The sequence below is a fragment of the Lysobacter korlensis genome (genome assembly GCF_042434515.1).
On sequence record NZ_JBHLTG010000019.1, the window covers coordinates 1 to 45204 of the forward strand.

Consider the following 45204-nt stretch of genomic DNA (forward strand, 5'->3'; position numbering starts at 1 on the left):
ACCCTGGAACGCGCCAAAGACCACGGGCCCACCGCGTTCGACAACCTCGCCCATCTCTGTGTGAAGCACCACAAGCTGAAAACCCTCACCGGGTGGAGCTACCGGCACCTGGACCGGTTCGGCACCCTGGAATGGACCACCCCACTGGGCGAGCACTACATCAACGAACCCGCCGTCAGAATGCGCGGTGCACCCCACTTCGACGACGCCATACGGCAAGCGCTCCCCGAACACGACGAGCCACCACCCGACAACCCCGACCGGATCCCCGACGACCTCTACGGCGAATCGCAAGCCGCATTCGACGACGAACTGAAAGCCCACCACGAACGACTTCCCGCCGGAAGCATCACCGGCTGAACCGGTCGGCATCGAAAGAGGGCGGAGCCAGACGTCGCGTCGACCGCGTGTGGGTCGCCCAAACCCCTGCGGCCGCTCGTCAGCCCGTGGGCACCGGCATGAAGTTGTAGAGCGCAGCCGCGACCAAGGAGCCCAGCAGCATCTGGCCGAACAGCACGCTGATCACGATCGCGGCGATTCCCCAAGCTCGTCCGCGGCGGGTGACGGTCGCGATGATGCCCAGGACCAGCGCCCCCACCATCCCGGCCAGGTGCACGAGGTATGCGATGTTGAAGAGGTTCGACCCCGCCGGCGTACCTGCGCCGGAGTCGACCCCTGCCGCGTACAGCAGGTTCGGGAGGTAGGGCAACGGGGCGCAGACCACGGCGAGGAGAACCGCGATCACCCCGAGCGTGCGCTTACCAGACCGTCTGACCGGCGCGATGCCGGCACCCATTGCGGTTCCCGTCGATTCCACGCTCATGGGGCGAACCGTACTCCCACATGACGTCCGGCGACAGGTCGTACGTCCCGCCGGGAGAACGAAGGGGCCGCGTCTCCGCGGCCCCTTCGCACCTCCTTGCGACCCTGCTAACTGCCGATCCGCACCCAGCCACCGCAGTTCGATGTCTCGAATCCCTTGTCGGTCGAGAAGATCCGGACGATCGGCCGAGCGCTTTCGCCGTAGTAGTTGTCCGTGATGTCGTCGAGCAGACCCGAGAATCCGGACAGCCTCGCCCAGTAACAGCCGTCGCTGCCGTCATTCGCCTGGTAGAGGCCGGGCCGCACCTGGGCATTGACGGCGACGACAGCCTCCGCAGCCACGGAGCTCCTCGGCGCGACGCCCAGGTCACTCAGCTTCACCCAGGAACCGCACCCTTCCGTCACGAGGCCGACGTCGCTGGGATACACCGTCACGATGCGCTGGCCTGCGCCGAGGTCATTCGCGATGATGTCGTCGAAGCTGCCGCTCCATCCGGACACGCGCTCCCAGTAGCAGAATCTGGTCGCGGTCGACGTCGCGTAGGTGCCGGCGGCAAGGTTCGTGCCGATCTGGTACGAGCCGTCCCCTGCGATCCGCTTCGTGATCGTGATGACGACGGTCGACTTGGACGTCTTCGTCAGCGTCGTGAAGCCGGACTTGGTACCGCGGACGGAGACCTTGATGGTCTTGCCGAGGTCTGCCGAGGTCAGCCGATACGTCTTGCTGGTCGCGCCGGTGATCTTCACGCCGTTGCGCAGCCACTGGTAGGTGATCTGCACTCCACTGGGGCTCCAGGTACCCGTGGCGGCCGTGAGCGTGGCGCCCGCGCGCGGCGTTCCGGAAATCGCCGGCGTCGGCGCGGAAAGCGTGCCGCGGACGACCGCGGTGCCCTGCGAGGCAGTGCGGGAGGTCGTCGTGTAGCCGGTGCGCCCCGCCGTCACCTTGACGGTCACGTACTTGCCGAGGTCCGCGGCCTGGAGCCGGTACGTCTTCCCGGTGGCGCCGGGGATCGCGACACCGTTTCGCAGCCACTGGTAGCCGACGGTCGACGGCATGGGCGACCAGGTCGCGGTGCTCGCACTGAGCAGACGCCCGACGGCGCGGGTGCCGCTCACCTTGGGCGCGGGGGAGTAGGTGAAGGCGTGTCCGGTCACGGTGGCCGTCTTGGCGGAGGTGAGACTCACCGACGTGTAGCCCGGCCGTGCTGCCGTGACGGTGACGGTCATCCGGCGGTTCACGTCAGCGGTGGTCAGCTTGTAGGTGCGGGCCGTGGCTCCCGGAATCGTGATCCCGTCACGCTTCCACACGTATGTGACGGCTGCGGACGGCGCCCAGGTGCCGGGAACGGCGGTGAGCGTCTGCGCGAGCTTCGCGGTGCCGGTGATCTTCGGGACGGGCTTCGTGGTGAACGATGCCTTCCCGACGACGGCGGAGGCAGAGGTGCGAGTCGCCGTCGTGTACCCGGCGCGCACGCCGGTGACCGCGACGGCGATGGACTGCGCCGTATCCGCGCTGGTGAGCTGGTAGCTGGTGCCGACCGCCCCGCTGATCGGATTGCCGTTCCGGAGCCATTGATAGGACAGGGCGGCCGCCGGAGCCCAGGTGCCCGCATTCACCGTGAGCGTCCTGTCCGTGAGCAGCGTGCCGACGACGAGCGGGATCGGTGCCGAGGTGAAGGCCCCGGCGGTGACCGGTCCCACAGTGCTCGACGACAGCGTGGTGGTGTCGTAGCCCTCCAGCGATGCCGTGACTTCGACGGCCACCTGGGCGCCGAGGTCGGCGGCGGTCAGGGTGTAGTCGTCTGCGGTCGCTTCGGCGATCGGTTCGCCGTCGCGCAGCCACTGGTAGCCGAGAGCGGTCGGTTCAGGTGACCAAGCTCCCGGATCGGCCGTCAGCGATCCCCCCACGACCGCCTCGCCGGTGATGGCAGGCGTCGGCGCTGAGTCGAACGGTGCGGCCGCATTCGCGACCCCCGGAACCGACACCAGTGCGGATACGAGTACGAGCGAGAGAAAACCCCCGAGCAAGCGTGGCTTCGCCATGCGTCCCCCTGTTGTGTTGATGTGCTGGAGCGATGAGCACCGCGCCTCCGTGTGGAGGTGACTCCCAGGGAGTGGGTGTAGGGCGCAGCGATAGCCAATTCTGGGACGGCTCCGCATCCGTCGAGCTGCGGCTCGCCGCGGCTGTGAGCGCTGACCGATACCCCAGGTTTGGGGGCGCGGCGTTCGGAGTGCTTCCCGAATACTGGTGCTCTGATGACCATCTTGGGGGCTGGCCTACGGGGGGAGACGTTTCCCGCCGTGCTCGTTGCGGCCCAGGCGGGGGCGTCCTGGGCGCTCAGCGACCTCTGGCTGCAGTTCGCGCCTGCGGTCACCGGATTCCTGAGATCGAAGGGTTCTTCCGAGCCAGAGGACCTGACGAGCGACGTCTTTCTCGCTGTGTTCGATTCGATCGCGGAATTCGAAGGCGACGAGTCCGCTTTCCGCTCCTTCGTGTTCACCATCGCGTACCGTCGCCTGGTCGACGAGCTGCGCAAGCGCGCCCGCCGCGGAACGGTTGTGGAGTGGACGGCCGAAACGGACACCCGCTGCACCGAGAGCGCAGAGCAGGAGGCGCTCGGCCGGATGGGGGAGGAGCGCGCGCGTGCCCTCATCGAGGAGCTGCCCATCGATCAGCGCAACGTCCTCTCACTGCGGATCTTCGGCGACCTGACGATCGAGCAGATCGCCGACGTCGTCGGCAAGAACCCGGGCGCCGTGAAGGCGCTGCAGCGACGTGGTCTCGAGGCGCTTCGAAGAAGACTTGATCCGACCCGTACCCCTGCGGCCCGCTGACGCGATAGCGGGAGTGAGATGAGAGACCACCGGATCACCGACGCGCACGCTGCGGCGCTGCTGGACGGACACGTGCCCGAGGACCGCGAGGACCTCCTCCAGGTGGCGGCCGTGGTCGGCGCCCTCCGGTTGGCCTCGTTCGACGCGCCCCCGCGACCGTCCGCTGCGCTGGCTGCTCGGCTCGATCTCGATCGCCTGGCATGGGTCTCCGCGGCGAGAGGTCCGGAAGTACCCGCATGCGAGGTGGCAAGGACGAATGTGCTGACCCAGCGGCCGGTGAAGGCGAAGGCCAAGCGAGCGCTCGGGTGGTTCACCGGCCTGGGTGTCGCCGCGCAGCTCGCGCTCGGTGCTGGTGCGGTGAGCGCGAGCGCCGCGGGCGTCGGAATCGCCGCCGCTCTGCCGCCGGTAGCGCAGCAGGTCTTCGATGCCGTCGTCGCGACCGTGGCGCAGGCGGAGCAGCTGCTGAGCGAGCCGGCTCCGTCGGGTGCCGATGGTGCGCACGGCGGGGTGACCGACGATGCGGGGACTCCCGTCGATGGCACCGACACCGATGGCACCGACACCGAGAGCGCCGAAAGCGAGGGCACCGAGACCGATCGCGGGAACGCGGATGGTATGGACGCTCCGCTCGCGGTCGAGCCGGAACCGGTGATCGACAGACCAGGCCCGCGCGACAGCACCGGCGATTCGGGCGCACCTGCTCCCGGGAACAGCGGAAAGGCGGCCGGCCCGGGCCATCTGGGCAACGGGCATGGCAAGGGAAACGCTGGCGCCGGATCAGACTGGGCTCCGAAATCCGGAAACGATCCGAGACCGGCCGAGGACGCGAGGGCGGTGAACCGGGGGGCCGAGAACCCGGAGACAGTTGACGATCCGCGGTTCTCGAAGGGCAACGGCGGCCCTGGCGACTCCCGGGCCGCCGCGCACGCGGCCGGGTCCAACGAAACCGGGCCGGGCAACAGCGACGCAGCACCCGCCAAGCCGGCCGGGGAGACCGGAAGCACGAAGAGCGGATCCTGACTTGATGCAGCTCGAACCCGACGAGGGAAGGGCGCGCGGGTTCCCACGGGTTCGAGATCGGCCGCGGAAAAACATCCAGGAATTTCGGCCCAGCCCGTAACCTTTCCGGGACCTCGGTCGATAGCTGTAGTGAGACGGCAACGGGAGTTCGGGAAACGACCGGCCGGATCAGACAATTCAATACTCCGTGCGGACTCGGTTCCGGGCGGGCGGGTCCTACTCCGGGGGCGGAGTCGGATCCGTGCAGCGGGACAGCTGGTCCGTTCGGGTCGGACCACCAGATCCCGTCGGGGGTTGCCGGTTCATTCGGGTTGAATCGGCCGCAACCGTATAGCGGGTGGTCATGATGTTCATTCCATGATCACCCGCTCTTCTTTTGCCGGCGCCATCTGGGGCAGCTGAGGATTCACCGGTAGGGCGTCAGCCCTCCGCGGCGCCCGAGAACCGGATGGGGACCCAGGCGGCCTCGTCCGCACCGAAGGGACGAGGCCCGACCCGGTACTCGTCTGCGCCGAGCGCTGGGCGCGCCATCGTCACCGCCCCCACCGCGGTCTGAACGATCGATACCGTGGGCTCGTACCGGTTCTCCCGCTGCGCACTCTCTCGCGGCATCGCGAGGAGTTCGTGCGCGATCCGCGCCAGCGAGGTCTCCACGGACCACGATCCGCCTGCCGTGCTCCGCCGGAGCAGCAGGTGCGCGACCGCTCCGGCGAGCAGGTAGCCGGCGCTGTGATCGAGCGCTTGTGCCGGAAGTGCGCCGGGGCGCTCACCATCCGGCGACTCCGCCATCGCGATCCCGCTCGCCGCCTGCACGATGCTGTCGAAGCCGCGCCTGCTCCCCCACGGACCCGCACCCCACGCGGTCAGCGACGCGACGACCAGCGACGGCCGGCCGCCGATGAGCTCAGCCAATCCCAGCCTGCCGAGGGCTCCGGGCCGATATCCGTGCACCAGCACGTCGGCGTGCGCCAGCAGCTCCGCGAACCGCACCCGATCCGTGCGGAGATCCAGCAGCGCCGAGCGCTTTCCGGGTCCGGTGTCGAGGTGGATCCATTCCGGTTCCGGGAGGAACGGCGGATCCACCCGCAGGACGTCGGCGCCCCACAGCGCGAGCGTCCGCGTGCAGATCGGACCTGCCAGCACCCGGGTGAGGTCGAGCACGCGGACTCCGTCCAGGGGGCGTGAGCTCGCGCGCCGGCGCATGCCGGCCTCCGGCAGTGCGGGCCGCTCGACACCGCCGGCCGCCCGGTCGAGGACCCGGAGCAGGCGCTGCTCGGCGACAGTGGAGCCATGCGGATGCGCCCGCCACTCCTCCGCGGTGCGCACCGCTGCAGCCACACCGTCAGCCGCGGCGATGGCGTCCTCCACCTCGGGTGCGTGCGCGGAAGCAAGCGCCTGCGCCACCGACTCCTTGACGAGCGCGTCCTCCGCGTCGGCGATCCCCAGCGCGCGCAGCATCGCGGCTCGGTGGTGCGGGTAATTGGCGTGCGTGCGGATCCAGCCGTCGGCCGTCTGCCAGAACCCGGAAAGCGGCGCCCACGCCACCGGCGCCTCGCCGTCCAGGCGGAACGCGCGTTCGCTGGTGAACGACGTGGCGATCCGCGCTCCGTCGAGGGGAGCCGTCGGGAGGCCAAGGTGCCGGGCGGCGAGGTCCGCGAATCGCACCGCCTCCTCCGCGAGCCGGCCCACCGGAAGTGCGGCGGCGAGCGGCACGGGCCGCTTGAGCGGGTCGAACCCCTCGGTGGTGAGCGCACCGTCGAGTCCGAGGTCGGCGAGCGCCGCGCGGAGAAGGCTCATGGCGGCACGGTACCGATCCGACTCGCCGTGCCTCAAGATCCGCCTCGATGTCGGTGGCTCGCGCTACGTTCGAATCCGGTCCGGGGGGAATCCCGCGACACGCCGGACCACAAGATGTTGGGTAATGACACGAGTGTGATTCCGGATATATAGTGGAACCACACCCCGAACCGCGGGGCTGAGAACAGTGGGGAGGTCCATCATGGACAACGACAACGACTCCGTCGGTGGCTACGCAGTGCCCGTCGACCCGATGGATCTTCTGCAGTGCGACAGCTGCCAGTAGGCGGCTGACGCACCAGTCAGCGACTTCCCGAAGCCCCGGCGCCGTACGGCCCGGGGCTTCGTCGCACCCAGGGGATGAAGGGAGACGCCGGGAGGCGCGGCCGTAGACTCGACGGCGTGCCAGTGAACCCGGATCTCGTTTCGCGGGAGTTCCCGCCGACCGCCCCGTACCTCGTCGGCCGAGAGAAGGTCCGGGAGTTCGCCAGGGCGGTGCTGGCCGACAGCCCGATCTGTCTGGACCCTGATGCCGCTCGGGCCGCCGGCTACGCCGACGTGGTGGCTCCGCCCACGTTCCCGGTGGTCGTGCAGGAGCACACCCTGGCCCAGCTGCTGGCCGAGCCGGATGCGGGCATCGACTTCTCGCGCGTGGTCCACGGCGACCAGCGCTTCGCTTTCACCCGCCCGATCGTCGCGGGCGACGAGCTCACCGCCCGCCTCCGGGTGACCGGCGTGAAATCGCTCGGCGGCAACAGCATGGTCACCGCCGAGTCCACCATCGTCGACGCGGCCGGAGCGCACGTGGTGACCGCCGTCTCGACGCTGGTCGTGCGGGGCGACGAGTGAGCGGGCAGCTGACGGTCGGCGAGATCGTCGCCGAGCGCACCTACAGCATCACGCGCGACACCCTGGTGCGCTACGCCGGCGCATCCGGGGACTTCAACCCGATCCACTACCGCGACGACGTCGCCTCCGCGGTCGGGCTGCCCGGAGTGCTCGCCCACGGGATGCTCACCATGGGATTCGCCGTGCAGCCGGTCGTCGAGTGGGCGGACGGTGACCCCGGTCGCATCCTCGACTATCAGGTGCGTTTCACCCGGCCCGTCGTCGTCGACCCGGACAGCGGACAGAGCGTGCTCGTGGTGGCGAAGGTGGGAGCCATCGAGGAGTCGGCCGCACGCATCGACCTGACGGTCACGGTCGGCGGTGCCACCGTGCTCGGCAAGGCCCAGGTGCGCGTGAGCCTGGCATGACGTTCGGAAGCGCGGTGCGGGCGCTGTCCGACCTCACGACCCTGCGCGTCGGCGGCCCCGCCGCTGAGCTGGTCGAGCTCGCCGACCGGGAGACGCTCGTCTCGACCGCCCTCGAGGTCTGGGGCTCGGGCGACGAGTGGCTCGTCCTCGGCGGCGGCTCCAACCTGCTCGTCGCCGACGAGGGATTCCCCGGCGCCGTGATGCGGGTGCTGACCCGCGGCATCGCGGAGCTGCCCTCACCGCGTCCGGGCGTCGTGCGTCTGCGCGTCGAGGCGGGGGAGTCCTGGGACGTGCTCGTCGCGTACACGGTTGAGCGGGGACTCGCGGGCATGGAGGCGCTGAGCGGCATCCCCGGCTCGTGCGGCGCCGCGCCGATGCAGAACATCGGCGCCTACGGGCAGGAGCTGGCGGAGACCCTGGTCGCCGTCGAGTTCCTCGACTACCTCAGCGGCGAAGTCGAGCGGCTGCCCGCCGAGGCAATCGACCTCGGCTATCGCACGTCGGCGCTGAAGCGCGGTCGTCGCGGCATCGTGCTGGCGATCGAGGTCGAGCTCGACGACGCGCAGGGGCTCAGCCGGCCGATCGGCTACGCGCAGCTCGCCTCCGCGCTCGGCGCGCTGGCGGGCGACCGTGTGCCGGTGCAGCGGGTGCGGGACGCCGTCCTCGCACTGCGCGCCTCGAAGGGCATGGTCCTCGACCCCGGCGACCCCGACACCTTCAGCGCTGGATCGTTCTTCACCAATCCGATCGTGACGGAGTCCTTCGCGCTCGCGCTGCCGTCGGAGGCGCCTCGCTGGCCTTTGGGGCCGCAGGCTGAGGCGCGCGTCGTGCCGCTCGGCGAGCAGCCGGCCGCTCCCGCGCCGACCGAGCCGGCCAGGGTCAAGCTCAGCGCCGCCTGGCTGATCGAGCATTCGGGGATTGGCCGAGGGTTCCGGCTGCCCGGGTCGCGCGCGGCCATCTCGTCGAAGCACACGCTGGCGCTCACGAACACCGGCGAGGCGACCGCCGAGGAGGTCGCGGAACTCGCCCGGTACGTCCGTGCGAGGGTGCTCGGCCGGTTCGGCGTTGCGCTGCAGCCCGAGCCGGTGCTGGTCGGCGTCGAGGTCTAGCGCGATCCAGGGGCGCGAAGCAGCCCCAGTTCCATCGCACGCGTGACGGCGCGAGTCCGGTCGCTCACCTCGAGCTTCTCGAAGACGTGGAGCAGATGCGTCTTCACCGTCGCATCCGAGAGGAACAGCCGCCGCGCGATCGCCGGGTTGCTCAGTCCCTCGGCGACGAGCTCGAGCACCTCGGCCTCGCGTGGACTGAGCGTCGGCGCGGACGGCGCCTGCACCCGGGAGACCAGCAGCGCTGCCATCCGGGGGGCGAGCGCGACGCCACCGGCCGCCACGGAGCGGATGCCGGCGAGGATCTCCTCCTCCGGCGCCGCCTTGAGCAGGTACCCGCTCGCGCCCGCCTCGATGGCGCCAAGGATGCTCTCGTCGCTTTCGTAGGTGGTGAGCACGAGCACCCGGACGCCCGGGGCGGCCTCCAGGATGCGGCGGGTGGCTTCCACCCCGTCCATGCGGGGCATCTGCAGATCGAGCAGCACCAGGTCGGGGCGATGCTCGACGGCCGCCGCGACCGCCTCGGCGCCGTCGCCGGCCTGCGCCACGACCTCGACGCCGTCGGCGGCCTCCAGCAACCCGACGATGCCGGCCCGCACAATCGGGTGGTCGTCCGCGACCACCAGACGCACCGGGTTCATGCGCGGACTCCGATCGGCAGAATCACGGTGAGGGTGGTGCCCGCGTCGCTGCTGTCCACCGCCAGCGTCCCCTGCGCCAGCGCCAGCCGGTCCCGCATCCCGCTCAGCCCGAAGCCGCCCGATGCCCGAGCCGGATCGAAGCCGCGACCGTCGTCTCGCACTTGGAGCCGCACTTCGTGTGCTTCGGCCCAGATGCGCAATCGCACCCGGCTCGCGCCTGCATGTTTGCGCACGTTGGCGAGTCCCTCCTGCGCGCAGCGCAGCAGCACCACTTCGGCGTCCCGCGGAAGCCGCGGCAGCGTGCCCTCCACCTCCAAGGCAGCGTCGACGCCCGACTCCCGCCCGAAGTTCTCCGCGAGCCGCCCGAGCGCCGACAGGATCCCGCCCTCCGGGAGCTCCACCTTGGCGTGCACCGCGACCAGGGCACGCGTCTCTGCGAGCGTCGAGCGGGCGGTGTCCTCGAGCAGCCGCAGCGTCTCGGCCCGAGCCGCATCGGTGCCGGGTGTGAGCTCACGCCGTGCGCGCTGGCTGAGCATCACAAGCGCGGTGAGGTCCTGCGCGATGGTGTCGTGCAGCTCGCGGGCCAGCCGCTCACGCTCAGCCACCGCGCCGGCCTCGCGCCCGAGGGCATCGAGCTGCTGCTGCGCCGCGGTGAGCTGCTCGACCAGCGCGAGCCGCTCCTCGCTCAGGGTGGCGATCCGGCTGATCCAGAGGCCCATGGCGAGGCTGAAGCCGAGAGAGACGGCCACGGTCAGTCCCGCCTCGGTCAGCGATCCCGGGGACGTGCCGTTGCTGACCAGGAAGCCGACCCCGACAGACAGTGCGAATGCGACGTTGGCGACCAGCGCGGACTTCACGGACGCGGCCAGCACCCAGACCAGCGGGAAGCCGATCGTCTGGATGATCGCCATCGTGGGGATGAACGATGTCGCGACCCCGGCGAGCACGATCGTCCCCACTACGAAGGTGCGCGCCGCCGAGCGGCTGCTCCAGCCACGGCGCCCGAAGATCACCCAGGCGACGCCGAACAGCACCACCGCCGTGGCGGCGCCGAGCGTCCGCTCCGCTCCCCGCCCGCTGAGCAGGGCGATAGCGAGCAGCACGGTGCAGACCGCCGCGACGGCGGCGCTCCAACCCCGCGTGGACTCCATGACGACACCTTCTCGCATCCGGTCGGCGCATGCCACCGGGCGGCCCCCGGAGGGACCGCCCGGGACGTGGGCGTGGTCAGCTGTCCTTGCGGATCCAGCGGAAGGTGAGCCGCGCGGCGATCAGCCCGGCCACCAGCCAGACGGAGAGCGCGATCGCGATGCCCGGCAGGTTCCAGTCGCCGCTCTGCTCCATCGCCGCGAACCCGTCCGGCAGGAACACGTGCCGCATCCCCTGCGCCATCCACTTCAGCGGGAAGACGGACGCGACGTTCTGCAGCCATTCCGGCAGCTGGCTGAACACCAGATACACGCCGGAGATGAACTGCAGGATCAGCACGATGGGGATGATGACGGCCGTTGCGCTCTTGCCGGATCGCGGCAGGCCGCTGAGCCCGATCCCGAGCACGGCGCTCGTCGCGACGCCGAGCACGAACACCCAGCCGAACGTGATCCAGCGGCCGGGGTCGGAAGGCAGGCTCACACCGAATGCGACGACCGCGAGCAGCAGGATCAGTGCCGCCTGCAGTGCCGCGGTCACGAACACCTGGCCGATCTTGCCGAGGAAGTAGCTCGCGACCGGCAGCGGTGAGCCGGCCAGCCGTTTGAGGGTGCCGTCGCTCTTCTCCATTGCGATGTCGACCGCAAGATTCTGCACACCGCTCAACAGGATGCCGGCGGCGAGCATCGCGGAAAGGTAGTAGTCCGCGGCGCCCAGCGTCTGTCCGCTCGCGTCCCGGCCGAAGTCCGCGTCGCCGAACGCCACCGAGAAGATGGTCAGCATCAGCACGGGGAAGAGGAAGGTGAAGAACACGGTGTCCCCGACGCGGAAGTACGACCGCACCTCGTAGGCGATGCGCAGCATGCCGAGGCGGATCACCCTGGCGGGGGAGGCGGCCCCGCGGCGGGCCCGTGTGGCGGTGAGGGCGGTCATGGTGCTCATGCCGCTACCTCCTCTCTGGATGAGTCGGACGGTGCGCCGATGTCGGTGGCGTCGGTCGTGTGGGCGATGAGGCTGAGGTAGACGTCCTCCAGGGTGGGGCGCACGATCTCCACGCCCTCCGGCTCGACGCCGTCTCCGGCCGCGACGAGCCGTGCGACGTGCGTGGCCGGCAGGTCCGTCCGGAGCTCACGCCGTTCCCCGTTCTCCCGCCAGCGCACGACCGGCACGCGCGCGTCCCGGCCGCCGATCTCGTCGACGCCCCCGACATCCACCATGCGGCCGCCGGCGATCACGCCGACGCGGTCGGCGAGCTGCGCCGCCTCGTCGAGGTAGTGGGTGGTCAGGACGATCGTGGTGCCCTCGCGCTTCAGGGAACGCACAAGCTCCCAGAACTGGCGACGCGCCTGCGGGTCGAACCCCGTGGTCGGCTCGTCGAGGAACAGCAGCTCCGGACGGCCGATGACGCCGAGCGCCACATCGACGCGGCGGCGCTGCCCACCGGACAGCTTGCGGATGAGCGTCTTGGCCTTCTCCTCGAGCCCGACCGCGGCGATCACCTCGTCCACGTCTCGCGGGTCGGGGTAGAGGGCGGCGAAGTGCGCGAGCTGCTCCCTGACCGTGGCGCTGCCGGACTCGCCGGTCGACTGCAGCACGATGCCGAGCCTCGTCTTCCAGTCGAGGCCCGCTGTGGCCGGGTCGGTTCCGAGCACGGAGACTTCGCCGCCGGTGCGATGCCGGTAGCCCTCCAGGATCTCGATGGTCGTGGATTTCCCGGCCCCGTTCGGACCGAGCAGCGCGAAGATCTCCCCGCGCTCGATGTCGAAGGTCACGCCGTCCACAGCGTGGAGCTTCCCGTAGGACTTGCGCAGCTCTCGCACACGCACGATCGGTTGGTTCATGCCCCAATGCTCCCGCCGCGGCGTGCCGCGCGACAGCGTCCGTCCGGTTGTATTCCGCCTCCACCGATCGGTGGATGCCGAACGTCCCGACGAAAGCGGCCAGGTTCGGCGCATCCGGGCCGCCGCGGCAGCCCGGATTCGCCGAACCCGGCCGTTCTCAGGTCTACAGGCGCGGCACCCCGCGCTCCTGCGACCGGCGGATCGCGGCGAGCGCGCCCCAGAGCAGCAGGAGCGCACCGACGACGAGCAGCAGCAGCAGCCCGGCGGCCCCTTCCGGGAGGCCCGCGAACCAGTTCGAGAATGCCCGTTCCCGCGCGGGATCGGTCGTGACCCAGAGGGTGAGCGCCGCGATGGCGAAGAGCAGCACACCCCAGACGATCGCCCCGACCCGGATGCGGGGGCGCGCGAGCAGGGCGGGGTCCGCGCTGCCGACGGGCTGGGTCGCGGTCGGGGCGCCGAACAGCTCGGTTGCCGGGTCGGTCGGGGTGTGAGGCTCGGTCATGGGGGAGTCCGTTCTGCTGAAGCCGGAGGGCTGAGAGGGAAGCGGTCGGGTGGGCTGCGGATCGGTCACTGCTCGGTCTCCGTGAGCTCGCGCACGGTGATCGAGCCGGCGCCCTGCCAGATGGTGACGACGACGTCGGGGACACCCGGCGCGCCGGCGGTCAACGCGCCCTCGATCCGTCGGCCGTCGCGGGTGGTCGCGATCGTCTCCCGATCGGACTCAGCCCCGGTCGTGAGGTCCTGCACCGTGTGCACGACATCGCTGCGCCGGTCGGTCTCGAAATCCACGCGCACGGTCTGGCCGTCGGTGATGGCGATGTCGACCTGGCCGGCGGCCTGCCAGAGGTCCACCTCCGCGACGGTGTCGTCCCCGTCGTCCCACACGTAGAGGCTCAGCTCCCCGGCCGGCATGGCATAGCTGCCGCTCCGGGTGGTGTCGACGCCGTAGTAGCCGGGAAAGAGAAGCTGGCGGCCGCCCGGTGCCACCAGGCTGACGAGCAGGGCGACGAGCGCGACGAAGCCCAGGAACGAGAGGAACGCGCTTCGCCTGCGCAGCGCACCCGCCAGCACGATCGCCGCACCGAGCACGAGCAGGGCGACCGCGAACCCGACGGTCGCATCGCCGCCGGTCCCGGTTCCGGCCAGCAGGGCGGCGAGGGCACCGGCCACGATCGCCGCGCCGACCGCGATGCCGACGAATGCGGCGCTCGTGCGGGGGCGGGTGAGCTTGCGGATCCGCGCACGCTCGATCGCCGCCTCGGCGTTCCGGCGGGCCTTCTCGCGTGCCGCGGCCTGCGCCACTTCACGATCCGTGCGCTTCTGCTCGGCGGCCCATGCCGCGCGCTGACGCTGCCACTCGTCCTGTTGCGCGCGCCAGGCGGCGAGCTCGTCGGCGGACGCCGCGGCAGGCGGTGGCTGCGGGGCGAACGCGGCGGGGGCGGTGGCGGCCCAGGTCCGGTCGGCGGCGCTCGCCGCCGTGGGCGTCGCGGCCTGCGCGTCGCCCGTGGTCGCGGTCGTCGGCGCCCCAGGCGGGGTCGCCGTGTCGCTGGAGCGCCGTGCCACCCAGATCACGAACAGCACGACCGCGGCGATCAGCACAGCGGTCCAGAACAGCCGCCCGAACGGGAAGTCCACCTGCGGCGCGCCCCAGTACAGCGCTCCGAGGTTCCAGAAGCCCTGGTTGAGCGGCAGCAGCGAGAGCAGGACGAGGGTGCCGATGCCGGCGATCGCGGGGCTGAACCGGCCCCGGCCGAGCTCCTCGGCGTGGATCACATCGTGCTCGTCCGGCAGCAGCAGCCACGCGGCGGCGTAGAGCAGCACCACGGGACCGCCGAGCACGGCGATCACCACCAGGATGCCGCGGACGAGCAGCGGATCGATTCCGAGCCGCGCGCCGATGCCTGCGGCGACGCCGCCGATCCATCCCCTGGTGCGCACGAGCCCGAGGCCCCGCAGCCAGTCGAAGAAGCGGTTGCCGCTCGGTGCGCTCGGCGCAGCGGGGGTCGCGCCGGGCGCCGTGGGACCTCCGTCCGGCGGAAGGGTCTGCTGTGTCGTCGGGTCGTCGCCCGCAGGAGTTGCCATGCTCCGATGCTCCCGCTCGCCGCGGACTCGGCGCCATGAGGGGAACCCCTGATCCGACCCTGACCGGGCCCGCCGGGAAACCCCCGGTCTGCTTTGATCGGAGCGTGACCACCCCGCCTCCAGGAGCTCAGCGGGCCGAGGCGCAGCCACCGGCCTCGGCGCGACCGCCGCTGCGGCGACCGCGCCGGATGCTGCTCGGTGGGGTGTCGGTGGCGCTCGCTCGGCACGTGGGCATGCCGTTGCCGCTGGCGCGAGCCGGCTTCCTGGTGCTCACCGTCTTCGGCGGTGCGGGCGCGCTGCTGTACCTCTGGCTGTGGGCGCTGGTGCCACTCGAGGACCGGTCCGCCGAGCGTGAGGACGAGCGCCCGGTACGCCGAGCGGCGCCCGTCGCCGCCGTCTCGGTGGTGCTCGGGGCGGTCGCCGGGCTGATCGCCGTGGCCTGGAGCTTCGCGGACGGCGGTGCATCGCTGACCCCCGGAATCCTGGAGTGCACCCTGTTGAGCTCCGCGGCGGTCGCATGGACGTTCCTGCTCGACACCCAGGATGCGGCTCGGCGTGCGGGCTACCTGAGAACCGTGCGCACGGGCGCCGCCGTCGTGCTGGTCGCGACAGGCGTCGGTCTGCTGATCTCCGATCCGTGGGTGGGCGTCGCCGTGCTCGCCGTCGTGATGATCGTGCTGGGGGCGGTCGTGCTGCTCCTGCCGCGCATCGCCGGCCTGTGGACGGACCTGATCACCGAACGGTCTGCCCGGGTGCGCGAGGAGCAGCGCGCGGAGATCGCCGCCCATCTGCACGACTCGGTGCTGCAGACCCTCGCGCTCATCCAGAACCGCGCGGACGCGCAAAGCGAGATCGCACGACTCGCTCGCGCCCAGGAGCGGGAGCTGCGCGACTGGCTGTTCGCCGGCACCGACCCCTTCGCCGGGGACCTCGCCACCGAACTGCGGCGCCTCGCCGGCGCACTCGAGCTGGAGCACCCGGTGCGGATCGACCTGGTCGTGGCAGGAGCCGCCGGCGAGCTGCCTGCAGAGGCGACCGCCGCGCTGCTCGGCGCCGCGCGCGAGGCCATGCTCAACGCGGCCCGGCACGCCGGCGGCGACGTCTCCGTCTACCTCGAGTCCACGCCGACCGGTGTGGACGTCTTCGTCCGCGACCGCGGTGCAGGCTTCGACCAGGCTGCGGTCCCGGCCGGTCGGCTCGGCATCCGTGAGTCGATCCACGGCAGGATGGCGCGAGCCGGCGGCGTGGCGACCGTCACAAGCGGGGACACTGGAACCGAGGTGCACCTGCACCTGGATACGGGAGGACGCTCATGACGCGGGTGCTGATCGTCGATGACCACTCGATCTTCCGCTCCGGGCTGAAGGCGGATCTCGGATCCGGGATCGAGGTGGTCGGGGAAGCGGCGAATGTCGACGATGCGGTCAGGCTGATCGGCGAGCTGCTGCCGGAGGTGGTGCTGCTCGACGTGCACCTGCCGGGCGGCTCCGGCGGGGGCGGCGCGGAGGTCGTGCGCCGGAGCGCCGCGCACCTCGGACGCGTCCGCTTCCTGGCGCTCAGCGTCTCCGACTCCGCAGAAGACGTGGTCGGCGTCATCCGCGCGGGCGCCCGCGGCTACATCACCAAGGGCAGCTCCGGGGTGGACGTGGCGAAGGCGGTGCAGAGCGTCGCGAGCGGCGACGCGGTGTTCTCGCCGCGGCTCGCCGGGTTCGTGCTGGATGCGTTCGGAGCCGTATCGGGGGAGCAGGCAGAGTCGAGCGACGAGCTCGACCGGCTGAGCGCCCGTGAGCGCGAGGTGATGCGGCTCATCGCGCGCGGCTACGCCTACAAGGAGGTCGCGTCCCAGCTCTTCATCTCGATCAAGACGGTCGAGACCCACGTCTCGGCGGTGCTCCGGAAGCTTCAGCTCTCGTCCCGCCACGAGCTGACGGCATGGGCCCTCGAGCGCAAGCTCCTCTGACTTTTCCGCGACTCGGCGGAGGGTCAGACGCTGCCGAAGAGGCGCTGCAGGCGCTGCACGCCCTCGAGGAGCGGCTCATCGCCGAGGGCGTACGAGAGGCGCAGGTAGCCGCTCGGACCGAACGCCTCGCCGGGCACCGCGGCGACCTCGGCCTGCTCGAGAATGAGGTCGGCGAGCTCCAGCGACGTGGTGGGCGTGACGCCGCCCCACTCGCGGTTCAGCAGGCCGGTGACGTCCGGGTAGACGTAGAAGGCGCCCTCCGGCGTCGGCGTGGTGACGCCGGGGATCTTGTTCAGCTCCGCCACGATCGTCTTCCGGCGGCGGTCGAACGCCTGACGCATCTGCTCGACGCTGTCCTGCGGACCGGTCAGCGCCGCGATCCCGGCCCGCTGCGAGATGTTCGACACGTTGGAGCTCAGGTGCGACTGCAGGTTCGCGGCGGCCTTGATCGCGTCGTCCGGGCCGATCATCCAGCCGAGCCGCCAGCCGGTCATCGCGTACGTCTTCGCGACCCCGTTCACCAGAATGGTCTGGTCAGCCAGGGCGGGCACGGCCTCGACGATCGACATCGCGGGTCGAGGGGCCTGCCCTGAGCCTGCCGAAGGGTAGATGAGGTTCTGGTAGATCTCGTCGGTGATCACCCAGATCCCGTTCTCGAGCGCCCACTCGCCGATCGCCTTCGTCTGCTCCGGGGAGTAGACGGATCCGGTCGGGTTCGAGGGGGACACGAACAGCAGCACCTTCGTGCGCGGCGTCCGCGCCGCCTCCAGCTGCTCGACGGTGACGAGGTAGTCCTGATCCGAGCCGGCGAACACCTCCACCGGCACGCCGCCCGCCAGGCGCACCACCTCGGGGTACGTGGTCCAGTACGGGGCGGGAAGGATCGCCTCGTCGCCCCGGTCGAGCACGGTCGCGAAGGACTGGTACACCGCCTGCTTGCCGCCGTTGGTCACGATCACGCGGGATGCCGGCACCTCGAGGCCGCTGTCGCGGGCGGTCTTCGCCACGATCGCCTCGCGCAGCTCCGGCAGCCCGGCCGCTGGGGTGTAACGGTGGTTCCTCGGGTCCTTCGCGGCGGCGACCGCCGCCTCGACGATGTGCTCTGGTGTCGCGAAGTCCGGCTCGCCGGCGGCATAGCTGATCACCGGGCGGCCGGCGGCCTGCAGCGCCTTCGCCCTCGCGTCGACCTTCAGGGTCGCCGATTCGCTGATGGATGCGATCCGCTGGGAAATGCGCGCCGAGTCTGCCACCAGAACAGCCTAGCCAGCGGAGGCCATGGCGCTCCGACTGCTGCCGTTCTGCAATGCCGTACACTGGATCCGGTAGTCGAACTCTGCCAAGCTTCGTCGCGCCTTCCGCTCAGCACGCGTCTCCGGTCGCCGCGCTTCAGGATTGCGCACGTGGCCGTGCATTGTTCGCTCAGAGGGCGGTGGCTCAATTGGTAGAGCAGCGGTCTCCAAAACCGCAGGTTGCAGGTTCGAGTCCTGTCCGCCCTGCAAGTCCCGTCATCCGGCGGGATTGATGTCGAAAGGTTGATGAGTGGCGAGGAAAGTCATCGACGAGCCCAGTGAGGATCTCGTCGCCAACGCCAAGAAGGAACGCGCGGCGCGCCGCAGTCCCTTCGCGCGCGTCGCCCTCTTCCTGCGGCAGGTCCTCGGGGAGCTCAAGAAGGTCGTCACACCGACCCGCAGGGAGCTGCTCAGCTACACGGGTGTCGTGCTGGTGTTCGTCGTCATCATGATGGCGATCGTCTCCGGCCTGGACTACGTCTTCGCCTGGCTGGTGTCGTTCGTGTTCGGCGACGGCACCTTCGCGCCGTAGGACCGATCTCGCGGCAGAAGCCGCGCAGCAATGTGAAGCCAACGAAAGAAGTGACTGTGTCTGATCAAGAGCGCCGCGACATCGACCTGTCGACCGCCGCCGACCAGGGATCCGAGGTCGAAGAGGCCCAGGAGGGCAACGTCTACACCGCGGACCGCCAGTCCGTGGAGCCCGCCGAGCACGCTGCCCTGCACATCGTCTCGGACGATGAGGCCGGCGAGGACGACACCAGCGACGTGCGCGACCTGATCGACGCGCTCGACGCCGCCGTCGACCCCGAGGCGGACGCCGTCGTCGACGACGCCCTCGACGTCGACTCTGCCGATGAGGCGCTCGCCGGTGAGGTGGCCACCAACGACGAGGCAGAAGAGGACGCCCCGGTCGATCCGTATGAGCAGTTCCGCAAGGAGCTCCGCTCAAAGCCCGGCAAGTGGTACGTGATCCACTCCTACGCAGGCTTCGAGAAGCGCGTGAAGTCGAACATCGAGAGCCGCCGCGGCTCCATGGGCATGGAGGACTTCGTGTTCGAGGTCCAGGTGCCGATGGAGGACGTGGTCGAGATCAAGAACGGCCAGCGGAAGCTCGTCAACCGCGTGCGCATCCCCGGCTACGTGCTGGTCCGCATGGACCTGAACGAGGACAGCTGGTCGGTCGTCCGCCACACCCCTGGTGTCACCGGCTTCGTGGGCAACGCGCACAACCCGACCCCGCTGCGCTTCGAGGAGGCCTTCAACATGCTGAAGAGCCTCGTGCAGGTCACGGAGGCGCCCGCCAAGGCCGGCGCCGCGAAGGGCGGCAAGCAGCAGGCTCGGGTCATCCCAGCCGAGATCGACTTCGAGGTCGGCGAGACGATCACCATCAAGGAGGGCTCGTTCGCGGGGCTTCCGGGCACGATCAGCGAGATCAAGCCGGAGAGCGGCAAGCTCACCGTGCTCGTGTCGCTGTTCGAGCGCGAGACCCCGGTCGAGCTCAGCTTCGACCAGGTCACCAAGCTCTAGAAATTTTCCAGACACCGCGCCCCGGAGAAGCCGGGGAGGCGGGAGAACGTCCGGGAAGCGGACGCTCGAAACGAAAGAGAGAAGAAATGGCACCGAAGAAGAAGGTCACCGGTCTGATCAAACTCCAGATCAAGGCCGGCGCCGCCAACCCCGCCCCGCCCATCGGCCCGGCGCTCGGTCAGCACGGCGTGAACATCATGGAGTTCTGCAAGGCGTACAACGCGGCCACCGAGGCGCAGCGCGGCAACGTCGTCCCCGTCGAGATCACCGTGTACGAGGACCGCTCGTTCACCTTCGTGCTGAAGACCCCGCCTGCCGCGGAGCTCATCAAGAAGGCGGCCGGCGTCGCCAAGGGGTCGGCCACCCCGCATACCGCCAAGGTGGGCGTGCTCTCCCGTGCGGCGCTTCGCGAGATCGCCGAGCAGAAGCAGGTGGACCTCAACGCCAACGACGTCGAGGCAGCCGAGAAGATCATCGCGGGCACCGCTCGCAGCATGGGCATCACCGTCGCGTCCTAAGCGACACTCTCAACACCCGGCCCACCTGGTTCCGATCCGGCGCTGCGCGCCTGCTCGACCAGCGAGGCAATAGCGGGAGAGCCAGCCAGGCTCATCAAACCGCGAACTCGAATCAGGAGAATCAACATGGCAGTCAAGAGCAAGGCCTACCGGGCCGCGGCCGAGAAGATCGAGGCCGGCAAGTACTACACCCCCGACGAGGCGCTCGTCCTCGCCAGGGAGACCGGGTCGAAGAAGTTCGACTCCACCGTCGAGGTGGCGCTGAAGCTGGGCGTCGACCCGCGCAAGGCGGACCAGATGGTGCGCGGCACCGTCATCCTGCCGCACGGCACCGGCAAGACCGCGCGCGTCGTGGTATTCGCGACCGGTCCGGCCGCCGAGGCCGCCATCGCCGCGGGTGCGGATGAGGTCGGCGGCGCGGAGCTCATCCAGAAGGTCGCCGACGGCTACACCGCGTTCGACGCCGCTGTCTCCACCCCGGAGCTGATGGGCCAGGTCGGCCGTCTCGGCAAGGTGCTCGGTCCCCGCGGCCTCATGCCCAACCCGAAGACCGGCACCGTGACCCCGGACGTGGCGAAGGCCGTCTCCGACATCAAGGGCGGGAAGATCGAGTTCCGCGTCGACAAGCACGCCAACGTGCACTTCGTCGTGGGCAAGGCCGGCTTCAGCGAGGACCAGCTGAAGGAGAACATGCGCACGGCGCTCGACGAGATCCAGCGTGCCAAGCCTTCCAGCTCCAAGGGCCGCTACATCCAGAAGGGCGCCGTCTCGACGACCTTCGGCCCAGGCATCCCGCTGGACGTCAACGCCCTCTGATCGCAGGTCTCATCCTCGAGGGGCTCGTCGCTGCCGCGGCGGGCCCCTCGTCGTTCCGGTAGGCGGAGAAGAGTCGGACAGGATGAGCATGCAGGTGCGGATCGCCGGCGCGGCGGATGCCGGAGCGCTGGCCGAAGTGGCGGCCGCGACGTTCGCCCTCGCCTGCCCGCCGGGCACCAAGCAGGCCGACATCGACGACTTCGTGGCGTCGAACCTCTCGAGGGAGCGGTTCGACCGGTACCTCGCCGACCCGGCGCGGGTGCTGCTGCTCGCGGAGCTCGACGCGGCTCCGGTCGGCTACACGATGCTCGTGCTCGGTGAGCCCGCGGATCCGGACGTCGCCGCGGCGATCACCCTGCGCCCTCCAGCCGAGCTCAGCAAGTGCTATGTGCTGCCTGCTCAGCACGGCGGTGGCATCGCGGCGGCGCTGGTCGAGCGGAGCGTCGCCGAGGCTGCCGCTCGAGGGGCGGCCGGCGTCTGGCTCGGCGTCAACCAGCACAACGCCCGCGCGAACCGCTTCTACGAGAAGAGCGGCTTCCGCGTCGTCGGCACGAAGCGCTTCCGCGTCGGTGCGCAACTCCACGACGACTTCGTCCGGGAGCGCCCCGTCCCCCGCGATGGCTGGAGCCACGACCTTCCCGGCGGAAGCTGATCCTCGCTGGGAGCCGGTAGCTCCGGCTAACGGGAGGGAAAGTCGAGGGCCGCCGCAACGGCGGCGCGGGTGGCCTCCGCGTACTGCGGCAGTCCGTCGTCCCTGGCAGGCACGGTCACGAGCCGCGCATCGGGCAGGATGTCGGCCCACTGCTGAGCCACCTCGATCGGATGCACCGGATCCCGCGGCGCGGCGACGACCGTGGTGGGCACGTCGAGCACCGACAGCTCCTGCTCCGAGGAGAACGCACGGTTGCGCGGGATCTCGATCAGCCGGATCGCCCGCTCGACGGCGAGCGGCGCGCGCAGCTGCGAGACCAGGCCAACCGCCCCGAGCCTGGAGACCAGCTCGACCGCGCGATACCGCGCCGACCCCCGGAACTGCCGCTCCGCCTCCCTGGCCCCATGCCTGATCAGCAGCTCGCCGAGCACGGGGAACAGCTCCAGGTTCGGCGGCAGGGGCGAATCGGTGAACGCGGGCCGCACGAACACCAGCCGGCGAACGTCCCGGGGCCTGGAGATCGCGATCCGCAGCCCGAGCGCTGCTCCCATCGAGATCCCGACGATCGTGAGCGGGCCCGCGGGCACCGGCAGCTCCGCCGCCAGACGGTCCAGCTCGAAGTCCTCCGGGCGACCGATCAGCGTCGACTCACCGTGGGCGCGCACGTCGGGCGCGACGGTGTCTGCGGGGAGGACCGGCCCCAGCAGGCTCATGGCCTGGAAGGCGTCGTTGCCGAGCCCATGCAGCAGGAGTGTGGTCACAACCGCCGCATGCGGTTGAGCAGGCGGTCGGCGAGCCCCACCAGCATGTGGATCTCGTTCTCGTCGCGATCCACCCAGCGGCATCTCGGCTCGGCGGAGACCGGCACGAACTCGTCGTGCTGCTCCCAGACGACGAGGGTGCGCTCGGCACCGAGGACGTACTGCTGCCAGAACACCTGGCGCAGGTAGGAGCGGGGAATGCTGCGCCACGGCCGCGCGGTCGTCTTGATCTCGACGAGCTCGACCCGTCCGTCGCCGGCGCGGAGCCCGTCCGGAGTCGCCAGGTGCCACCGGTTGGCGGCGGCGTGGTACAGGGTCCCGCACGGCCCGATCCCGTGCTCGCGGAGCACCCACCGCGCGATCTCCGGCTCCCGGGCACGCCCGTGCTCGATGAAGGCGTTACCCCAGAACGGCTTGCCGATGAGCTTCTCAATCGCGACCTTCTCGATCGCCGCGTCGCTCGAGAGCTTCGCGACATCGGTCGCGGTCACGCCACGGCTGCGGGCGCGGATCCACGCGACACGGTCCGACGAGTGCGCGACGATGCGGTCGGTGTGGTCGGGTTCGCGCGGCTCGTCCCAGAGGGAGAGCATGGGCTGCGCGATCGTCACTCCCCCATTCTGCGCGCTCTCGCCGACGTTCGGGCACGGCACGCTCCGGCGCGCAGCGATAGGGTGACCAGCGGACAAGCCAAGGAGAATGCCGATGACCGCACCCATCTCGGTGCAGCTCTACAGCGTGCGGAATGCGCTCGCTGAGGACCTGCCCGGAACCCTCGACCGAATCGCCGCCCTCGGATTCCAGAACGTCGAGCTGTTCGGCTTCGTCGACAAGGTGGATGAGTACCGGGAGGCCCTCGCCGCCTCAGGGCTCGCCGCGCTCTCCGCCCACGCCCAGATGGTCGAGACCGGTGAGGTCGAGCGCACACTCGAGGCGGCCGCCGCGCTCGGAGTGCAGACCCTGATCGACCCCGCCATCCGGGACTGGAGCACCGCCGACGCCGTGACCGGGGCTGCCCGGCGGCTCGGCGAGATCGCCGCCTCAGCGCAGGCGCATGGCCTGACGATCGGCTACCACAATCACTGGTGGGAGTTCGAGACCCAACTCGACGGTCGTCCCGCATTCGACCTGTTCGTCGATGAGCTTCCGCCCGCCGTGGTGCTCGAGCTGGACACCTATTGGGCGGAAGTCGGCGGCGCGAGCGCGACGGAGCTGCTCGGCCGTCTCGGCGATCGGGTTCGACTCATCCACGTCAAAGACGGACCCGGCAATCGGGACACCGCGGCGCAGCAGCCGGCCGGTTCCGGCTCGGTCCCGGTGCGGGAGATCCTCGCTGCCGCACCACACGCCGTCCGCGTGATCGAGTTCGACGACTACTCCGGCGACGTGTTCGACGGGATTGCGCAGAGCCTGGAGTTCGTGCAGGGGCAGGGCGAGTGACGGGCGCACCGGTCGGCGTTGGCGTCATCGGCGCCGGCGTCATCAGCAAGCAGTACCTGGAGAATCTCACCGAGTTCCCCGACCTTGCGGTGCGGTTCATCGCCGACCTCGACGTCGAGCGGGCGCGTGCCCAAGCGGACGCGTTCGGCGTGGCCGAGTCCGGTACCGTCGCCGAGCTCCTCGCGCGCGATGACATCGAGATCGTCGTGAACCTGACGATCCCGGCCGCGCACGTGGAGGTGGGCCTGCAGATCCTCGCGGCAGGCAAGCACGTGTGGAGCGAGAAGCCGATCGCGCTCGACCGGCAGAGCGGCCGACGGCTGCTCGACGAGGCGGCCCGGGTGGGACTTCGCGTCGCGTGCGCGCCCGACACGGTGCTCGGCGCCGGCATTCAGACCGGTCTCCGGAGAATCGCGGCGGGCGACATCGGCACGCCGCTCACCGCGCTCGCGATCATGCACGGGCCCGGCCCGGAGTCCTGGCACCCGAACCCCGAGTTCCTCTTCGACGTCGGAGGCGGCCCGCTGTTCGACATGGGCCCGTACTATCTGACCACCCTGGTGCACGTGTTCGGTCCGGTCCGCCGCGTCAGCGCCACCTCCTCGACCTCCCGCGCCACGCGAGTGATCGGCTCGGGTCCGCGGGCCGGCACCGAGTTCCCGGTGAACGTGCCGACTGCGCACAGCGCGCTGATCGAGTTCGAGAGCGGGGCGAGCGCCGTCGCGCTGTTCAGCTTCGAGTCGCACCTCGCCCGCGCCGGCGTGGTGGAGGTGACCGGGGTCACCGGCACCCTCGGATTCCCCGACCCGAATCACTTCGTCGGCGATTCGCGGCTCTGGCGCAACGGCGGCGAGCCGACCGAGGTCGAGGCAGTCGGCTCGACCTTCGGCCGCGGCAGCGGCGTGCTGGATCTCGCGCGGGCCATCCGATCCGGCACGCCAGAGCGCGCACCCGGCGAACTGGCCTTCCACGTGCTCGACATCATGGCCTCGATCGCCGAGGCGGCCACCACGGGATCGCCCGTCGAGCTGGCGAGCACCGCGCCGAAGCCCGAGCCGCTGCCCGAGGACTGGGACCCGTCGAGTCCGACGTTCTGAACTCCGGGCAACGCCCCGCGACATGCCTTCTCGGGTTCGCATGAGGGAATACATAGGGAATTCATAGGTTCAAGCACAGAGTGGTGTCATGGCATCAGAGAACCCGGTGGCTTCTCCGCAAGCGAAGCTGACGCACGCCGACGGCCGGCCCATCCGGGCTCTCGTCGTGGACGACGAGGTGACGCTCAGCGAGCTGCTGCAGATGGCACTGCGCTACGAGGGCTGGGACGTCCGCACTGCGCCCGACGGCCAGCAGGCGCTGAAGGCGGCCCGCGAGTTCGACCCTGACGTGGTCGTGCTGGACATCATGATGCCCGACGTCGACGGGCTCGAGGTCATCCGCCGGCTGCGCGCCGATGGACGCAACATGCCCGTGCTGTTCCTGAGCGCGAAGGACTCCGTCGACGACCGGATCACCGGGCTCACCGCCGGCGGCGACGACTACGTCACCAAGCCGTTCAGCCTCGAAGAGGTCGTGGCCCGCCTTCGCGGTCTGATCCGGCGCAGCGTGCTGCTGATCGGTGAGGTGGAGAGCCCCGAGCTCCGCGTGGGGGACCTCACGCTCAACGAGGAGAGCTACGAGGTATACCGGGCCGGAACCCGCATCGAGCTGACCGCAACGGAGTTCGAGCTGCTCCGCTTCCTGATGCGCAACAACAAGCGGGTGGTCAGCAAGGCGCAGATCCTCGACCGCGTCTGGAGCTACGACTTCGGCGGGCGCGCCAGCATCGTCGAGATCTATATCTCATACCTGCGCAAGAAGATCGACGCGTTCGGTGCGCCGATGATCCACACTGTGCGCGGCGTCGGGTACATGATCAAACCCGCGGGCTGATGCAGGCGCCATGGTCGCTGCAGCGGCGGCTGATCGTCGGCATCGTCGCCGTGCTCGCCGTGCTCTTCGTCGCCGTGAGCGCCAGCACGGTGGCGCTCCTGCAGAACAGTCTCACGCAACGGCTCGACCAAGAGCTGATCCGAGCCCTTGCGCCGGCACGGTTCGTGGTCGAGCGGATCCCCCTGGACCGGCGTCCGTCCGTCTCGGAGATGGAGGACATGCTCCGCGGTCAGTCGTACGGCTCTCTCGCGGTGGTGATCCGCGACGACAGCATCCTCCGTGCGGCGTACTTCTCCGCAGGCAGCAGCTCCCTGGGCGACGAGCAACAGAGCAGGCTGTTGGCGATCACTCCTGGAAACCCGCCGAGGACCGTCCGCCTCGGCACCCTCGGTGACTACCGGCTGGCAGCGCTGGACGTCAGCGGGGACCGGCGCGTCGTCGTCGGTCTCCCGCTGCAGGAGGTGCAGGCCACCGGACTGCAGCTTGCGCTCATCATCGCCCTGCTCACGGGTGTCGGGATCCTCGCCGCAGCGGCGCTGGCCGCCGTGGTGATCCGGATCGCGCTCCGTCCGCTCGACCGGGTGGTCGCCACCGCGGTGCGGGTGTCGGAGCTGCCACTGTCACGCGGTGAGGTCTCCATCCCGGAACGGGTGCCGGCCGAGGACACCGACCCGCGCACCGAGGTGGGCCAGGTTGGGGCGGCGCTCAACCGGCTCCTCGAGCACGTCGCGACCGCGCTCAACGTCCGCCAGCGCAGCGAGAACAAGGTGCGGCAGTTCGTGTCGGACGCGAGCCACGAACTGCGCACACCACTCGCTGCGATCCGCGGATACGCCGAGCTGACCCGTCGAGGTCCGCACACCCTCCCGGACGACGTGCGCCACTCGCTCGGCCGGATCGAATCCGAGTCCATCCGCATGACGTCCCTCGTCGACGAGCTCTTGCTGCTGGCGCGGATCGATGAGGGGCGAACGCCCGACGCGAAGCCCGTCGACCTCGGGCGCCTCGTCGCCGACGCCGTGTCCGACGCCCGGGCCGCGGGTCAGGACCACCGCTGGAGACTCGATCTGCCCGAGGAGCCGGTCGCCGTGCTGGGCGACGAAGGTCAGCTGCACCAGGTCGTCGCCAACCTCCTCACCAACGCACGGGTCCACACGCCCAAGGGCACCGAGGTCGTTGCGGCGGTGGAGCGCACGCAGTCCAGCGCGGTGCTCACCATCGCGGATGACGGGCCGGGCATCCCGCCCGAGCTGCAGACCCACCTGTTCGAGCGTTTCGTGCGTGGGGATCGCTCGCGTTCGCGCAAGGCCGGGAGCACCGGTCTCGGCCTCGCGATCGTGCACGCGATCGTGGATGCGCACGATGGCACCGTCGCCGTGGAGAGCGCGCCGGGCAGAACCGTCTTCCGGATCGAGCTGCCGTCGAACGGGCTTGCGCACGCGGCGACCTGAGAACCGGCCGCCCGGCGCGCACCCGCGGCGATGGTCCCGGCAGACTTGAGTGGCCCGCACTTGCGCGGGCGGCAACGGAAGGGGCGCGGATGCGCATCGCGGTGACCGGAGGAACCGGCAAGCTCGGGCGGAACGTCGTGCGGGGACTGGCGGAGGGGGGCCATGACGTCGTGAACCTCGACCGCTTCGGGCCGGTCGGGAGTCCCGGCTTCGTGCAGGTGGACCTCACCGACTACGGCCAGGTGATCGACGCCGTGTTCGGCGTCGACGACCGTCACTCCGGCGTCGAGGCGCTGGTGCACCTTGCCGCGATCCCGTCGGGTGGGCGGCTCAGCGACGTCGCGACCTTCCAGAACAACATGCTCTCGACCTTCCATGTGTTCCAGGCGGCCCGCCGGGCCGGCATCAAGCGCATCGTCTACGCCTCGAGCGAGACGGTGCTTGGCCTGCCGTTCGAGACTCCGCCGCCCTACATCCCCGTCGACGAGGAGTATCCGGCGCGCCCGGAGAGCACCTACTCGCTGGTGAAGCACCTCGAGGAGCAGCTGGCCGTCCAGCTCGTGCGCTGGGATCCGGCGCTCAGCATCACGGCGCTGCGGTTCTCGAACGTGATGGAGCCGGAGGACTACGCCGCATTCCCGGGCTACGACGCCGACCCGCGCGCCCGCATGTGGAATCTGTGGGGATACATCGACGCCCGCGACGGAGCCCAGGCGGTGCTGAAGGCGCTGGAGACCCGTGAGCCAGGCTTCGAAGCCTTCATCATCGCCGCCGCCGACACGGTCATGTCCCGATCGAGCGCCGACCTCGCCGAGGCGGTCTTCCCGGGCACTCCGGTCACCAAGGAGCTGGGGGAGCACGAGACGATGCTGTCGATCGACAAGGCGCGGCGCCTGCTCGGGTACGAGCCGGAGCACTCCTGGCGCGACGGCTGACGCCGATTTGAGGCGGCGATCCCGATGACGTACTCTGTACGGAGCCGAAGACCGCCGGTTGTCCGCGTGCGTGCACGCAGACCGAAGCTTCACTTCTCGTGAAGGCCTGCGCAGGTGTGTGAAGTCCCTTCCCGTTCGCGGGATCGAGCTCCGTGCGCTTGCGCCGGAGCCTTTTTCTTTGTGGGGCCGGATCCGGTGGTCGTCGGAACGATGAAGACGACTAAGGAGTGCCATGGCGAACAAGGAAGCATCCGTCGCCGAGCTCACGGACCAGTTCCGGAACTCGAACGCGGCCCTGCTCACCGAGTACCGCGGGCTCACGGTGAAGCAGCTCAAGGAGCTGCGAAAGAGCATCAGTGAACACGCCACGTACGCCGTGGTGAAGAACACGCTCACGAAGATCGCGGCCAACCAGGCCGGCATCAGCTCGTTCGACGACGAGCTCGCCGGTCCTTCGGCCATCGCCTTCGTGCACGGCGACACCGTCGCCGTGGCCAAGTCGCTGCGTGACTTCGCCAAGGCGAATCCTCTGCTTGTGGTCAAGGGCGGTTACTTCGACGGTGCCGCGCTGTCCGCTGACGAGGTGACCAAGCTCGCCGACCTCGAAAGCCGCGAGGTGCTGCTGGCCAAGCTGGCCGGTGCATTCAAGGCGTCGCTGTTCGGCGCTGCCTATCTGTTCAACGCACCGCTGTCGCAGGCCGTTCGCACGGTCGACGCGCTGCGCGAGAAGCAGGAGTCCGCGAGCTAGTTCCTCGCTGGATTCGACAACGAAAGACACAAAGGAGAAAGAACATGGCCAAGCTCACCACTGACGAGCTGCTCGACGCGTTCAAGGAGCTCACCCTCATCGAGCTCTCCGAGTTCGTGAAGAAGTTCGAGGAGACCTTCGAGGTCACCGCCGCTGCCCCCGTCGCCGTCGCCGGCGCCGCGCCCGCCGCCGGTGGTGCCGGTGGCGCTGCCGAGGAGGAGGAGGAGAAGGATTCCTTCGACGTCGTGCTCGAGGCTGCCGGTGACAAGAAGATCCAGGTCATCAAGGAGGTCCGCGCGCTCACGAGCCTGGGCCTCGGCGAGGCCAAGGCCGTCGTCGACGGCGCTCCGAGCAACGTGCTCGAGGGCGTGAACAAGGAGGCCGCCGAGAAGGCGAAGGCGCAGCTCGAGGGCGCCGGCGCCACCGTCACCCTCAAGTAACACCCTGCCCCGCGGGGCAGCTTGCACCAACAGCAAAGAGGGCGTCGCTCCGAGGAGCGGCGCCCTCTTCCGTTCGGGGAATGTACGTCGGAGCTGTCGGTCAGCCGGTGAGACCGAAACTGCGAGCGCGCTCGATCGCCTCGTGCCGGTTCGATGCGCCGAGCTTCCGGTAGACGCTTCGCACCTGGGTCTTGATGGTGTTCGGTGAGACGCGGAGCTGTGCCGAGATCTGGCGCGCGCTGTGGCCCGCGATGATGTGGTTCAGGACGATGCGCTCGCGCGCGCTGAGCGGCGACACGAACTCCGCACCGCTCTGCTCGGCCGGAACCTCGAGGGACAGCTGCTCGACGAGGCGGGCGCTGTGCTCCGGCAGATCCCGCTTCCGCGCCTCAGCCAGCAGACGGCGGAGGCGCTCCGGCGGCACGCTCGCGAACGGGCGCCGCGAGTCGTTTCGCGCGGCCGCGTCCAGCGCACGGTCGAACGCGGTCGCCGCGGCGTGCACGTCGCCGAGGCCGTCGTGGGCCGCCGCCCACAGCACATCCACGTAGACATGAGTCAGCGGAGCGTGATCGTCGCCGAGGGCGATGCACGGTTCGATCGCCTCGAGCGCCGCCGTGAAGTCGCCGGCCGCGATCTCAAGCCGTGCCAGCAGCCGCTGCGGGCACAGCGCGTGATGCTCGTCCTCGTGCAGACGCGTGATCAGCTGCCGAGCCGGTCCGCCCTCCCCCTGTGTGATCAGCACGCTCGCGCGCAGCGCGTCGTGCAGCGACCGGAGCAAGCCGGGATTCTCCCAGGCGCGGAGCCCGAGCTGCATGTCCTGCAGCGCGTCGAGCGCGTCGTGCCAGCGGGCGCGGGAGGCGAGGGCCGAGGCTCGCACGAAATGTCCGAGCGGTTCGTACTCGGAGCCGTTCGCGGCATCCCACACCGCGTCGACGATCGACTCCGCCTTCTCGACGCGCCCGGCTTCCAGCTCGATCAGTGCGGCGACGACGAGGTACGGCGCCGTGCTGAGATGACCCGCGAGGACCGATTCGCCTGCATGCACGCCGGCGCGGGCGACCGCTGCGCGCGCGGCGGCGGGATGGCCGAGCAGGAACTCGAGCAGCGCGTAGCATCCGAGTCCCTCGACGTGCCCCGCCGGGTGCCAGCGGCTGGTCTCCAGACGCATTCCGTGCGTCAGCCGCGCGCGCGCCTCATCCAGTCGGCCGAGCAGCGTGAGGCAGATGCCCGACTCGACGATCGCTGCAGCCTGGAGCTCGATCGAGACGGGCAGGGCGATCCGGGCAGAGCGGGCAGCCTCCTCCGCCGTTCCGGTGCCGGCGAGCGCGGCCTCCAGCCGGCCGAGTGAGCGTGCGTTGCCTGCGCGAAGCAGTCTGCTCAGGACGAACGCCTCGGCAGGGTCGTCATCGTCCAGCAGCGCGTCGGCGGCGTCCAGATACGCGAGAGCGGTGAAGGGATTGGGGCTGAGCGTGTAGCGGTAGCTCGCGGCCAGCGCGAGCAGCGCGGAGGGATCGCTGCTCCACCGCTCGTCCGGCTGCTGCAGAATGCGGGCACGGGCGTCATCGACCTCCGTGAGCGAAAGCTCACGCCAGTCGGGTGCGGGATCGAGGATGTCCTGGGGGAGCGGTCCGCGCTTCGCGCGGCGCTTCGGTGCGGCGGCGTCCGCCGGCTCCGTTCCAGTGACATGCGACGGCATCGTCTCCGCCCCGATCGACATGGCCCCCGAAGGGGGGACGTGCGCTCACGGTACACCGGCGAGTGTTCGACCGTCGAGCGAAATGCGCAAGCGCGGGCGAATGCGCATCTCCCCGGCGGGTGCCTAGGCGCTGGCCTCCGCCGCGGAATCGGTGCCGGCGTCGTCGACGAGTCTGGGGGAGAAGACCAGCGACTCCATCCGCTCCGCGATCCGGTCCCAGTGGTTCCGCCGCATGATCCGTCTGAGCGCGTCGGACGGCGTCGACCCGGCGCGTCCGCGAAGCAGCTTGCACGCCTCGGCGAACCCCTGTGCGTCGTCCCGCAACTCCACCACGTCGTCGAAGTCCGACACGACATCCGGAACGCGGGTCGACACCACCGGCAGCCCCGAGGCAAGGTACTCGAGGGTCTTCGTCGGGCTGATCGACCGGGTGGCCTCATTCAGCGCGAATGGCATGAGCGCGACGTCGAGCTCCGCCATGTGCATGGGGAGCTTCTCGTATGGCTGCTGGCCCCAATAGGTGATGTTCGGCGCCTGCGGGAGCGTCGCTGGGTCGATCTTGATCACCGGCCCGATCATGCGGATCTCCCACTCGGGCAGCCGTTCGGCAATGCCGGCGATCAGGTCGAGGTCGAGCCGCTCGTCGAGCACGCCGACATACCCGGCTGTGGGCCGCCCGGTGCCGCGCGCGGCGCTGACCGCGGTGGAGTAATGCTCGGTGGCCACGCCGCTCGGCAGCAGCTGCGCATCGATGCGCCCCTGCTTGACGACGGACCGATGGAGCGACCGGCCGCCCGCGAACACGACGTCTGCGCGGCGGAGCGCCTGGCGCTGGCGCACGACGAGCTCGGGAGCCGCGTCCTTGAACGCGGCGAGGTCGTCCATCACGTCGTAGACGAGGGTCGTCGGTTGCAGTGCGAGTGCCGGCTCGAGTGCCAGCGGGGTGTAGATCCATACGACACGTTCGCCGCCTGGCGGTCCCACCAGCTCCGGCAGCTGCTCGATGTAGTCCGGGAGCACCTCATCGAAGAACCCGACATGCCGTTCCTGCTCAGCGATTTCCAGCCAGACGCGCGTCAGCCCGTCCGTCTGCTCGGTCACCAGGCGATTCCGCTCGACCTCACCGGCCACCTGGATCGGCTCCTCCACGAACCAGGTGGTTCGCGCTTCGCTCTTGCCGAGGCGGGAGACCAGCTGCTGGGGGCGCTGCCACACCCAGTCCCAGCGCAGGTGGGACAGGACGATGAGTTCACTTTGCATCGACGACCTTCAATTCCATCGTGGTGGTGGTCCGGGGGAGGCTGTGTCCCCGGTTCTCGGGAGGAGGCGCCTGCCACGACCAGTGCGCCATCTGAGAGCGGTAGCCGGCGAGCCAGGTCGCCACTGGCTCGGCCAGCTCGAATGCGGGCAGCTCACGTGACGGCGCCCCGATCGCGGCGGCGGAGAACGCCATCGCCATCACGGATTCCCGCCGCTCGAAGCCCTCATCGAGCCAATACACGCCGACGGGGTCGATCGAGCGATCGCAGCGGAACAGCAGCGAGTTCCAGTCGGTGGAGTCGATGAAGGGGAACCAGCACAGGCCTTCGACCGGCACACCGCGATCGGCTGCGGTCTCACACTGTTCGAGCACGTATTTCAGCCAGGTGGCGCGGTCGGCGGTGTGGCCGCGCACGTTCGTCTCGGTGACGATGCAGGGGAGCCCGTAGCGGTCGAAGTACTGCTGAATGAGATCCGCGAAGGGGATCGGGGTCGGCGTCGGCGCGGATCCTCCTTCGACGGAGAAGTTCCATTGGCAGTGGGCGTAGTAGTCGAGCCCGAGCACATCGATGAACCCGGGCTCGATGCCGAGCAGACGCTCGCCGTCCACCTCGGACAGCAGCCTCCCGACTTCGCTGGTCGAGTCGTACGGCCGGCCGAGGAACGCGTCGATCACGAGGAACCGGCGCTCGTTCGCCATGTCGGCGTAGGCCTGCCCGCTCCGATCAGACCCGGTGTGGTGTTCGCAGGTGTCGACCCAGACGTGCCGTGCGTCCGGCAGCAGCTCCCGATAGAGCCGGCTGGCCTCGGTGACAGCGGGCAGCACGTTGACGATGAGGTCGACGAAACCCTGGAGGCTCTTGTGGTACGGCGGCCAGATCCCCTCGTGCCCGCAGAGGAAGAGCGTCGAGAACGGCTCGTTGAAGAGGGTGTACTCCTCGATCCACGGATAGCGTCGCGCGAACTCCTCGGCGTAGCGAAGGTACGCCGGCCCGAAGCGTGCATCCGCGAAGCCGTCCGTCAGCCAGGCCGGGTAGCTGGTGTGGTGAACCAGATCGACGATGGGGCGGAGCCCCTCGTCCCGCAGGTGATGCAGCACCGCATCGGTCGCGGTCCAATCGAGGACGCCCTCCGTCTCCTCGATCCGGTGCCAGCGGACCGGGTAGCGAAGCCGCGTGACGCCGCTGCGCTTCAGCAGCTCGACGTCGTCGCGGAACCGGACGTCGTGCTCGGTGGTCTCGAAGATGTCCCGGTCATGGGCCGGCAGAAAGGTCGACTCGAACGCTCCGAGAATCTCGATCCGGGGGCGCTGCCCGCTGCTGTCGAATGGCATGCGCCGCCCTTTCTCGTTGTGTGCGTCGTTGGACCGAATTCCCGCAATCTGGCAATCAGCAGGCTCAGCGAGGAGCCAGGATGAACAACCGGTGAACTTCGAACATAGCGCTCGGAGGAGTCACTCGGAGAGTCCTTGCGTTCTCCCGAGCGTTTCGTAGACAATGTCCAGCAACTCCGCGGCTCTCAGATTCAGCCGCCGCGATTCGTCCAGATCGGCATCGAGCCGGGCGATCTCGGCGCGCAGTCCGGCGATCTCGGCACGCAGCTCCGCGAGTTCCGATGGGCTCGGGTCGGCGGTTTCGGTCATCGGGGGATTCTCCTCACAGTTGTCCGGGCGACGGTCGTCCCGTCCGCACCGGCCACGACCTCCTCGGGGCCGTCGGGGTGCAGCCCGTATCGGGCGAGCTGCTCGTGCAGCCGGTCCAGATCGACGTGGTGATAGTCGGTCCAGGCGTCGAGGCGTGCCGGACCATCGATCTCGACTTCGAGGAACGCGGTGCCCCCGGCGGCGAGCACGTGCCGCATCAGCAGGAGGGTCGTGTCCCAGCCGAGCGGGGGAAGGGCGTCGAAGATCTGCCTGGCGAAGACGTGGAGCGGCCCGTCCAGGTCGGCCGCGAGCTTCCGAAGCTGCACCACCTGCCGGGTGGAGTTCAGGTTCACCCGCTCATACCGGAGGCGGTCGGGAGGAAGCGAGGACTCAGATCGCGCGAACGCGAGCGCGGGCCGGCTGAAGTCGGCCGCAAGAACGCGGTGCCCCGTCGTCGCAAGATGCAGCGCGTCAGCCCCGACGCCACAGCCGAGGTCGAGCACGCCGCTTCCCGGTGGCAGCTCGGCGGCGGCCGCGAGCGCCAGCTGCGACGCCCCGGGACGCGGGCCGGTCTGCTGCTCGGCGCGGTGGCGGTCCTCCCAGTTCTCGCGGTCGACGTCGAAGTGATTCAGCCACCAGAAGAACCGGCGCGCGGCTGCCGGCGGCGTCTCGAACACGAACGCGGGATCGGGCACCGCCCAGCCCGGGCCGTAGATCGCCTCGAGCAGCTGCGACGGCTCCGCCGGCCCCGGCAGCATCCGCGCGTGCACCGGAAGGGGACGAAGCGGCAGGATCGTCACCCGGTCGGCCGGCTGCCGCGCATGGAAGGTGCCGTAGAAGACGCCGTTGCAGACGAAGTAGGTGAAGATGTCGAGATAGAACCGGTCGGCTCCGGTGCCGCCGGGGAAGAGCAGCTGCAGGTGGCCGGTCGAGTGCCGCACGATCTCGTACCCGTGCTCGGCCAGCAGCCGCTCGAGGGCGAAGCTCTCGAGCGCGACATCGGACGGATTGCCGTGGCGGCTGAGATACGCGAGGTCTGCATCGTCGTCGGAGGGAAGGATCCTGCCATCGCGGACGGGACCGAGCAGCGTCCCGCCGGTGACGAACAGGTCGAGCCCTGCCCGCTCGGACACCAGCCGCATGAGCCGCTCGACCTCGTCGAACACCTCGTCGAGCAGTGCCGGGTCCCGGCCCTCGAACGATCGGGCGACGCGTCCCCATTTGTTGACCACCAGCGGCACACCGGTGCCCGGCTCCGTGAGGGCGAACTCATCGTCGCTGGCATCGAACTGCACGATGGCCTCCGCGACCACGATGCCCGCGGTCTGCACCGTGACCGTCGCCCGCCCCGTCAGCCGCTCGGCGAGCGCCGGGGGCCAGGGCACACCGAGGGCCGCGGTCTCGCCGACGGCACCGATGTCGGGTGCCCGGAACGTCCAGACGCGCCGGCCCGCCAGGAGCACGGCGAGCACGGTCCCCGGCGCGAAGGCGGGGCCGGTGAGCGTCAGTCGCTCGGTGTCTGCTGAGATGAGGTGGGTCATGGGCGGATTCCGGCTCAGCATAGGTGCGCGGGCGACCGGCTGACGACCTCAGGGCGACTTCATAACGATCCGGCGACAAGGCTGAGGGATTGCTCCCGCGAGTTGTTCGGACCGATCGTCGCGCAATAGCGTGGCTGGAAGCGCTTGCGGGAATCCGTTCGTGCTGCTTACCACTCTCAATGAGGAGGAGACAGATGAAATCCATCTTGCACCGCCGCCTACTCGCCTCGGTCGCCGCAGCAGGCGTCGCCGGGCTCGCGCTTGCCGGCTGTACCGGCGACATCGAGAACGGCGGTGGAGGCGCCGGCGGCGACGCCGACTGCGCCGACTACGAGCAGTACGGGACGTTCGACGGCGCCGAGGTGACCATCTCCGGCACCATCGTCGAGGTCGAGGCGGACCGCCTGATCGCATCGTGGGCGGACTTCGAGGAGTGCACTGGGATCGAGGTCGAGTACCAGGGCACGCAGGAGTTCGAGGCCAACATCGAGGTGCTGGCACAGGGCGGCAACGCGCCCGACCTCGGCATCTTCCCGCAGCCGGGTCTGTTCCAGCGGCTTGCGCGCGGAGGCCACTTCGTCGAGCCGTCCGCGGACACGCAGGCGAACGTCGACGAGTTCTGGTCCGAGGACTGGAAGGGCTACGGCACGGTCGACGGCACCTTCTACGGCGCACCGCTGATGGCGTCCATCAAGGGCTACGTCTGGTACTCCCCGGCTGAGTTCGAGGAGAACGGCTGGGAGATCCCGACCACCCTCGACGAGCTGGACGCACTGTCGCAGCAGATCGCCGCGGACAGCGGGCACAAGCCGTGGTGCATCGGCCTCGGCTCGGACGCCGCAACCGGCTGGCCCGCGACCGACTGGATCGAGGACTTCGTCCTTCGCATGCACGGTCCGGAGGTCTACGACCAGTGGATCGCGCACGAGATCCCGTTCAACGACCCGCAGATCGTCGAGGCGTTCGACGCCGTCGGTGACTACATCAAGAACGACGACTACGTGAACGGCGGCCTCGGCGATGTCCGCTCGCAGCTGTCCGTGCCGTTCGGCGAGGGCGGCCTGCCGATCCTCGAGGGCGAGTGCTCCCTGCACCACCAGGCCTCCTTCTACGAGGGCTTCTGGGGCGAGGGCGTGACGGTTGCCGAGGACGGCGACGTCTGGGCGTTCCTCACCCCGCCGGTCAACGCGGATGACCCGCAGGCCGTCACCGGTGGTGGCGAGATCGTCGGTGCGTTCGACGACCGCGAAGAGGTGCAGGCATTCCAGACCTACCTCGCCAGCGACACCTGGGCGAACAACCGGGTGGCTGAGGGCGGCGTGATCAGCGCCAACAGCGGTCTGGACCCGTCGGTGGCGTCGAGCGACCTGCTGGTGCAGTCGATCGAGATCCTCCAGAACCCGGAGACGACGTTCCGGTTCGACGCCTCGGACCTCATGCCGGGCGCCGTCGGTGCCGACTCCTTCTTCCGCGGCATCGTCGACTGGATCGGCGGCGCAGAGACGCAGGAAGTCGTCGACGAGATCGAGTCCAGCTGGCCCGCCGAGTAACGACGGACCAATAGAGTGGGGCGGGGACCGTGTTTCGGCGCGGTCCCCGTCCCTAGCTCTTTCAACGACGAAGGAGGACTTCCGGCATGACGACGCGCGATCTCATCGAGAAGATCGTCCAGGTGGGTCTCGGGCTCGCGGTGTTCATCGCGATCATCGGGCTGATCATGTTCCTGGTCGACAAGGCACCGAAGCGCGGGCGGGACTTCGCCCAGCTGCTCGCGTTCCTGGCCCCCGCGATGATTCTCCTCGCGATCGGCCTCATCTATCCCGCGATCCGCACGAGCCTGCTGGCGTTCACCAACCGCGCCGGCGCATGGGTCGGGCTCGACAACTTCATCTGGATGTTCACTCAGCCGGATGCCCTCATCACGCTGCGCAACACCCTGATCTGGGTCGTGCTGGTGCCGCTGCTGTCCACGGTCATCGGCCTGGCGTACGCGGTGTTCATCGACAAGTCCCGCGGTGAGAAGTACTTCAAGGCCCTCGTCTTCATGCCGATGGCCATCTCGTTCGTCGGCGCAAGCATCATCTGGCGGTTCGTCTACGAGTACCGGCAGCCCGGCGACCCGCAGATCGGCGCGCTGAACGCGCTGGTGACCACGTTCGGCGGCGAGCCGCAGCGCTGGCTGCAGGAGCCTCCGCTCAACACATTCCTGCTCATCATCGTGATGATCTGGATTCAGACCGGGTTCGCGATGGTCGTGCTCTCCGCGTCCATCAAGGGCATCCCGACGGAGCAGATCGAGGCCGCGCAGCTCGACGGGACCAACGCCTGGCAGCGCTTCCGCAACGTGACCCTTCCGGGCATCCGCGGTTCGCTCGTGGTGGTGGTCACCACCATCTCCATCGCCACGCTGAAGGTCTTCGACATCGTCCGCACCATGACCGCCGGCAACTTCGACACGAGCGTGGTCGCGAACGAGATGTACACGCAGGCTTTCCGTGCCGGTGAGCCTGGTCGCGGTTCCGCACTGGCACTGATCCTGTTCCTGATGGTGCTGCCCATCGTCATCTACAACGTGAGAGTCATGCGCAAGCAGAGGGAGATCCGATGACGTCGACCACCCCCGCCGCCGCAATGCTCGGAACCGGGGGCGAGGCCCGGGTCGAGGACACGCCGAAGCGGAAGCGGGTGAAGCAGCGCCTGACCTCGAGGACGGCGACGATCGCATCGCTCATCATCGCGGTCCTCTGGACGCTGCCCACCTTCGGCCTCCTCGTCTCCTCCTTCCGGCCGAGGGAGCAGATCCTCGAGAACGGCTGGTGGACGATCTTCGCGAACCCCGGCTTCACACTGGAGAACTACCGGGAGGTGCTGCTCTCCGCGTCGGCGTCGTCTCCCCAGCTGGGTGAGTACTTCGTCAACTCGCTGGCGATCGCGATCCCGGCGACCGTGTTCCCACTGGTCCTCGCCGCGATGGCGGCGTACGCGTTCGCGTGGATCAAGTTCAAGGGCGCCAACACACTGTTCATCTTCGTGTTCGCGCTGCAGATCGTGCCCCTGCAGATGGCACTGATCCCGCTGCTGTCGATGTTCACCCAGTTCCTGCAGCCGGCGCAGGAGGCGGTGAACGACGCCCTGCCGTTCATTCCCGTGAGCAACTTCCTGCAGATTTGGCTGGCGCACACGATCTTCGCGCTGCCGCTGGCGATCTTCCTGCTGCACAACTTCATCTCGGAGATCCCCGGTGAGGTGATCGAAGCGGCCCGCGTGGACGGCGCGAGCCACAGCCAGGTGTTCTGGCGGATCATCCTGCCGCTCGCGATGCCGGCGCTCGCGTCGTTCGCGATCTTCCAGTTCCTGTGGGTGTGGAACGACCTGCTGGTGGCGCTGATCTTCTCCGGCGGCACGTCAGAGGCGGCGCCGCTGACCCAGCGATTGGCGGAGCTCACCGGAAGCCGGGGGCAGGAGTGGCAGCGGCTGACGGCCGCGGCGTTCGTGTCGCTGGCGATCCCCCTGGTGGTGTTCTTCAGCCTGCAGCGGTACTTCGTGCGCGGCCTCCTGGCCGGTTCAACGAAGGGCTAGGCTCGAGGACTTCGGCCCGGCCGCCCCCCAAGGGCGACCGGGCCGTTTCCGCTGCCCGCGAAGCCCCCGGTTCAGGTCGGCGGCGACCGCTAGGGTCGGGCTGTGAGCGGGATGCATGGCGGCGGCGGGCGCGGGATGCGCGTCGGCAGCGGTGACGCCGAAGCGCAGCGGCAGCTGAATGCCGAGGCGCCGAAGGTGCCGCACCTGCTGCGGCGGATCGGCGGGCTGTTCTCCGGGCACAAGGTCGCTCTCACCGTCACGATCGTGCTCGTGCTGATCTCCGCCGGACTGAGCGTGATCCCGCCGCTGCTGACGCAGCGGGCCTTCGACGAGGGGCTGTTCCCACCCGACGGCTCCCCGAACATCCCGGTGCTGGTGCAGCTCGTGACCCTGATGGTGGTGCTCTGGGCCGCCTCCGCGGCACTCGGGGTGTGGCAGACCTACCTCACCGCAAGTGTCGGCAACAAGGTGATGGGGAACCTGCGCATCCGGCTGTTCCGGCACCTGCAGCGCATGGAGCTCGCATTCTTCACCCGCACCAAGACCGGCGTCATCCAGTCCCGGCTGCAGAACGACGTCGGCGGTGTCGCGGGGGTGCTCAGCAACACCATCTCGAGCGTTATCGGCAACACCGTCACGGTGATCGCGGCGCTCGTGGCGATGATCCTGCTCAGCTGGCAGCTGACCCTCGTCTCCGTGCTGCTGCTGCCGGTGCTCGTGATCGCACAGCGCAAGGTCGGTCAGGTGCGGGCGCGCATCGCCACCAAGACGCAGGAGTCGCTGTCCGAGATGACCGCCATCACGCAGGAGTCCCTGAGCGTGAGCGGCATCCTGCTGGCGAAGAGCTTCACCCAGGAGGAGACGGAGCTCGGCCGGTATCGCGACGAGAACGCCACGCAGATCGGGCTGCAGGTGCGGCTGCAGATGAGCGGCCAGTGGTTCTTCGCGATGGTGAGCATCTTCCTCTCGGTGATCCCGGCGATCATCTACCTCGTCGCCGCGTGGCTGATCCTGGGAGGGGTCGAGGTGACCGCCGGCACGCTCGTCGCATTCACGACGGTGCAGGCCCGGCTCACCTTCCCCCTGATGGGCCTGCTGCGCGTCGCGCTCGACCTGCAGACCTCCGCCGCGCTGTTCGCCCGCATCTTCGAGTACCTCGACCTCGTGCCGCGGATCGTGGACAAGCCGGATGCCAAGCCGGCGGACGCCTCGCGCCTCGGCCGGGTGGAGTTCGACTCCGTGAGCTTCCGCTACCCGGACTCAGCCGGCGACTCGACGCCCATCCTCGACGACGTCTCCTTCACCATCGAACCGGGAGAGCACGTCGCCTTCGTCGGTCCGTCCGGCGCCGGGAAGACGACCATCTCCTACCTCGTGCCCCGCCTCTTCGACGCCTCCGGCGGCCGGGTCCTGTTCGCGGGCGACGACGTGCGCGACCTGCAGCTGAAGTCTCTGATCGGGAACATCGGCATCGTCAGCCAGGAGACGTACCTGTTCCACGCGACCATCGCCGACAACCTCCGCTACGCGAAACCCGACGCCACCGATGAGGAGCTGGAGCGGGCGGCACGCGCGGCGAACATCCACGACACGATCGCGCGATTCCCCGACGGGTACGCGACGGTGGTGGGGGAGCGGGGCTACCGGCTGAGCGGCGGTGAGAAGCAGCGCGTCGCCATCGCGAGGGTGCTGCTCAAGGATCCCGCCGTGCTGATCCTGGACGAGGCGACGAGCGCGCTCGACACCATGTCCGAGCGGGTGGTGCAGGCAGCGCTGGACTCCGCGGCCCGCGGGCGCACCACCATCGCCATCGCCCACCGGCTCTCCACCGTCGTCGACGCCGATACGATCTTCGTTCTCGACCGGGGCCGGATCGTGGAGCGCGGAACGCACGACGAGCTGCTCGGCGCCGACGGCGTGTACGCCCGGCTGTTCCGGCAGCAGATCGGCGCGAGGGCGGTCCAGGGCACCCCGTAACACCCAGTACAGCGCTGTTAGCCTGAGCCCGATGAATTACGCAGCTTCCGTGCTCGACCTGGTCGGGAACACGCCGCTGGTGCGCCTGAACAGCGTGACGAAGGGCTTGGCGCCCACGATTCTGGTCAAGGTCGAGTACCTGAATCCGGGCGGGTCGGCGAAGGACCGGATCGCCGTCCGGATCATCGAGGCCGCCGAGCGTGAGGGCAAGCTGAAGCCCGGCGGAACCATCGTCGAGCCGACCAGCGGGAACACCGGCGTCGGGCTCGCCCTCGTGGCACAGCAGCGCGGCTACCGCTGCGTGTTCGTCGTGCCCGACAAGGTCGGCCAGGACAAGCGGAACGTGCTCACCGCATACGGTGCGGAGGTCGTCGTGACGCCCACGGCCGTGGCGCCCGACAGCCCCGAGTCGTACTACAGCGTCTCCGACCGGCTCGCTCGCGAGATCCCCGGCGCCTTCAAGCCGGACCAGTACTCCAACCCGAACGGCCCGCTCAGCCACTACGAGACCACGGGTCCCGAGATCTGGCGTGACACCGACGGGAAGCTCACCCACTTCGTCGCCGGCGTCGGCACCGGCGGCACGATCAGCGGAGCCGGGAAGTACCTCAAGGAGGTCTCCGGAGGAAGCGTGCGCGTGATCGGAGCCGACCCGGAGGGGTCGGTCTACTCCGGCGGCACCGGCCGGCCGTACCTGGTCGAGGGCGTCGGTGAGGACTTCTGGCCGAGCGCATACGACCCGAGCGTCGTCGACGAGATCATCGCGGCATCGGATGCGGAGTCGTTCTCCATGACCCGTCGCCTCGCGCGCGAGGAGGGTCTCCTGGTCGGCGGCTCGAGCGGCATGGCCGTGGCCGCCGCGCTCAAAGCCGCGAACGACCTCAGCGCCGACGATCTGATGGTGATCCTGCTGCCGGACGGCGGCCGCGGGTACCTCGGCAAGGTCTTCAACGACGAGTGGATGAAGGCGCACGGGTTCGCGGAAGGTGCCGACCAGCGCACCGTGGCTGACGCGCTGAATGCGAAGTCCGGCCGGATGCCCGAGCTGGTGCACGCCCGTCCGGCCGAGACGGTCCGGGACGCCATTCACACAATGGCGAGGTACGGGGTCTCCCAGCTGCCGGTGCTGTCAGCCGAGCCGCCGGTCGTTCTGGGCGAAGTGCTGGGGTCGGTCGACGAGCGCTCGCTGCTCGAGGCACTGTCCAGCGGAACGGCGAAGCCGGCCGATCCGGTGGCCGCGTTCATCGGCGCACCGCTGCCGATGATCGGTGGGCGGGAGTCCATCGAGGATGCGAGTCGCGCGCTCAGCTCGTCCGATGCGCTGCTCGTCACCGAGGACGGGAAGCCGGTCGGCGTGCTGACCCGGCACGACCTGCTCGCCTTCATCTCGGAATAGTCCCGGGCCGCGCCGGTTGGACCGGGCGCCCCCCCGAACGCTCAAGACCGCTGGAAAAGGAGCTGCAGTGCCCGGATTCTCAACCCGCGCCATCCATGACGGGTCCGACTTCGACCCGACGACCGGGGCGGTCGTGCCGCCGGTCTACCTGACCTCGACCTTCGTGCAGGACGGGATCGGCGGACTGCGCGAGGGCTACGAGTACGCACGCGCCGGCAACCCGACCCGCGACTCGCTGCAGACGCTTCTCGCGTCGCTCGAAGGCGGCGCCTCCGCGCTGAGCTTCGCGTCGGGGCTCGCCGCCGAGGACGCGCTGCTGCGTGCGGTGCTCCAGCCCGGCGACCGGGTCCTCATGACCAACGACGTGTACGGCGGCACCCACCGCCTGGTGAACCGGCTGTATGTGCCGTGGGGCATCGGCCTGTCGACCGTCGAGATGAGCGATCTGGACGCTGTGCGGGCCGAGCTCGCGGCTGGGGTGCGGGTGCTGTGGGTCGAGACGCCAAGCAACCCGCTGATGAAGATCAGCGACATCGCCGCGCTGGCGAAGCTCGGCCACGAGCACGGCGCGCTGGTCGTGGTGGACAACACCTTCGCGTCGCCGTATCTGCAGCAGCCGCTCGCGCTCGGCGCCGACGTGGTGGTGCACTCCACGACCAAGTACCTCGGCGGGCACTCGGATGTCGTCGGCGGCGCGGTCGTGCTGAGTGACGAGGAACTGGCCGGGAAGGTGAAGTTCGTGCAGTTCGGCGGGGGAGCGGTCTCCGGGCCGCTCGACGCCTGGCTGACGGTTCGGGGGATCAAGACCCTGGCGGTGCGCATGGAACGGCACTCGTCGAACGCGCTCGCCGTGGCACAGGCCCTGGAGGCGCACGACGCCGTGGAGCGGGTGTACTACCCGGGCCTGGACTCCCACCCCGGCCACGAGCTGGCGGCCCGGCAGATGCGCGGCTTCGGCGGGATGCTGTCGGTGCAGCTCGCGGGCGGCGCCGCTGCGGCGCGGAGCTTCGCGGAGTCGACGAAGCTGTTCCAGCTGGCGGAGTCGCTCGGCGGCGTCGAGTCGCTCATCGGCTACCCCGCCGAGATGACGCACGCGTCCGTGGCTGGGACCGAGCTGGCTGTTCCCGAGAACCTGGTGCGACTCTCGGTCGGCATCGAGGACGCCGACGACCTCGTCGTCGACGTTCTGGAGGCGCTCGACTCGCTCGCCGCGCGCTGAGCCGCCCCTGCGGGTGCTGCGTGGATCGGTCTGACCGTCTGGCTCGGCCCGCTCCGGCTGTTCGCCCGCCCGCCACATGCTGTTTCCCGGCGACCGGCATAATGAGACCCAGCGCCATGTGAACGTGCGCATGAGGATGGACTGCATCGTGGAGCCGGAACGAGTTCGCAACCCGAACATCCGGGATGTCGCGCGCCTCGCCGGGGTCTCGTACCAGACCGTCTCGAGAGTGCTGAACGACTCTCCCCGTATCAAGGACTCCACCCGTCAGCGCGTGCTCGAGGTGATCTCCGAGGTGGGCTACCGGCCGAACCAGGCCGCTCGGGCGCTCGTCACCAGCCGCTCCCGCACGATCGGCGTGCTTGCCGCCCAGAGCGCGCACTACGGGCCGACCACCGCCCTCTATGCCATCGAGGTGGCCGCCCGCGAAGCCGGGTACCGCCTGAGCATCACGAGCACGAGCTCCGGCGACTACGCCTCCATCCGAGCGAGCCTCGACTATCTGATGAGCCAGTCGATCGAGGCGCTTGTGGTGATCGCGCCCCAGGCGCGGGTGTACGACGCGATCGCGGAGCTCTCGATCGGTGTGCCGTTCGTGACGCTCGAGTCGAGCGGCCGCGACATCGGCCACAGCATCTCGGTCGACCAGACGAGCGGTGCGCGCCTCGCGATCCGGCACCTCATCGAGCTCGGGCACACCGAGATCGTGCACATCGCCGGTCCGCAGGACTGGATCGAGGCGGAGTCCAGGATGCAGGGCTACCTGCAGGAGATGACCGAGGCGGAATTGCGACTCCGGGCGCCGGTCCTGGGTGACTGGACGGCGCATTTCGGGTACTACGCCGGCCTCGAGCTGCTGCGCTACCAGGATTTCACCGCGATCTTCACCGCCAACGATCACATGGCCCTAGGGTTGATGCACGCCTGTCGCGACTCCGGCCTCGACGTCCCGGGCGATATCAGCATCGTCGGGTTCGACGACGTTCCGGAGGCCGTGCACTTCTCGCCTCCGCTCACGACGGTCCGGCAGAACTTCGCGGACATCGGCCGGCGTGCGGTGAGCATCCTCATGGCCGAGCTCAGCGGCGACGGCGACGCCGACCATGCGCCGATCCCCGCGGACCTGGTCGTCCGCGCCTCGACCGCGCCACCTCGGCCGGGTGCGATCGCCGGATTCTGAGGCGCCCCGAAGGGGCCGTTATCGGCCCGTGATCTGTTTCAGCAGATTCTGTGTTGACAAATGTGACCGTTTCGCATGTAACCTGTGGCGAGGCGATGTGAACGGTCACACTTCACCGCCACCGGATCTCTCGCGATACGCCCTGAACTGACGATGGAGTCGAGCATGCAGCACGCAGCGTCACGAGCGCAGGGAGCCCGCGTCGCACTCGGCGCCTCCGTCGAGGCGGCTCGCGCATGAGCGCGTTCAGTCCGGAGGTGCAGGTCGCCATCGCGCGCACCCGCGATGAGGTGGCGGGGCTGCATGGGGAGCTGGTGCGGTATTCGCTGGTGATCTGGACGGGTGGGAACGTGTCGGGTCGGGTGCCTGGGGCGGACCTGTTCGTGATCAAGCCGAGCGGGGTCTCCTACGGCGATCTGGCGCCGGACAACATGATCCTCTGCGATCTGGACGGGACGGTGATCGCGGACACCCCGGGGTCGGAGCGGAGCCCGTCCAGCGACACGGCGGCGCACGCGTATGTGTACCGGAACATGCCGGAGGTCGGGGGGGTGGTGCACACCCATTCGACGTATGCGACGGCGTGGGCGGCTCGCGGCGAGGCGGTGCCGTGTGTGATCACCGGGCAGGCGGATGAGTTCGGTGGGGAGATCCCGGTGGGTCCGTTCGCGATCATCGGGGACGACTCGATCG

At 69.5% G+C, this 45204-nt stretch carries 45 protein-coding genes and 1 tRNA gene; 29 read left to right on the top strand and 17 right to left on the bottom strand.

All coding sequences use genetic code 11. The annotated features are described in order from the left end of the window. Positions 1-360, top strand: a 360-nt coding sequence (locus tag ACFFGH_RS33640) for a hypothetical protein (protein ID WP_386677179.1), incomplete at its 5' end; no start/stop codon positions are given. A gap of 79 nt (positions 361-439) precedes the next feature. Here the strand turns inward: ACFFGH_RS33640 and ACFFGH_RS33645 are convergent. Together ACFFGH_RS33645 and ACFFGH_RS33650 are read right to left on the bottom strand one after the other, a co-directional pair. Continuing rightward, positions 440-823: a hypothetical protein gene (locus ACFFGH_RS33645; protein ID WP_386677180.1), complete on the bottom strand. Its 384-nt coding sequence runs from the start codon at positions 821-823 to the stop codon at positions 440-442. A gap of 107 nt (positions 824-930) precedes the next feature. Then, on the bottom strand, positions 931-2865 hold the full coding sequence (locus tag ACFFGH_RS33650; protein ID WP_386677181.1) for an Rv1352/Rv1906c domain-containing protein: 1935 nt from the start codon (positions 2863-2865) through the stop codon (positions 931-933). A gap of 213 nt (positions 2866-3078) precedes the next feature. On the opposite strand from ACFFGH_RS33650, the gene ACFFGH_RS33655 reads away from it, so the two are divergent. Beyond that, a complete protein-coding gene (locus tag ACFFGH_RS33655) occupies positions 3079-3657 on the top strand; it encodes an RNA polymerase sigma factor (RefSeq protein ID WP_386677182.1) in 579 nt (192 codons plus the stop codon). 18 nt (positions 3658-3675) lie between these two features. Then, positions 3676-4677, top strand: coding sequence for a hypothetical protein (locus ACFFGH_RS33660; protein WP_386677184.1), 1002 nt, complete (start codon positions 3676-3678; stop codon positions 4675-4677). A gap of 420 nt (positions 4678-5097) precedes the next feature. Here ACFFGH_RS33660 and ACFFGH_RS33665 read toward each other — a convergent pair whose 3' ends face one another. Next, complete coding sequence (locus ACFFGH_RS33665) at positions 5098-6474, bottom strand: CoA transferase (protein WP_386677185.1); 1377 nt, start codon at positions 6472-6474, stop codon at positions 5098-5100. Between the two features lie 402 nt (positions 6475-6876). Between ACFFGH_RS33665 and ACFFGH_RS33670 the strand changes: the two genes are divergently transcribed. The 3 genes from ACFFGH_RS33670 to ACFFGH_RS33680 are packed head-to-tail and all read left to right on the top strand — an operon-like array spanning position 6877 to position 8839. Then, positions 6877-7323: an FAS1-like dehydratase domain-containing protein gene (locus ACFFGH_RS33670; RefSeq protein WP_386677187.1), complete on the top strand. Its 447-nt coding sequence runs from the start codon at positions 6877-6879 to the stop codon at positions 7321-7323. Next, positions 7320-7730: a MaoC/PaaZ C-terminal domain-containing protein gene (locus tag ACFFGH_RS33675; protein ID WP_386677189.1), complete on the top strand. Its 411-nt coding sequence runs from the start codon at positions 7320-7322 to the stop codon at positions 7728-7730. The genes ACFFGH_RS33670 and ACFFGH_RS33675 overlap by 4 nt, the downstream gene beginning before the upstream one ends. After that, positions 7727-8839 carry a UDP-N-acetylmuramate dehydrogenase gene (locus ACFFGH_RS33680; protein ID WP_386677191.1) on the top strand — a complete coding sequence of 371 codons (1113 nt, stop codon included), beginning with the start codon at positions 7727-7729 and terminating at the stop codon, positions 8837-8839. Before ACFFGH_RS33675 ends, ACFFGH_RS33680 begins: the two co-directional genes overlap by 4 nt. On the opposite strand, the gene ACFFGH_RS33685 is transcribed toward ACFFGH_RS33680, so the two are convergent. The 6 genes from ACFFGH_RS33685 to ACFFGH_RS33710 form a co-directional block, all read right to left on the bottom strand. Continuing rightward, positions 8836-9477 carry a response regulator gene (locus ACFFGH_RS33685; RefSeq protein WP_386677193.1) on the bottom strand — a complete coding sequence of 214 codons (642 nt, stop codon included), beginning with the start codon at positions 9475-9477 and terminating at the stop codon, positions 8836-8838. The genes ACFFGH_RS33680 and ACFFGH_RS33685 overlap by 4 nt on opposite strands. Further along, positions 9474-10628: a sensor histidine kinase gene (locus tag ACFFGH_RS33690; RefSeq protein WP_386677195.1), complete on the bottom strand. Its 1155-nt coding sequence runs from the start codon at positions 10626-10628 to the stop codon at positions 9474-9476. Before ACFFGH_RS33690 ends, ACFFGH_RS33685 begins: the two co-directional genes overlap by 4 nt. Positions 10629-10704: 76 nt before the next feature. Next, on the bottom strand, positions 10705-11568 hold the full coding sequence (locus tag ACFFGH_RS33695; RefSeq protein WP_386677197.1) for an ABC transporter permease: 864 nt from the start codon (positions 11566-11568) through the stop codon (positions 10705-10707). Then, on the bottom strand, positions 11565-12467 hold the full coding sequence (locus tag ACFFGH_RS33700; RefSeq protein ID WP_386677199.1) for an ABC transporter ATP-binding protein: 903 nt from the start codon (positions 12465-12467) through the stop codon (positions 11565-11567). The genes ACFFGH_RS33695 and ACFFGH_RS33700 overlap by 4 nt, the downstream gene beginning before the upstream one ends. Before the next feature lie 163 nt (positions 12468-12630). Continuing rightward, on the bottom strand, positions 12631-12969 hold the full coding sequence (locus ACFFGH_RS33705; protein ID WP_386677201.1) for a hypothetical protein: 339 nt from the start codon (positions 12967-12969) through the stop codon (positions 12631-12633). A gap of 65 nt (positions 12970-13034) precedes the next feature. After that, a complete protein-coding gene (locus ACFFGH_RS33710; RefSeq protein ID WP_386677203.1) occupies positions 13035-14549 on the bottom strand; it encodes a PspC domain-containing protein in 1515 nt (504 codons plus the stop codon). Between the two features lie 104 nt (positions 14550-14653). On the opposite strand from ACFFGH_RS33710, the gene ACFFGH_RS33715 reads away from it, so the two are divergent. Together ACFFGH_RS33715 and ACFFGH_RS33720 are read left to right on the top strand one after the other, a co-directional pair. Beyond that, the gene (locus ACFFGH_RS33715) at positions 14654-15865 is read left to right on the top strand and encodes a sensor histidine kinase (protein ID WP_386677205.1); all 1212 of its coding nucleotides are present in this window, start codon (positions 14654-14656) and stop codon (positions 15863-15865) included. After that, complete coding sequence (locus ACFFGH_RS33720) at positions 15862-16509, top strand: LuxR C-terminal-related transcriptional regulator (protein ID WP_386677207.1); 648 nt, start codon at positions 15862-15864, stop codon at positions 16507-16509. Before ACFFGH_RS33715 ends, ACFFGH_RS33720 begins: the two co-directional genes overlap by 4 nt. Positions 16510-16532: 23 nt before the next feature. Here the strand turns inward: ACFFGH_RS33720 and ACFFGH_RS33725 are convergent, their stop codons facing one another. Further along, positions 16533-17759, bottom strand: coding sequence for a pyridoxal phosphate-dependent aminotransferase (locus ACFFGH_RS33725; RefSeq protein ID WP_386677209.1), 1227 nt, complete (start codon positions 17757-17759; stop codon positions 16533-16535). Between the two features lie 173 nt (positions 17760-17932). Here ACFFGH_RS33725 and ACFFGH_RS33730 point away from each other — a divergent pair. From ACFFGH_RS33730 to ACFFGH_RS33755, 6 genes are all read left to right on the top strand, one after another. Beyond that, positions 17933-18005, top strand: a tRNA-Trp gene (locus ACFFGH_RS33730). A gap of 43 nt (positions 18006-18048) precedes the next feature. Beyond that, positions 18049-18330: a preprotein translocase subunit SecE gene (gene secE, locus ACFFGH_RS33735; protein WP_386677212.1), complete on the top strand. Its 282-nt coding sequence runs from the start codon at positions 18049-18051 to the stop codon at positions 18328-18330. A gap of 56 nt (positions 18331-18386) precedes the next feature. Next, positions 18387-19328 (top strand): transcription termination/antitermination protein NusG, encoded by a 942-nt coding sequence (gene nusG / locus ACFFGH_RS33740; RefSeq protein WP_386677214.1) that lies wholly within the window; start codon positions 18387-18389, stop codon positions 19326-19328. A gap of 86 nt (positions 19329-19414) precedes the next feature. Continuing rightward, positions 19415-19846 carry a 50S ribosomal protein L11 gene (gene rplK / locus ACFFGH_RS33745; protein WP_386677216.1) on the top strand — a complete coding sequence of 144 codons (432 nt, stop codon included), beginning with the start codon at positions 19415-19417 and terminating at the stop codon, positions 19844-19846. A gap of 126 nt (positions 19847-19972) precedes the next feature. After that, complete coding sequence (gene rplA, locus ACFFGH_RS33750) at positions 19973-20662, top strand: 50S ribosomal protein L1 (protein WP_386677218.1); 690 nt, start codon at positions 19973-19975, stop codon at positions 20660-20662. An 82-nt stretch (positions 20663-20744) separates the two neighbouring features. Next, positions 20745-21314: a GNAT family N-acetyltransferase gene (locus ACFFGH_RS33755; protein ID WP_386677220.1), complete on the top strand. Its 570-nt coding sequence runs from the start codon at positions 20745-20747 to the stop codon at positions 21312-21314. A gap of 26 nt (positions 21315-21340) precedes the next feature. On the opposite strand, the gene ACFFGH_RS33760 is transcribed toward ACFFGH_RS33755, so the two are convergent. Beyond that, positions 21341-22075, bottom strand: a complete 735-nt coding sequence (locus ACFFGH_RS33760) for an alpha/beta fold hydrolase (protein ID WP_386677222.1) — start codon at positions 22073-22075, stop codon at positions 21341-21343. Further along, positions 22072-22686: a YqaJ viral recombinase family protein gene (locus ACFFGH_RS33765; protein WP_386677224.1), complete on the bottom strand. Its 615-nt coding sequence runs from the start codon at positions 22684-22686 to the stop codon at positions 22072-22074. The genes ACFFGH_RS33760 and ACFFGH_RS33765 overlap by 4 nt, the downstream gene beginning before the upstream one ends. A 94-nt stretch (positions 22687-22780) precedes the next feature. Between ACFFGH_RS33765 and ACFFGH_RS33770 the strand changes: the two genes are divergently transcribed. The 7 genes from ACFFGH_RS33770 to rplL all read left to right on the top strand — a co-directional run bounded on the left by ACFFGH_RS33770 (position 22781) and on the right by rplL (position 29021). Continuing rightward, complete coding sequence (locus tag ACFFGH_RS33770; protein WP_386677226.1) at positions 22781-23515, top strand: sugar phosphate isomerase/epimerase family protein; 735 nt, start codon at positions 22781-22783, stop codon at positions 23513-23515. Continuing rightward, positions 23512-24612 carry a Gfo/Idh/MocA family protein gene (locus tag ACFFGH_RS33775; RefSeq protein ID WP_386677228.1) on the top strand — a complete coding sequence of 367 codons (1101 nt, stop codon included), beginning with the start codon at positions 23512-23514 and terminating at the stop codon, positions 24610-24612. Before ACFFGH_RS33770 ends, ACFFGH_RS33775 begins: the two co-directional genes overlap by 4 nt. Before the next feature lie 88 nt (positions 24613-24700). Beyond that, entirely contained in the window at positions 24701-25447 is a 747-nt protein-coding gene (locus ACFFGH_RS33780; protein WP_386677230.1) for a response regulator transcription factor, read from the top strand. Next, positions 25447-26898, top strand: a complete 1452-nt coding sequence (locus ACFFGH_RS33785; protein WP_386677232.1) for a sensor histidine kinase — start codon at positions 25447-25449, stop codon at positions 26896-26898. Before ACFFGH_RS33780 ends, ACFFGH_RS33785 begins: the two co-directional genes overlap by 1 nt. Positions 26899-26987: 89 nt before the next feature. Next, complete coding sequence (locus ACFFGH_RS33790) at positions 26988-27833, top strand: NAD-dependent epimerase/dehydratase family protein (protein ID WP_386677234.1); 846 nt, start codon at positions 26988-26990, stop codon at positions 27831-27833. Between the two features lie 232 nt (positions 27834-28065). Then, entirely contained in the window at positions 28066-28581 is a 516-nt protein-coding gene (gene rplJ / locus ACFFGH_RS33795) for a 50S ribosomal protein L10 (RefSeq protein WP_386677236.1), read from the top strand. Between the two features lie 44 nt (positions 28582-28625). Then, a complete protein-coding gene (rplL, locus tag ACFFGH_RS33800; RefSeq protein WP_386677238.1) occupies positions 28626-29021 on the top strand; it encodes a 50S ribosomal protein L7/L12 in 396 nt (131 codons plus the stop codon). Between the two features lie 100 nt (positions 29022-29121). Here rplL and ACFFGH_RS33805 read toward each other — a convergent pair whose 3' ends face one another. From ACFFGH_RS33805 to ACFFGH_RS33825, 5 genes are all read right to left on the bottom strand, one after another. Further along, a complete protein-coding gene (locus ACFFGH_RS33805; protein WP_386677240.1) occupies positions 29122-30738 on the bottom strand; it encodes a helix-turn-helix transcriptional regulator in 1617 nt (538 codons plus the stop codon). A 102-nt stretch (positions 30739-30840) separates the two neighbouring features. Beyond that, positions 30841-31977, bottom strand: a complete 1137-nt coding sequence (locus ACFFGH_RS33810) for a glycosyltransferase (protein ID WP_386677242.1) — start codon at positions 31975-31977, stop codon at positions 30841-30843. Next, the gene (locus ACFFGH_RS33815; protein ID WP_386677244.1) at positions 31967-33310 is read right to left on the bottom strand and encodes a family 1 glycosylhydrolase; all 1344 of its coding nucleotides are present in this window, start codon (positions 33308-33310) and stop codon (positions 31967-31969) included. Before ACFFGH_RS33815 ends, ACFFGH_RS33810 begins: the two co-directional genes overlap by 11 nt. A gap of 120 nt (positions 33311-33430) precedes the next feature. Continuing rightward, positions 33431-33619 (bottom strand): DUF6752 domain-containing protein, encoded by a 189-nt coding sequence (locus tag ACFFGH_RS33820; protein WP_386677246.1) that lies wholly within the window; start codon positions 33617-33619, stop codon positions 33431-33433. Continuing rightward, complete coding sequence (locus ACFFGH_RS33825) at positions 33616-35160, bottom strand: SAM-dependent methyltransferase (RefSeq protein WP_386677248.1); 1545 nt, start codon at positions 35158-35160, stop codon at positions 33616-33618. The genes ACFFGH_RS33820 and ACFFGH_RS33825 overlap by 4 nt, the downstream gene beginning before the upstream one ends. A gap of 194 nt (positions 35161-35354) precedes the next feature. On the opposite strand from ACFFGH_RS33825, the gene ACFFGH_RS33830 reads away from it, so the two are divergent. From ACFFGH_RS33830 to ACFFGH_RS33865, 8 genes are all read left to right on the top strand, one after another. After that, positions 35355-36710, top strand: coding sequence for an ABC transporter substrate-binding protein (locus ACFFGH_RS33830; RefSeq protein WP_386677250.1), 1356 nt, complete (start codon positions 35355-35357; stop codon positions 36708-36710). A gap of 86 nt (positions 36711-36796) precedes the next feature. After that, complete coding sequence (locus tag ACFFGH_RS33835) at positions 36797-37768, top strand: carbohydrate ABC transporter permease (RefSeq protein WP_386677252.1); 972 nt, start codon at positions 36797-36799, stop codon at positions 37766-37768. Then, on the top strand, positions 37765-38739 hold the full coding sequence (locus ACFFGH_RS33840) for a carbohydrate ABC transporter permease (RefSeq protein WP_386677254.1): 975 nt from the start codon (positions 37765-37767) through the stop codon (positions 38737-38739). Before ACFFGH_RS33835 ends, ACFFGH_RS33840 begins: the two co-directional genes overlap by 4 nt. Before the next feature lie 111 nt (positions 38740-38850). Further along, positions 38851-40716, top strand: a complete 1866-nt coding sequence (locus ACFFGH_RS33845; protein WP_386677264.1) for an ABC transporter ATP-binding protein — start codon at positions 38851-38853, stop codon at positions 40714-40716. A gap of 31 nt (positions 40717-40747) precedes the next feature. After that, positions 40748-42112, top strand: a complete 1365-nt coding sequence (locus tag ACFFGH_RS33850) for a cystathionine beta-synthase (protein ID WP_386677256.1) — start codon at positions 40748-40750, stop codon at positions 42110-42112. Positions 42113-42179: 67 nt separating this feature from the next. After that, on the top strand, positions 42180-43331 hold the full coding sequence (locus tag ACFFGH_RS33855) for a cystathionine gamma-synthase (RefSeq protein WP_386677258.1): 1152 nt from the start codon (positions 42180-42182) through the stop codon (positions 43329-43331). Between the two features lie 148 nt (positions 43332-43479). Continuing rightward, positions 43480-44511 carry a LacI family DNA-binding transcriptional regulator gene (locus tag ACFFGH_RS33860; RefSeq protein WP_386677260.1) on the top strand — a complete coding sequence of 344 codons (1032 nt, stop codon included), beginning with the start codon at positions 43480-43482 and terminating at the stop codon, positions 44509-44511. Positions 44512-44747: 236 nt separating this feature from the next. Then, on the top strand, positions 44748-45204 hold a 457-nt coding region (locus ACFFGH_RS33865; RefSeq protein WP_386677262.1), incomplete at its 3' end, for a class II aldolase/adducin family protein.

Coding starts and splice junctions, on each gene's coding strand:
- ACFFGH_RS33645 (WP_386677180.1), bottom strand. CDS start 823: ATGAGCGTGGAATCGACGGGAACCGCAATGGGTGCCGGCATCGCGCCG.
- ACFFGH_RS33650 (WP_386677181.1), bottom strand. CDS start 2,865: ATGGCGAAGCCACGCTTGCTCGGGGGTTTTCTCTCGCTCGTACTCGTA.
- ACFFGH_RS33655 (WP_386677182.1), top strand. CDS start 3,079: ATGACCATCTTGGGGGCTGGCCTACGGGGGGAGACGTTTCCCGCCGTG.
- ACFFGH_RS33660 (WP_386677184.1), top strand. CDS start 3,676: ATGAGAGACCACCGGATCACCGACGCGCACGCTGCGGCGCTGCTGGAC.
- ACFFGH_RS33665 (WP_386677185.1), bottom strand. CDS start 6,474: ATGAGCCTTCTCCGCGCGGCGCTCGCCGACCTCGGACTCGACGGTGCG.
- ACFFGH_RS33680 (WP_386677191.1), top strand. CDS start 7,727: ATGACGTTCGGAAGCGCGGTGCGGGCGCTGTCCGACCTCACGACCCTG.
- ACFFGH_RS33685 (WP_386677193.1), bottom strand. CDS start 9,477: ATGAACCCGGTGCGTCTGGTGGTCGCGGACGACCACCCGATTGTGCGG.
- ACFFGH_RS33690 (WP_386677195.1), bottom strand. CDS start 10,628: ATGGAGTCCACGCGGGGTTGGAGCGCCGCCGTCGCGGCGGTCTGCACC.
- ACFFGH_RS33695 (WP_386677197.1), bottom strand. CDS start 11,568: ATGAGCACCATGACCGCCCTCACCGCCACACGGGCCCGCCGCGGGGCC.
- ACFFGH_RS33700 (WP_386677199.1), bottom strand. CDS start 12,467: ATGAACCAACCGATCGTGCGTGTGCGAGAGCTGCGCAAGTCCTACGGG.
- ACFFGH_RS33705 (WP_386677201.1), bottom strand. CDS start 12,969: ATGACCGAGCCTCACACCCCGACCGACCCGGCAACCGAGCTGTTCGGC.
- ACFFGH_RS33710 (WP_386677203.1), bottom strand. CDS start 14,549: ATGGCAACTCCTGCGGGCGACGACCCGACGACACAGCAGACCCTTCCG.
- ACFFGH_RS33720 (WP_386677207.1), top strand. CDS start 15,862: ATGACGCGGGTGCTGATCGTCGATGACCACTCGATCTTCCGCTCCGGG.
- rplK (WP_386677216.1), top strand. CDS start 19,415: ATGGCACCGAAGAAGAAGGTCACCGGTCTGATCAAACTCCAGATCAAG.
- rplA (WP_386677218.1), top strand. CDS start 19,973: ATGGCAGTCAAGAGCAAGGCCTACCGGGCCGCGGCCGAGAAGATCGAG.
- ACFFGH_RS33755 (WP_386677220.1), top strand. CDS start 20,745: ATGAGCATGCAGGTGCGGATCGCCGGCGCGGCGGATGCCGGAGCGCTG.
- ACFFGH_RS33770 (WP_386677226.1), top strand. CDS start 22,781: ATGACCGCACCCATCTCGGTGCAGCTCTACAGCGTGCGGAATGCGCTC.
- ACFFGH_RS33780 (WP_386677230.1), top strand. CDS start 24,701: ATGGCATCAGAGAACCCGGTGGCTTCTCCGCAAGCGAAGCTGACGCAC.
- ACFFGH_RS33785 (WP_386677232.1), top strand. CDS start 25,447: ATGCAGGCGCCATGGTCGCTGCAGCGGCGGCTGATCGTCGGCATCGTC.
- ACFFGH_RS33790 (WP_386677234.1), top strand. CDS start 26,988: ATGCGCATCGCGGTGACCGGAGGAACCGGCAAGCTCGGGCGGAACGTC.
- rplJ (WP_386677236.1), top strand. CDS start 28,066: ATGGCGAACAAGGAAGCATCCGTCGCCGAGCTCACGGACCAGTTCCGG.
- rplL (WP_386677238.1), top strand. CDS start 28,626: ATGGCCAAGCTCACCACTGACGAGCTGCTCGACGCGTTCAAGGAGCTC.
- ACFFGH_RS33805 (WP_386677240.1), bottom strand. CDS start 30,738: ATGTCGATCGGGGCGGAGACGATGCCGTCGCATGTCACTGGAACGGAG.
- ACFFGH_RS33810 (WP_386677242.1), bottom strand. CDS start 31,977: ATGCAAAGTGAACTCATCGTCCTGTCCCACCTGCGCTGGGACTGGGTG.
- ACFFGH_RS33815 (WP_386677244.1), bottom strand. CDS start 33,310: ATGCCATTCGACAGCAGCGGGCAGCGCCCCCGGATCGAGATTCTCGGA.
- ACFFGH_RS33820 (WP_386677246.1), bottom strand. CDS start 33,619: ATGACCGAAACCGCCGACCCGAGCCCATCGGAACTCGCGGAGCTGCGT.
- ACFFGH_RS33825 (WP_386677248.1), bottom strand. CDS start 35,160: ATGACCCACCTCATCTCAGCAGACACCGAGCGACTGACGCTCACCGGC.
- ACFFGH_RS33830 (WP_386677250.1), top strand. CDS start 35,355: ATGAAATCCATCTTGCACCGCCGCCTACTCGCCTCGGTCGCCGCAGCA.
- ACFFGH_RS33835 (WP_386677252.1), top strand. CDS start 36,797: ATGACGACGCGCGATCTCATCGAGAAGATCGTCCAGGTGGGTCTCGGG.
- ACFFGH_RS33840 (WP_386677254.1), top strand. CDS start 37,765: ATGACGTCGACCACCCCCGCCGCCGCAATGCTCGGAACCGGGGGCGAG.
- ACFFGH_RS33845 (WP_386677264.1), top strand. CDS start 38,851: ATGCATGGCGGCGGCGGGCGCGGGATGCGCGTCGGCAGCGGTGACGCC.
- ACFFGH_RS33850 (WP_386677256.1), top strand. CDS start 40,748: ATGAATTACGCAGCTTCCGTGCTCGACCTGGTCGGGAACACGCCGCTG.